We start from the raw sequence: 51,209 nt of genomic DNA on the forward strand, positions 1-51,209 counted from the left end.
TCAAGGCGCTGGTGGTGGTCGGCAGCATGAGCCACATGTGCGTCGACGGCATTACCCGTGCGGCTGCCGACATGGGTTACACCGTCACGGTCATTCACGACGCCTGTGCCTCCCGTGATCTGGAGTTCAACGGTCTGACCGTTCCGGCTGCGCACGTGCATGCGGCCTTCATGTCGGCCCTGGGCTTTGCTTATGCCAGCGTGGTGTCTACCGACGAGTTCCTGGCGACCCGCGACTAAAACGCCCCCAAGACCAAAAGGCCAGTTGCGCTCCCACGCTACTGGCCTTTTTTATGCGTCCGCCTGCCTGTCATAAAATCTCACTCGTGAGTTGTTGAGGGCTGCAAATATTGCCTGTAGTGTTCGGCGCGTGAGTGCTCACAACGAGCTCAGCACCATGAAAGCAGCTCTCCAGCAGATCCGCCCGACGGGTCTGTCACCGATTCCGCAAGCCGCAAGGGAGAGCGCTCGAAACCCTCCGCGAAAAAACCGTCGAGTTATTACATGTAGCAGATACGCGCGGGCTTGGGTGCCGCCGGTGATGTGAAACACGAGACTTAGGTGCTTCCCGAAAACCGAAGCCTGCTCAAGCAGATGGAGAAACAGCTACGCCAACCCATTCGGGCTGGCTCATTCATATCGGAGAATTACATGAGCGCAGGTAACAACTGGAACATCGATCGCCTTTACAGCGCCCTTCAAGCCCTGGACGAAGTGGTCTCGAATGACATCACCCTCTCCCTCGCTCAAAGCTCCGAACCCAGCATCAAGCTGCAAATGAACGACTTCGGTGGCTTGCCAATTTACATCGCAGTGGTGGGCGATCAGATCATCGTGGATACCGTTCTGGTTGATGTCGAGTCGATCAAAGACGTACCGGCCTTCAATGATGCCGTGCTGCGCAGCCGGGAAATGTTCCCGCTGTCTTCGATCGGTATCGAAACCATGCCCAACGGGCAGGTCGTTTACAACATGTTCGGCGCGCTGAGCTCCGACTCGAGCCTGACCAACGTCGTGACCGAGGTCAAAGCCCTCGTCGACAATGTCCAGCGCGCCAGCGAAGCCTTTGAACGTTTCTTCAATTAATTTTCGGGAATCCCAATGACTCAGTCTATCTGGAGCAAATTGTTCACCGCGCTGCGTGGCGGTGCCAACGAAGCCGGCGAGGCCATCGCCGACCAACAGGCCCTGCGCATCCTCGACCAGGAAATTCGCGATGCCGACAGCGCCCTGGCCAACGCCAAGCGCCAGCTGGTCACCATCATGGCCAAGCACAAACTGTCGACCGACCGCGTCAGCGAGCACAACGCCAAGATCAAGGACCTGGAATCCAAGGCCATGGCCGCGATCCAGGCCAACCGCGAAGACCTGGCACTGGAAGTGGCCGATGCCATTTCAACGCTGACCGGCGAACTGGAGGTCGAGCAAAAACAGGCCACCGAATTCGGCGGTTACGCGGACAGCATGCGCAAAGACATCACCAAGGCCGAAAGCCGCATCAAAAGCCTGCGCCAGCAAGTGGACATGGCCAAGGCGCGCGAAAGCGTACAGAACGCCCAGGTCAGCGCTTCGATCGCCAGCGGCGGTGCCAACGGCAAGCTGGAAACCGCCGTCGGCACACTGAACCGGCTGCAGGCAAAACAGCAGCAACGCGCCGCGGAGTTGCAAGCCCAGGATCAACTGGCGGATGCGTCGACCGGCACCGATCTGGAACGCAAACTGCGCGAAGCCGGCATCACCCCGGACACCGGCAGCGCCAATGCGATTCTTGAGCGCCTGAAGAAAAAATCGGCCGAGTAAATTTCGCTGACCTTATGACTGGCGCAAAGCCTGTGGGAGCGGGCTTGCTCGCGAAGAGGGCCTCAAGGAAATCTTCAATGGGATGGTTTAAACAGCTGATGGGGCTTGAAGCGCCGAAAGCGAAGACAGAAGCGCAATGGACTGCCAACGAAACCCTGCCGGTCTCCGGTCCGCTGGGCCTGGCAATGGGCAAGGGCGTGATGTTCGACAGCACCCTGAGACTGCTGCTCGACGAAAAAACCACGGTGGTCATCCCGGACGCCCAGCAGATCTGGAGCACAGGCACCATCGACCTCGGGCAGTCGACCTGGCTGTCGCGCTATTACATGAACGACGAAGACTACTGGCTGCAAGTGCACACCACCGGCGACATCGTCGGCCAGGTCGAGTCGGTGATCCTGTTCAATTACCTCAGTTACGTCACCCTCGGCAGCGAAGCGGAGCTGCGTCGGCTGGCTGGCCCTCAAAGCCTGATCGGGCTGCCGACCTACACCCACAACGGCGTGGAATACACCCGCGAATGGGGCACCGAGAACGGTCAGACGGAATTGGTGGCGCTGAGCGAGCAGCTGCGCAATCCGGATGAGTCCTACAGCATCGAGCACCGTTCGATGCTGTATGCCCGCGAAACCGGCCTGACCGAGCGCAGGGAGTTCCTGCTGTTTTCCGTCGAAGAAGACGCCGAGGGCACCGTCAGCCTGAGCACTTCGCTGGGGATGTCGCTGTACACCACCGACCTGAGCATTATTTAAGAAGGAAGCAGTCCATGCTAGAAGCACTCTCTATCTCCCTGAACAAAGCCGCCGTGCTCGGGTTTGTGTTGTACATCCTGGGTGCCGCGGTGCTGTTTGCGCTGTTCCAGTTCGTCTACACCCGAATCACCCCGCACAAAGAGTTCCAACTGATCCGCTCCGGCAACGTGGCGGCCGCGATCGCTCTGGGCGGCGCCATCATTGGTTTCGCGATTCCGGCCAGCAATGTGATCGCCTACTCGATCAGCATTCTGGATTTCGTCGTTTGGGCAGTGATCGCCGCGTTCGTGCAACTGCTGGCATTCCTGATGACCAGTCTGGTGCTCAAAGGCACTTCTGAACGCATCAAAAAAGGCGAAATCGCGGCGGGCATCTATGTCGCTGCAGTGGCCATCAGCGTCGGCATGTTGAACGCCGCCTGCATGACCCCTTCCCAGAACTGATTGCGCACGGAGCTCCCGATGAAACGAAGCAAGTACGTTCAGCTGTCACTGGCAGCGTCGGTCGCCATGGCGATATCAGGCTGCGGGGTGGCTGAAAAAACCTACCCGGTGCAGAAGAAGTACAACTTTCAGTCCGTTCAGCAATGTGCCGATGAAAAGCTTCCGGTCGACGTCTGCTCTGACGCCTACATGGCCGCCATGGCTGAGCATCGCCGCCTTGCGCCGGTGTACGACAACCAGGCCGATTGCGATGCCGACTTTGTCGCCAACTGGTGCCAGCAGGATTCCGCCGGCAAGTTCATCCCCAAGCTCGGAGGCTTCGAACTGAGCGCCGATGGCGAGGTGACGCAATCCCAAGTGGACGCTGCCAAGGCTCAATTGCCAACCTCGGAAGCGAACAGTGGCGGTTCGGGATTCTCCGGCACCAGCCTGCTGACCGGACTGCTGATCGGTAACATGCTGAGCAACAACCGCAACAGCTATAACTCCCAACCGGTGTACCGCTACCGCGATGACCGCGGCAGCTATTCGTCTTCGACACTCGGCCAGCGGATTGCCAAGGGCTCGACCTTTACCAAATCCAATCAGGCGCGATACGGCAGCAGCAACTACGCCGACTCCATTCGTTCCGCCAGCAAACCGGTTTCGGTTGCCTCGTCCACCTCCCGTGGCGGTTTCGGCAGCAAGGCCAGTGCACGCAGTGGCTGGGGCGGCTCGGGCAAGAGTTTCGGCGGCTCGAGCAGTTAAGGAAACCGCGCCATGAAGAAAATACTCTGTGCAGAGCGTCATGACTGGAAACAGACCGCCGACAGCCTTGGCTTTCTGTTCCATACCTTCGACAACGAACCTTATTGGGACGAGAGCGCGTATTACCAGTTCACGCTCAAGCAGATCGAGAACGACCTCGAAGACCCGACCACCGAGATCCATGAGATGTGCATGGATCTGGTGGCCCGCGTGGTGCAGAGCGAAGAGCTGCTGGAGCGCCTGAGCATTCCCGCGCCCTTCTTCGACATGATTCGCACTTCATGGCTCGAGGGCCACCCGCACCTGTATGGGCGCATGGATTTCTCCTACAACGGCACCGGCCCGGCCAAGTTGCTGGAGCTCAACTACGACACGCCGACCAGCCTGTATGAGGCCGCGGCGTTTCAGTGGGGCTGGCTGGAGCAATGCATCGAACGCGGTTTGCTGCCCGGGCATGCCGACCAGTTCAACAGCATCGACACCAAACTGCATCAGGCCTTTGCCCAACTACAACTCCAGCAACCCTTCTATTTCGCCTCGATGAAAGACTCGGTCGAAGACAGGGGCACCACCGACTACCTGCGCCTGATCGCAGAGAAAGTCGGCATGGAATCCCGCCACATCGACATCGAAGACATTGGCCTGACCGGTGACGGACGCTTCGTCGATCTTGAAGATCGCTGGATCCCCCACCTGTTCAAGCTGCACGCCTGGGAATTCATCTTTCACGAGCCCTTTGGGGCAGCGATTGCCCAGAGCGACACGCAGTTTTTCGAGCCGGTCTGGAAATCCATCCTCTCCAACAAAGGCATCCTGCCGCTGCTGTGGGAGTTCAACAAAGGCCACCCGAACCTGCTCGCCGCGCATCTGGACACCGACCCGAACAAAGCGGTGCCCAAGGGCTGGGTGCGCAAGCCGTTCTTCTCCCGGGAAGGCGCCAACATCGAATTGCAAACCGTCGACGGCCTGATCGTCAAAGAGGACGGGCCCTACACGGACGCGCCTTTTATCCTTCAGGAATTTGCGCCACTGCCGCAATTTGGCGACAGCTACACCTTGATCGGCTCGTGGGTGATCGGCGATCAGGCCGCAGGGATTGGTGTGCGTGAAGACAACAGCTTGATTACCAAGGATTCGAGCCGTTTTCTGCCACACCTGATCCTCGACTGAACAATCAATCGTTCATGAAAAGGCCGGTGCCGTGCATCGGCTGGCAGGGTGAAGCAGGAGTAAACCTGGCCCAGGACCGGACAACTACAAGACTTACCGCTGAAAAGCCGGATAATGGCGACCAAATCGTCTAGCCGTTATTCTGGTAATCCCCCATGGAAATCAAGGTCAACTTTCTCGACAACCTTCGACTTGAAGCCAAGTTCGATGACTTCACGGTGGTGGCCGATCAACCTATCCGCTACAAGGGAGATGGCTCGGCACCGGGTCCGTTCGACTACTTTTTGGCTTCATCGGCTTTGTGTGCGGCCTATTTCGTGAAGTTGTACTGCGACACTCGCAGCATTCCCACCGAAAACATCCGCTTGTCGCAGAACAACATTGTTGATCCGGAAAACCGCTACAACCAGATTTTCAAGATTCAGGTCGAGTTGCCCGCGGACATCTCGGACAAGGACCGCCAAGGCATCCTGCGCTCCATCGACCGTTGCACCGTGAAAAAAGTGGTGCAAGCCGGGCCTGAGTTTGTGATCGAAGAGGTCGAAAACCTCGACGCCGATGCCCAGGCATTGCTGATGCCTGCCGCCAACTCAGAGGCGAGCACTTATATTGTCGGCAAGGATCTGCCGCTGGAGCAAACCATTGCCAATATGTCGGCCATCCTGGCGGACCTGGGCATGAAGATTGAAATCGCCTCCTGGCGCAATATCGTGCCCAATGTGTGGTCGCTGCATATCCGCGATGCGCACTCGCCGATGTGCTTCACCAACGGCAAGGGTTCGACCAAGGAAGGCGCATTGGCGTCGGCGTTGGGCGAGTTCATCGAGCGACTCAACTGCAACTTTTTCTACAACGATCAATTCTGGGGCGAAGACATCGCCAACGCCGCGTTTGTGCACTACCCGGATGAGCGCTGGTTCAAGCCTGGCCGTAAAGATGCACTGCCGGCGGAAATTCTCGACGAGTACTGCCTGAAGATTTACAACCGCGACGGCGAGCTGCGTGGCTCCCATCTGATCGACACCAACTCGGGCAACGAAGAGCGCGGCATCTGCACGCTGCCGTACGTGCGCCAGTCGGACGGCGAGGTGGTGTACTTCCCGTCCAACCTGGTGGAAAACCTGTTCCTGAGCAACGGCATGAGTGCCGGTAACACGCTGGCCGAAGCCCAGGTGCAGTGCCTGTCGGAGATCTTCGAGCGCGCGGTAAAACGCGAAATCATCGAAGGCGAATTTGCCCTGCCGGATGTGCCGGCCAACGTGCTGGCGAAGTACCCCGGGATCCTGGCCGGTATCCAGGCGCTGGAGGAACAGGGGTTCCCCGTGCTGGTGAAGGATGCGTCCCTGGGCGGTGAATTCCCGGTGATGTGCGTCACGCTGATGAACCCGCGTACCGGCGGTGTGTTCGCCTCGTTCGGTGCGCACCCGAGCCTGGAAGTGGCGCTGGAACGCAGCCTGACCGAATTGCTGCAGGGCCGCAGTTTCGAAGGCCTCAACGACTTGCCCCAGCCGACGTTTGAAGGCCATGCGGTGACCGAGCCGAACAACTTCGTCGAGCACTTCATTGACTCCAGCGGCGTGGTGTCGTGGCGCTTCTTCAGCTCGAAGTCGGATTACGAATTCGTGGAGTGGGACTTCTCCGGCCAGGGTGAAAACTCGAATGCCGAGGAAGCCGCGACCTTGTTCGGCATTCTCGAAGGCATGGGCAAGCAAGTTTACATGGCGGTCTACGAGCATATCGGCGCCAAGGCCTGCCGCATCCTGGTACCGGACTATTCGGAGATTTATCCGGTAGACGATCTGATCTGGGACAACACCAACAAAGCGCTGTTCTTCCGCGCCGACATCCTGAACCTGCATCGCCTGGACGAAGACGAACTGCGAGCGCTGGTCGAGCGGCTGGTGGAAAGCGAGCTGGACGACTACACCGACATCACCAGCTTGATCGGCATCGAATTCGACGACAATACCGCCTGGGGTCAGCTGACGATCCTGGAGTTGAAGCTGCTGATTTATCTCGCCTTGCAGCAATATGAGGAGGCGAAAGAAGCGGTGGAAATGTTCCTGCAGTACAACGACAACACGGTTGAGCGCGGCTTGTTCTACCAGGCCATCAACGTGGTGCTGGAGATGAAGCTGGACGAAGACCTGGAACTGCAAGACTACGAGGCCAATTTCCGCCGGATGTTTGGCAACGAGCGGATGGACGCAGCGATCGGCTCAGTGGACGGCAGCGTGCGCTTCCATGGCTTGACGCCGACCAGCATGAAACTCGAAGGGCTCGACAGGCATCTGCGCCTGATCGAAAGCTACAAGAAACTGCACTCGGCACGAGCCAATGTGACCGCGTTAACCCGTTAACAGCGCCAACAAAAAAGCGAAGCCAGATTAATGGCTTCGCTTTTTTTATTTACGGTTCTGAAAAAAACTACGGATCAGAACGGGATATCGTCATCAAAGCTGTCGAAATCCGGAGCTGGTTGCGGCGCGGCCTGCTGTGGAGGCGGAGCCTGGCGCGACTGTTGTGGAGCCGATTGCTGCGGACGCGGAGCCTGCTGGCGTGGAGCCGGGGCGGACTGCTGGTAGTTATTGCCCCCGCCTTGTTGGTCGCCCTGTTGTGGACGGCCGCCCAGCAGTTGCATGGTGCCTTGCATATCGACCACGATTTCAGTGGTGTAACGCTTGATGCCGTCTTTTTCCCACTCGCGGGTCTGCAGTTTGCCTTCGATGTAGACCTGCGAACCTTTACGCAGGTATTCGCCGGCGATTTCCGCCACCTTGCCGAACATCGACACACGGTGCCATTCGGTTTTCTCGACCTTCTGACCGGTCTGCTTGTCGGTCCACTGTTCGCTGGTCGCCAGACTCAGGTTGGTCACGGCATTACCGTTCGGCAGGTAGCGAACTTCGGGATCCTGGCCGCAAGTGCCGACCAATATGACTTTGTTAACCCCACGGGCCATAACGTTCTCCTAGGCTTCGCACGCTGTCGCGGCCGGGTTGTTCACCAGACGCTCGAGGGTGGTGCGATCCAATAGTTCTGTGTCCAATTTGATGTAAATGGCCGCTTCATCCGCGACTATCACTGCATCTGTTACCCCTACGACGGCCATCAGGCGCTCAACCAGACCCGCTTCGCGGATTGCCTCGGGCGACAGCGGCAAGCGCAGGCTCGTGACGTAGGGAGGTTCGCGCATGGTAACAGCAAAGGCCAACCAGAGGGCAGCCAGCCCGGCGCATCCGAGGAAGACAACCGACAAACCGCCATGCTGGAACATCCAGCCGCCGAGGATCCCGCCCAACGCCGAACCGAGGAACTGGCTGGTGGAATAAACCCCCATCGCCGTGCCTTTGCCGCCCGCTGGTGAAACCTTGCTGATCAGCGATGGCAATGAAGCTTCCAGCAAGTTGAACGCGGTGAAGAACACCACCGTCCCGATCACCAGGGCCCGCAAGCTATCGCCGAACTGCCAGAAGAATAGCTCAGTGAGCATCAGCGTCAGCACCGCGCCCAGTAAAACTCGTTTCATTTTGCGTTTCTTCTCGCCGTAGATGATGAACGGGATCATGGCGAAGAAGGAAATCAGCAGCGCGGTCAGGTACACCCACCAGTGCTGCTCCTTGGGCAGCCCGGCTTTTTCGACCAGGGCCAGGGGCAATGCAACGAAGCTCGACATCAACATCGCGTGCAACACAAAAATGCCCAGGTCCAGGCGCAGCAGGTCCGGATGCTTGAGCGTCGGCAGCAGCGCCTGACGCGCGACGCCGGACTCGCGATGCTGCAGCGGTCCGGTGGAGCGCGGCACCATGAACATCACGATCAGGATGCCCAACAGCGCCATGCCGCCCGTGGCCAGGAACAGCCCGGACAGACCGAAGGCGCGCGTCAGCAACGGCCCCACCACCATGGCGACAGCGAACGACAGGCCGATGGTCATGCCGATCATGGCCATGGCCTTTGTCCGGTGCTGTTCACGGGTCAGGTCCGACAATAGCGCCATCACCGCCGCTGAAATCGCCCCGGCACCTTGCAGGATGCGTCCGGCGATCACGCCCCAGATCGAATCGGCATTGGCCGCCAGCACGCTGCCGAGGGCAAAGACGATAAGTCCAACGTAAATCACCGGCCGGCGGCCGATGCGGTCGGAAATGAAACCGAAAGGAATCTGGAAGAGCGCCTGGGTCAGGCCGTAAGCGCCAATCGCCAGCCCGATGAGGGCCGGGGTCGCTCCCGCCAGATCCATGCCATAGGTCGCCAGTACCGGCAACACCATGAACATGCCAAGCATACGGAACGCGAACACCAGGGCCAGACCGCTTGCTGCGCGTGTCTCACTGCCACTCATGCGTTCGCTGTGGGGATCGTGCATGGAAAAACCTCATGTGAACCGGCGGCGATTCTACCAGTCCCATCGATTGACAGGGTATATCGCGACGCTTTGACGCGCTTCGCTGACAGACTCTTCATGTAAGGCAACAATCCGCTCGTTTGATAGTGTGCATCCATCCAGTATTTGGCCGTATACTCCTACGTTTTCGACGCCCGCCAAGCGAGGCCACTTTGGACAAGATCCTGATTCGTGGGGCCCGAACCCACAACCTGAAGAACATCGACCTGACCCTGCCACGGGACAAACTGATCGTTATCACCGGCCTGTCCGGATCCGGCAAATCGTCCTTGGCCTTCGACACGCTGTACGCTGAAGGCCAGCGCCGCTACGTCGAATCGCTTTCGGCCTACGCCCGGCAGTTTCTGTCGATGATGGAAAAACCGGACGTCGACACCATAGAAGGTTTGTCGCCAGCCATCTCCATCGAACAGAAATCGACCTCGCACAACCCGCGCTCGACGGTCGGCACCATCACTGAAATCTACGACTACCTGCGCCTGCTCTACGCTCGCGTGGGAATTCCCCGCTGCCCGGATCACGACATTCCGCTGGAAGCCCAGACCGTCAGCCAGATGGTCGACCTGGTCCTGGCGCAACCGGAGGGCAGCAAGCTGATGCTGCTGGCCCCGGTGATCCGCGAGCGTAAAGGCGAACACCTGTCGGTTTTCGAAGAGCTGCGCGCACAAGGCTTCGTGCGGGCCCGGGTCAACGGCAGGCTGTGCGAGCTGGACGAGTTGCCGAAGCTGGATAAACAGAAGAAGCACACGATCGATGTGGTGGTCGACCGTTTCAAAGTGCGCGCCGATCTGCAACAGCGTCTGGCCGAGTCGTTCGAGACCGCGCTGAAGCTGGCGGACGGCATCGCCCTGGTGGCGCCGATGGACGACGAGCCGGGCGAAGAGATCATCTTCTCCGCGCGCTTCGCCTGCCCGATCTGCGGCCACGCCATCAGCGAGCTCGAACCCAAGCTGTTCTCTTTCAACAACCCGGCCGGTGCTTGCCCGACGTGTGATGGCCTGGGCGTTAAACAGTTCTTCGACATCAAGCGACTGGTCAATGGCGAACTGACCCTGGCCGAGGGTGCGATACGCGGCTGGGACAGGCGCAACGTCTATTACTTCCAGATGCTCGGGTCGCTGGCCTCGCACTATAAATTCAGCCTGGAAGTGCCGTTCAACGAACTGCCGGCGGATCAGCAGAAATTCATCCTGCATGGCAGCGGTTCGCAGAACGTCGATTTCAAGTATCTGAATGACCGTGGCGACATCGTCAAACGCTCGCACCCCTTCGAAGGCATCGTGCCGAACCTGGAACGTCGCTACCGCGAAACCGAGTCAGCTTCGGTCCGTGAGGAACTGGCCAAGTTCCTCAGCACCCAGCCTTGCCCGGATTGCCGCGGTACCCGCCTGCGTCGCGAAGCGCGGCACGTTTGGGTCGGTGAGAAAACGCTGCCGGCGGTGACCAATCTGCCGATCGGCGATGCCTGTGAGTATTTCGGCGTGCTGAAGCTGACTGGCCGCCGCGGCGAAATTGCCGACAAGATCCTCAAGGAAATCCGCGAGCGCCTGCAGTTCCTGGTCAACGTGGGTCTTGATTATCTATCGCTGGATCGCAGTGCGGATACGCTGTCCGGCGGTGAGGCCCAGCGAATTCGTCTGGCCAGCCAGATCGGTGCCGGCCTGGTGGGAGTTCTGTACATCCTCGATGAGCCGTCGATTGGTTTGCATCAGCGCGATAACGATCGCCTGCTCGGCACCCTCAAGCACCTGCGGGACATTGGCAACACGGTGATCGTGGTCGAGCACGACGAAGATGCGATTCGCCTGGCCGACTACGTGGTCGACATTGGCCCCGGCGCTGGCGTGCACGGCGGGCATATCGTCGCCGAAGGCACACCGGCCGAGGTCATGGCTCACCCTGACTCGCTGACGGGCAAGTATCTGTCGGGACGGGTGAAGATCGCCGTTCCCGCCAAACGCACACCGCGTAATAAAAAGCTGTCGCTGTCACTCAAGGGCGCGCGCGGAAATAACCTGCGCGATGTCGACCTGGACATCCCGATCGGCCTGCTCACCTGCGTGACCGGCGTGTCCGGTTCGGGCAAGTCGACGCTGATCAACAACACGCTGTTTCCATTGAGCGCCACGGCACTCAACGGTGCCACGACCCTGGAGGCTGCCGCCCACGACAGCATCAAGGGCCTCGAGCATCTGGACAAGGTGGTCGACATCGACCAGAGCCCGATCGGGCGTACGCCGCGCTCCAACCCGGCAACCTACACCGGGCTGTTCACGCCGATTCGCGAACTGTTCGCCGGCGTGCCGGAATCCCGCTCGCGCGGGTACGGTCCAGGGCGCTTTTCTTTCAACGTGAAGGGCGGGCGCTGCGAGGCCTGTCAGGGCGATGGCCTGATCAAGGTAGAGATGCACTTCCTGCCGGACATCTATGTCCCGTGCGACGTCTGCAAGAGCAAGCGCTACAACCGCGAAACGCTGGAGATCAAGTACAAGGGCAAGAGCATCCACGAAACCCTGGAGATGACCATCGAGGAAGCCCGGGTGTTCTTCGACGCGGTGCCGGCGTTGGCGCGCAAGCTTCAGACGCTGATGGATGTGGGCCTGTCGTACATCAAGCTGGGGCAATCGGCGACTACGCTATCGGGTGGTGAAGCCCAGCGGGTGAAACTGTCCCGCGAGCTGTCCAAACGCGATACCGGCAAGACCTTGTACATCCTCGATGAGCCGACCACCGGCCTGCACTTCGCGGATATCCAGCAACTGCTCGACGTGCTGCATCGTCTGCGCGACCACGGCAATACCGTGGTGGTCATCGAGCACAACCTCGACGTGATCAAGACAGCCGACTGGTTGGTGGACCTGGGGCCGGAAGGCGGTTCCAAGGGCGGGCAGATCATTGCTGTCGGCACGCCGGAGGAAGTGTCGGAGATGAAGCAATCGCATACCGGCTTCTATCTCAAGCCGCTGCTGGAGCGCGACAGGGCCTGAATCAAGGCCCATGAAAAAGCCCCTGTCACTTTGTCGGTGACAGGGGCTTTTTGTTAAGAACCTGCAGGAGCCAAGCTTGCTGGCGATAGCGGTCTCATGGACGCCTTCGCCGGCAAGCCGGGCTCCTACGGTTCCGCGGCATCAGAACTGCGATTGCAGGTAATTCTCCAGCCCGATCAACTTGATCAGACCCAACTGCTTCTCCAGCCAGTAGGTGTGATCTTCTTCGGTATCATTCAGCTGAATACGCAGCATCTCGCGACTGACGTAGTCCTTGTGCTGCTCGCAAAGCTCGATGCCCTTGCAGAGTGCCGCGCGCACTTTGTATTCCAGGCGCAGGTCGGCAGCCAGCATGTCGGGCACGGTGGTGCCGACATCCAGGTCGTCCGGACGCATACGCGGGGTGCCTTCGAGCATCAGGATCCGGCGCATCAGCGCATCGGCATGCCCTGCTTCTTCTTCCATCTCGTGGTTGATACGTTCGTAGAGCTCGGTGAAACCCCAGTCCTCGTACATCCGCGAATGGATGAAATATTGATCACGCGCCGCCAGTTCGCCGGTCAGCAACGTGTTGAGGTAATCGATTACGTCTGGGTGGCCTTGCATCGCCCTACATCTCCCTGCCTGAAAGTCTGTAGTTTGAACCAATGAGGCTGATTGGTCACTTCGTTTGCGCGATAAAAGCGAAGATATTCTGAGAAAAGCAGCTTAAATAACGCAAAAACCGCCCAAATGAGGGCGGTTCTGCTTCTCGTTTAGACTTCGTTAAGCTGTACGCCCAACGCCTGTGCGATTGCTTCTCCATACGCCTGATCGGCCCTGAAGAAATGCTGCAATTGTTGGTCAATCACATCACCGGAGACACCTGCCATGGCTCCGGCAATGTTGTTTACCAGCAGGCTTTTCTGCTCGGTGCTCATCAAACGGAACAGCGCACCGGCGTGGCTGTAGTAATCGGTATCTTCGCGGTGATCGTAACGATCCGCTGCACCGCTGAGGGCCAGGGCGGGCTCGGCGTAACGAGTCACTTGCTTCGGCGATTCGACGTAGCTGTTGGGTTCATAGTTAGGTGCCGCACCGCCATTGGCGCCGAACGCCATCGACCCATCACGCTGGTAGCTGTTAACCGGACTGCGCGGCGCGTTCACCGGCAGTTGCTGGTGGTTGGTGCCGATACGGTAGCGATGCGCATCCGCGTAAGCGAACACCCGACCTTGCAGCATGCGGTCTGGCGACAGCCCGACCCCGGGCACCATGTTGCTTGGACCGAATGCCGCCTGCTCCACTTCTGCGAAGTAATTCAGTGGATTGCGGTTGAGTTCCAGCTCGCCGACTTCGATCAGCGGAAATTCTTTCTGCGACCAGGTCTTGGTCACGTCGAAAGGGTTCTCATAGTGCGCCGCGGCTTGAGACTCGGTCATGATCTGAATACACACCCGCCATTTCGGAAAATCACCGCGCTCGATCGCCTCGAACAGGTCACGCTGTGCGTAATCTGGATCGGTACCGGCCAAGCGTGCCGCCTCAGCCGGCGCCAGGTTCTTGATCCCTTGTTGGGTCTTGTAGTGCCATTTCACCCAGTGCCGCTCGCCATTGGCGCTGATCAGGCTGTAGGTGTGGCTACCGAAGCCGTGCATGTGACGATAGCCGTCAGGAATGCCGCGGTCCGAGAACAGGATCGTCACCTGGTGCAGCGCCTCGGGGGAGTGCGACCAGAAGTCCCACATCATCTGCGCGCTTTTCAGGTTGCTTTGCGGCAAGCGCTTTTGGGTGTGGATAAAGTCCGGGAATTTGAGGGGATCACGGATGAAGAATACGGGCGTGTTGTTGCCGACAATGTCCCAGTTACCTTCCTCGGTATAGAACTTCAGGGCGAAGCCGCGCGGGTCGCGCTCGGTGTCGGCTGAACCGCGCTCCCCGCCGACGGTGGAAAACCGCAGGAAGGTTGGGGTTTGCTTGCCAACGGACTCAAACAGCTTGGCGCTGGTGTACTCGGTGATGTCGCGTGTCACAGTGAACGTACCGTAAGCACCCGAGCCTTTGGCGTGCACACGACGCTCAGGAATGTTTTCACGGTTGAAGTGGGCAAGCTTCTCGATCAGGTGGAAGTCGTCGAGCAGCAGCGGGCCTCGAGGGCCGGCGGAACGGGAATTCTGGTTATCGGCGACAGGAGCGCCACTGGCGGTGGTAAGCGTTTTACTTTGGCTCATGCGATCTCATCCTTTGTCAGTCTTGAACTGCCGGCTAATCGGCTTGGGACGGAGTATTGACCATTGATCAGGAAAGCTACCAATTTATTAAGTCGCAGAGATCAATAGAAAAATACTACCAATCATCCCGTTCGCATAATGACGGCATGAATCGCAGGAGAGCTTGTACAGATCGCGCGTTTCTCACAGACACAAAAAACCGGGCGCTAGGCCCGGTTCTTTGTTTCAGACTGACGTCTTACTCAGCGGATACAGCTTCACCACCGGCAGGACGATCAACCAACTCGACGTACGCCATAGGCGCGTTGTCGCCAGTGCGGAAGCCGCACTTGAGGATGCGCAGGTAGCCACCCTCACGGGTAGCGTAACGCTTGCCCAGGTCGTTGAAGAGCTTACCAACGATAGCTTTCGAACGAGTACGGTCGAAAGCCAGACGGCGGTTAGCCAGGCTGTCTGTCTTGGCCAAAGTGATCAGCGGCTCAGCAACGCGACGCAGTTCTTTAGCTTTCGGCAGTGTAGTTTTGATCAGCTCGTGCTCGAACAGCGACACTGCCATGTTTTGAAACATGGCCTTGCGGTGCGAGCTAGTGCGGCTCAGGTGACGACCACTTTTACGATGACGCATGGTTCATTCCTTACCAAACACAACGTTCGGTGATTACGACGATCAGGCAGTCGCCTTGTCGTCCTTCTTAAGACTTGCAGGCGGCCAGTTGTCGAGGCGCATGCCGAGGGACAGACCGCGGGAGGCCAGAACGTCCTTGATTTCAGTCAAGGATTTCTTGCCAAGGTTCGGAGTCTTCAACAGCTCTACTTCGGTACGCTGAATCAGGTCACCGATGTAGTAGATGTTTTCCGCCTTAAGGCAGTTAGCCGAACGTACAGTCAGTTCCAGATCGTCAACCGGGCGAAGCAGGATCGGATCGATCTCGTCTTCCTGCTCGACAACCACTGGCTCACTGTCACCTTTGAGGTCGACGAACGCAGCCAACTGCTGTTGCAGGATGGTTGCAGCACGACGGATAGCCTCTTCAGGATCCAGGGTACCGTTGGTTTCCAGATCAATAACCAGCTTGTCCAGGTTAGTACGCTGCTCGACACGGGCGTTTTCCACCACGTATGCGATACGGCGAACCGGGCTGAACGAAGAGTCAAGCTGCAAGCGACCGATGCTGCGGCTTTCGTCTTCATCGCTCTGACGCGAGTCTGCCGGTTCATAACCACGACCACGAGCTACGGTGAGCTTCATGTTCAAGGCGCCGTTAGACGCCAGGTTAGCGATTACGTGATCGGGGTTAACGATCTCGACATCATGATCCAGCTGAATATCGGCAGCGGTAACCACCCCCGAACCCTTCTTCGACAAGGTCAGCGTAACTTCGTCACGGCCGTGCAGCTTGATAGCCAGACCTTTAAGGTTCAACAGGATTTCAATTACGTCTTCCTGTACACCTTCGATGGCGCTGTACTCGTGGAGCACACCGTCAATCTCGGCCTCGACTACTGCACAGCCGGGCATTGAGGACAACAGGATGCGGCGCAGCGCGTTGCCCAGGGTGTGGCCAAAACCACGCTCGAGAGGCTCGAGAGTGATCTTGGCGCGGGTTGGACTGACAACCTGCACATCAATATGGCGGGGTGTCAGGAACTCATTTACCGAAATCTGCATGGATGCACCTATTTTCTAGCCCTTACTTGGAGTAGAGCTCGACAATCAGGCTTTCGTTGATGTCGGCGGACAGATCACTGCGAGCTGGAACGTTCTTGAAAACGCCCGACTTCTTCTCAGTGTCTACTTCTACCCATTCTACGCGGCCACGTTGGGCACACAGATCGAGAGCTTGGACAATGCGAAGTTGGTTCTTTGCTTTCTCGCGAATCGCGACCACGTCACCAGCACGAACCTGGTACGACGGTACGTTTACGGTCTGACCGTTAACGCTGACGGATTTGTGCGATACCAGCTGACGGGATTCGGCACGAGTAGAGCCAAAACCCATACGGTATACAACGTTGTCCAGACGGCATTCGAGCAGCTGCAACAGGTTTTCGCCGGTTGCACCTTTCTTGCCAGCAGCTTCTTTGTAGTAGCCGCTGAATTGACGCTCGAGAACGCCGTAGATACGACGGACCTTCTGCTTTTCACGCAGTTGGGTGCCGTAATCGGACTGGCGACCGCGGCGTTGGCCGTGGATACCAGGTGCTGCTTCAATGTTGCACTTCGATTCGATCGCGCGCACGCCGCTCTTCAGGAAGAGATCGGTGCCTTCGCGACGAGCGAGTTTGCATTTTGGACCAATGTAACGAGCCATTCTTTACAATCTCCTGGATTACACGCGGCGCTTCTTCGGCGGACGGCACCCGTTGTGCGGGATTGGCGTCACGTCGGTGATGCTGGCGATCTTATAGCCACAGCCGTTCAATGCACGGACAGCAGACTCACGACCTGGACCTGGACCCTTGACGTTGACGTCGAGGTTTTTCAGGCCATATTCCAGCGCAGCTTGACCAGCACGTTCAGCAGCTACTTGAGCAGCGAACGGGGTGGACTTGCGGGAACCGCGGAAACCCGAACCACCGGAGGTAGCCCAAGAAAGCGCGTTACCTTGACGGTCGGTGATGGTCACGATTGTGTTGTTAAAAGAAGCATGGATGTGGGCGATGCCATCAACCACTGTCTTTTTAACTTTTTTACGAGGACGAGCAGCAGGTTTTGCCATGATTAATTTCCTGTCGATTCGCTGGGGCGATTACTTGCGGATCGGCTTACGCGGACCTTTACGGGTACGCGCGTTAGTCTTGGTACGCTGACCGCGCACTGGAAGACCACGACGATGACGCAGACCGCGATAGCAACCGAGGTCCATCAAACGCTTGATTTTCATGTTGATTTCGCGACGCAGGTCACCTTCAGTGGTGAACTTCGCCACTTCGCCACGCAGCTGTTCAATCTGCTCGTCGCTCAGATCCTTGATCTTTGCGGCTGGGTTTACCCCAGTCACTGCACAAATTTTCTGTGCAGTTGTGCGACCAACACCATAGATGTAGGTCAGCGAGATAACAGTGTGCTTGTTATCTGGAATGTTAACGCCTGCAATACGGGCCATTCAGTGGGACTCCAATTGACAGCTACCTACGCCCCGGAAGCCAAGAAATAGGGCGCGAGATAATATCGCTGTAATAACAAATAATCAACCCGGCAGCGCACTAGCTGCCGGGCTTCAAGCGGATCACACTCAGCCTTGGCGCTGTTTGTGACGCGGTTCCGCGCTGCAAATTACTCGAACAACACCTTCGCGGCGAATAATCTTGCAGTTACGGCACAGCTTTTTCACCGATGCACGAACTTTCATCACCAACTCCTCGAACCTTATGGGGTACTCAGCGCAACATGCCGCTGCCGTAGCCCTTCAGGTTGGCTTTCTTCATCAGGGATTCGTACTGGTGCGAAACGAGGTGCGATTGTACTTGGGACATGAAGTCCATCACAACCACGACGACGATCAGCAACGAGGTCCCGCCAAGGTAGAACGGAACGTTTGCTGCAACCACCAGGAACTGGGGCAACAGGCACACGGCCGTCATATATAGAGCACCGAACAGGGTCAAACGGGTCAGAACGCCATCAATGTAGCGCGCCGACTGCTCGCCTGGACGGATGCCCGGAATAAAGGCACCGGACTTCTTCAGGTTTTCCGCTACGTCTTTCGGATTGAACATCAACGCCGTATAGAAGAAGCAGAAGAAAATAATCCCTGCACTAAACAGCAGAATATTCAACGGCTGACCAGGAGCGATCGACTGCGAGATGTCCTGCAACCAGCCCAAACCTTCGGACTGGCCGAACCAGGTACCCAACGAAGCCGGGAACAGCAAGATGCTGCTCGCGAAAATGGCCGGAATAACACCGGCCATGTTCACCTTCAGCGGCAAGTGGCTGGTCTGCGCAGCGAAGACCTTGCGGCCTTGCTGACGCTTGGCGTAGTGAACAGCAATACGACGCTGACCACGCTCAATGAACACCACGAAACCGATAATCGCTACTGCCAGCAAACCGATGGCAACCAAGGCGAAAATGTTGATATCACCCTGACGCGCAGACTCGAAAGACTGCCCGATCGCTCTCGGAAGACCGGCGACGATACCTGCGAAAATCAACATCGAGATACCGTTACCAACACCACGCTCAGTAATCTGCTCACCCAGCCACATCATGAACATCGCACCAGCCACAAAAGTGGATACCGCGACGAAATGGAAGCCAAAGTCACCAGTGAACGATACGCCCTGCCCCGCCAGACCAATGGACATGCCAATGGCCTGAACAAGAGCGAGGACGACAGTGCCGTAGCGGGTGTACTGGGCGATCTTGCGACGCCCAGCTTCACCTTCCTTCTTCAACTGCTCCAGTTGCGGGCTGACGGCGGACATCAGTTGCATGATGATCGATGCCGAAATGTACGGCATGATCCCCAATGCAAAGATGCTCATCCGTTCCAGCGCGCCGCCGGAAAACATGTTGAACAAGCTAAGAATGGTCCCCTCATTCTGTCGAAACAGGTCCGCGAGTCGGTCCGGGTTGATACCTGGAACCGGGATGTGTGCGCCTATTCGGTAGACGATAATCGCCAGGAACAGAAAACGCAGACGAGCCCAGAGTTCAGACATACCGCCTTTGCCGAGCGCAGAGAGAGCACCTTGCTTAGCCATTTATTCCTCGAACTTGCCGCCAGCTGCTTCGATAGCCGCACGCGCACCTTTGGTGGCGCCGATTCCCTTTCCGATGGTGACAGCGCGAGTAACTTCGCCGGACAGCATGATTTTCACACGCTGTACGTTGACGTTGATCACGTTGGCATCTTTCAGGGACTGCACGGAGACGATGTCGCCTTCCACTTTAGCCAGCTCGGACAGACGCACTTCTGCGCGGTCCATGGCCTTCAGGGAAACGAAACCGAACTTCGGCAGGCGACGATGCAGCGGCTGTTGACCGCCTTCAAAGCCTGGAGCAATGGTGCCACCGGAGCGGGAGGACTGACCTTTGTGGCCACGGCCACCGGTCTTGCCCAAACCACTACCGATACCACGGCCCGGACGATGCTTTTCGCGACGGGAACCCGGCGCTGGACTCAGATCATTGAGTTTCATCGATTAACCCTCGACACGCAGCATGTAGTAAGCCTTGTTGATCATCCCGCGATTCTCGGGAGTATCAAGTACTTCTACAGTGTGACCGATGCGACGCAGACCCAGACCCTTAACGCACAGTTTGTGGTTAGGGATGCGGCCGGTCATGCTTTTGATCAGCGTAACTTTAACGGTAGCCATGATCAGAAGATCTCCTTGACGCTTTTGCCACGCTTGGCGGCAATGGATTCAGGAGACTGCATGGCCTTCAAACCTTTGAAAGTGGCGTGAACCACGTTTACCGGGTTAGTCGAGCCGTAGCACTTGGCCAGAACGTTCTGAACGCCAGCAACTTCGAGGACAGCACGCATAGCGCCGCCAGCGATGATACCGGTACCTTCAGAAGCAGGCTGCATGTACACCTTCGAAGCGCCGTGACCGGACTTCATTGCGTACTGCAGCGTGGTGCCGTTCAGATCAACTTGGATCATGTTGCGGCGAGCAGCTTCCATTGCCTTCTGGATCGCAGCAGGCACTTCACGTGACTTGCCACGGCCGAAGCCAACACGCCCTTTACCATCACCCACCACGGTCAACGCGGTGAAAGTGAAGATACGGCCGCCTTTAACGGTTTTGGCTACGCGGTTAACTTGAACCAGCTTCTCGATGTAGCCTTCGTCGCGCTTTTGGTCGTTATTTGACATAACTTAGAACTCCAGCCCAGCTTCACGAGCAGCATCAGCCAGCGCCTTGACGCGGCCGTGGTACTTGAAGCCAGAGCGGTCGAAAGCCACCTGCGAGACGCCAGCGGCTTTTGCACGCGTAGCGACCAGCTGGCCAACCTTAGTGGCCGCGTCGATGTTGCCAGTGGCGCCATCACGCAGTTCTTTATCCAAAGTCGAGGCAGATGCCAGGACTTTGTTGCCGTCGGCCGAAATGACCTGGGCGTAGATGTGCTGCGACGAGCGGAACACGCAGAGACGCACGACTTCGAGTTCGTGCATTTTCAGGCGTGCTTTGCGAGCGCGACGCAGTCGAGTAACTTTTTTGTCGGTCATTTGCTATGCCCTACTTCTTCTTGGCTTCTTTACGACGGACGACTTCGTCCGCGTAGCGCACACCTTTGCCTTTGTACGGCTCTGGTGGACGGAAGTCGCGGATCTCGGCGGCCACTTGACCTACCAGCTGCTTATCGATGCCCTTGATCAGGATATCGGTCTGGCTAGGAGTCTCAGCGGTGATGCCTTCCGGCAGTTCATAATCCACTGGGTGCGAGAAGCCAAGAGCCAGGTTCAGCACTGTGCCTTTTGCTTGCGCTTTGTAACCAACACCGACCAGCTGGAGCTTGCGCTCGAAGCCTTGGCTTACGCCTTGGACCATGTTGTTTACCAACGCACGAGTGGTACCAGCCATTGCGCGAGTCTGTTGATCGCCATTGCGAGCAGCGAAACGCAGCTCACCGGCTTCTTCAACGATCTCAACGGACGAATGGATGTTCAGTTCGAGAGTGCCCTTGGCACCCTTCACCGAAAGCTGTTGGCCTGCGAATTTGACTTCGACACCGGCTGGCAGCTTAACGGGGTTCTTAGCGACGCGTGACATGCTTATCCCCCCTTAGAACACAGTGCAAAGAACTTCGCCGCCGACACCGGCAGCGCGCGCAGCACGATCCGTCATCACACCTTTGTTGGTGGAGACGATAGACACACCGAGACCGCCACGAACTTTCGGCAGATCATCGACGGACTTGTACTGACGCAGGCCTGGACGGCTAACGCGCTTCACTTCTTCAATGACCGGACGGCCTTCGAAATATTTCAGCTCGATAGACAGCAGTGGCTTGATTTCGCTGCTGATCTGATAACCCGCAATGTAACCTTCGTCCTTCAGGACTTTGGCAACAGCTACCTTCAAAGTAGAAGATGGCATGCTTACGACGGACTTTTCAGCCATCTGGGCATTACGGATTCGAGTTAGCATGTCCGCTAACGGGTCCTGCATACTCATGGGCTAGACGCTCCTAATACACAAAAAATTAGCCTTGCGGCTACTACGTGTCGCCGAGTACATCCATGCGAAAAAAGCACGGGCTCAGGCGAGCCGGGTATTCTAGACACACCCCACAAATGAATCAAGCCCCAAAAGGGGCTTGATTCAAGTTCAAGGTCACCGGTGGTCAGGATCTTGCGATCCCGGACACCGAGACTTTGACAGTGCTTACCAGCTGGCTTTAACCAGACCAGGTACGTCACCACGCATTGCAGCTTCACGCAGCTTGTTACGGCCAAGGCCGAACTTGCGGTAAACGCCGTGTGGACGACCGGTCAGGCGGCAGCGGTTACGCATGCGCGAAGCGCTTGCGTCACGTGGCTGCTTCTGCAGAGCAACTGTAGCTTCCCAACGTGCTTCTGGACTTGCGTTCAGATCAACGATGATAGCTTTCAGTGCTGCACGCTTCTTGGCGTACTTGGCAACCGTGAGCTGACGCTTCAGCTCGCGGTTTTTCATGCTCATCTTGGCCATTTTCCTACTCCAATCAGTTGCGGAACGGGAATTTGAAAGCACGCAACAGGGCGCGACCTTCATCATCGTTCTTGGCAGTGGTGGTCAGGGTAATGTCCAGACCGCGGAGAGCATCGATCTTGTCGTAGTCGATTTCCGGGAAGATGATCTGCTCTTTAACGCCCATGCTGTAGTTACCACGACCATCGAAGGACTTGGCATTCAGGCCGCGGAAGTCGCGAACCCGAGGCAGGGAGATCGACAGCAGACGATCCAGGAATTCGTACATACGCTCACGGCGCAGGGTCACTTTGACGCCGATCGGCCAACCTTCACGGACTTTAAAGCCAGCGATGGATTTCCGAGCGTAAGTCACAACGACTTTCTGACCGGTGATCTTTTCCAGGTCGGCAACAGCGTGCTCGATGACTTTTTTGTCACCGACGGCTTCGCCAAGACCCATGTTCAGGGTGATTTTTGTAACGCGTGGAACTTCCATCACGTTCGAAAGCTTAAGTTCTTCCTTAAGCTTCGGTGCGATTTCCTTCCAGTAAATCTCTTTTAGTCGTGCCATGGTCTCATCTACCTAGCAGTGTTCAAGCATCAACCGCTTTTTGGGTCGACTTGAAGACACGAATTTTCTTGCCGTCTTCTACTTTAAAACCAACGCGATCAGCCTTGTTGGTTTCGCCGTTGAAAATGGCGACGTTAGAAGCGTCCAGTGGAGCTTCTTTTTCGACGATACCGCCTTGCACGCCCGACATAGGGTTAGGCTTGGTATGACGCTTTACCAGGTTCAGACCGCCAATAACCAGACGGTTGTTAGCGAGAACCTTAAGCACCTTACCGCGCTTACCTTTGTCTTTGCCGGCGATCACGATGATCTCGTCGTCACGACGAATCTTTTGCATGTCGGATCTCCTTACAGCACTTCTGGGGCGAGCGAGACGATCTTCATGAACTTCTCAGTACGAAGTTCACGGGTCACTGGCCCAAAGATACGGGTGCCGATCGGCTCTTGCTTGTTGTTCAGAAGAACAGCAGCGTTGCCATCAAAGCGGATAATGGAGCCATCAGCACGACGTACGCCGTGACGAGTGCGGACTACAACAGCAGTCATCACTTGGCCTTTTTTCACTTTACCGCGGGGAATTGCTTCCTTCACGGTAACCTTGATGATGTCACCGATACCAGCGTAACGACGATGGGAGCCACCCAGCACCTTGATGCACATAACGCGGCGTGCGCCGCTGTTATCGGCCACATCGAGCATGGATTGAGTCTGAATCATATAATTTCTCCGACCCCTAGTCCTTAGACTTCCACAGCGCGTTCGAGAACATCAACCAGCGCCCAAGACTTGGTCTTGGCCAAAGGACGAGTTTCACGAATAGTGACTTTGTCGCCGATGTGGCACTGATTGGTTTCGTCGTGCGCGTGCAGCTTAGTCGAACGCTTAACGTATTTACCGTAGATCGGGTGCTTTACGCGACGCTCGATCAGAACGGTGATGGTCTTGTCCATTTTGTCGCTGACAACACGGCCAGTCAGCGTACGGACGGTTTTTTCGGCTTCAGCCATGATTACTTACCTGCCTGCTGTTTGAGCACAGTCTTCACGCGAGCGATGTCACGCTTAACTTGCCGGAGCAGGTGAGACTGCCCCAACTGGCCAGTTGCTTTCTGCATGCGCAGATTGAACTGGTCGCGCAGCAGGCCGAGCAGTTGCTCGTTAAGCTGCGGCGCGTCTTTTTCACGAAGTTCGTTCGCTTTCATCACATCACCGTCCGTTTAACAAAAGCGGTGGCGAGCGGCAGCTTTGCAGCAGCCAGGGCAAAAGCCTCACGCGCCAGCTCTTCAGAAACACCCTCGATTTCATACAGGACTTTGCCTGGCTGAATCTGGGCAACCCAGTACTCGACACTACCCTTACCTTTACCCATCCGAACTTCGAGGGGCTTTTTGGAGATAGGCTTGTCCGGGAATACACGGATCCAGATCTTGCCGCCACGTTTAACGTGACGGGTCAGTGCACGACGCGCTGACTCGATCTGACGAGCGGTGAGACGACCACGAGCTACAGACTTCAGCGCATATTCGCCGAAGCTGACTTTGCTACCGCGCTGAGCCAAGCCACGGTTGTGGCCAGTCATCTGCTTGCGGAACTTCGTACGCTTTGGTTGCAACATTTGGCGTACCCCTTACTTAGCAGCTTTTTTACGAGGCGCTGGTGCTTGTGGTTTCAGTTCTTCTTGGCGACCACCAATTACTTCGCCTTTGAAGATCCAAACCTTTACACCGATCACACCATAAGTGGTGTGAGCTTCGTAGTTGGCATAGTCGATGTCGGCACGCAGGGTGTGCAGTGGCACACGACCTTCGCGATACCATTCAGTACGTGCGATTTCAGCACCGCCGAGACGACCGCTCACTTGGATTTTGATGCCTTTGGCACCAATGCGCATGGCGTTCTGTACAGCGCGCTTCATAGCGCGACGGAACATTACGCGACGCTCCAGCTGCTGAGCTACGCTCTGCGCAACCAACATACCGTCGAGTTCCGGCTTGCGGATTTCTTCGATATTGATGTGCACAGGCACACCCATTTGCTTGGTCAGGTCCTGACGCAGTTTCTCAACATCTTCACCTTTCTTCCCGATAACGATACCTGGACGAGCGGTGTGGATGGTGATACGTGCAGTTTGAGCCGGACGATGGATATCGATACGGCTTACGGACGCGCTTTTTAGTTTGTCTTGGAGATACTCACGCACCTTCAGATCAGCGAACAAATAGTCCGCATAAGTCCGACCGTCTGCGTACCAGACGGAGGTGTGCTCCTTGACGATTCCCAGGCGAATGCCAATGGGATGTACTTTCTGACCCATCTCTTCGACTCCGTTACTTGTCAGCAACCTTGACAGTGATATGGCAAGACCGCTTGACGATGCGATCAGCACGGCCTTTGGCACGTGGCATGATTCGCTTCAGCGAACGCCCTTCGTTGACGAAAACGGTGCTGACTTTAAGGTCATCAACGTCTGCGCCTTCGTTATGCTCGGCGTTGGCTACGGCCGACTCCAGCACTTTCTTCATGATCTCGGCGGCTTTCTTACTGCTGAAAGCCAACAGGTTGAGCGCTTCGCCCACCTTCTTCCCGCGGATCTGGTCGGCGACCAAGCGGGCTTTCTGGGCGGAGATTCGAGCGCCCGACAACTTAGCGGCTACTTCCATCGTTCCTTACCCCTTAACGCTTGGCTTTCTTGTCTGCCACGTGCCCACGATATGTGCGGGTACCGGCAAACTCGCCTAGTTTGTGGCCGACCATGTCTTCGTTCACGAGAACTGGGACATGTTGACGACCGTTATGCACTGCAATGGTCAAACCGACCATTTGTGGCAGGATCATCGAACGACGCGACCAGGTTTTCACTGGTTTGCGATCGTTCTTTTCCGCCGCCACTTCGATCTTCTTCAGTAGGTGAAGATCAATAAAAGGACCTTTTTTCAGAGAACGTGGCACTGTCGTATCCCTCTATTTACTTGCGACGACGGACGATCATTTTGTCGGTACGCTTATTACCACGAGTCTTCGCGCCCTTAGTCGGGAAGCCCCATGGCGATACCGGATGACGACCACCAGAGGTACGACCTTCACCACCACCATGTGGGTGGTCAACCGGGTTCATGGCAACACCACGAACGGTTGGGCGAACGCCACGCCAGCGTTTGGCACCAGCTTTACCCAGCGAACGCAGGCTGTGCTCGGAGTTCGAGACTTCACCCAGGGTCGCGCGGCATTCAGCCAGCACTTTACGCATCTCACCAGAACGCAGACGCAGGGTCACGTAGACACCTTCACGAGCGATCAGCTGAGCCGAAGCACCAGCGGAACGAGCGATCTGTGCGCCTTTACCTGGCTTCAATTCGATGCCGTGTACGGTGCTACCAACTGGAATGTTACGCAGTTGCAGAGCGTTGCCCGGCTTGATCGGTGCCAGAGCACCTGCGATCAGCTGGTCGCCAGCACTCACGCCTTTAGGGGCGATGATGTAGCGACGCTCGCCGTCTGCGTACAGCAGCAGAGCGATGTGAGCAGTACGGTTTGGATCGTATTCGATACGCTCGACAGTGGCAGAGATGCCATCTTTGTCGTTGCGACGGAAATCGACCAGACGATAATGCTGCTTATGGCCACCACCGATGTGACGAGTGGTAATACGACCATTGTTGTTACGACCACCAGTCTTCGATTTTTTCTCGAGCAGCGGTGCGTGAGGAGCGCCTTTATGCAGCTCCTGGTTGACCACCTTGACCACAAAACGGCGGCCAGGGGAAGTCGGTTTGCATTTAACGATTGCCATGATGCACCCCTTCCTTACTCAGCACTGCTGCTGAAATCGAGATCTTGGCCTGGCTGAAGGGAGATAACTGCCTTCTTCCAGTCATTACGCTTGCCCAGACCGCGAGCAGTGCGCTTGCTCTTACCCAGAACATTCAGGGTAGTAACACGCTCTACTTTCACGCTGAACAGGCTTTCGACGGCCTTCTTGATTTCCAGCTTGGTTGCGTCAGTTGCAACCTTGAAAACGAACTGGCCTTTCTTGTCAGCCAGAACCGTAGCCTTTTCGGAAACGTGCGGGCCAAGCAGAACTTTAAATACGCGTTCCTGGTTCATCCCAGCAGCTCCTCGAATTTCTTCACGGCCGACACGGTGATCAACACCTTGTCGTATGCGATCAGACTAACTGGATCGGAACCTTGCACGTCACGTACATCAACGTGTGGCAGGTTACGAGCAGCCAGGTACAGGTTCTGATCAACAACTTCAGACACGATCAAGACGTCAGTCAGGCCCATGCCGGTCAGTTTGTTCAGCAGATCTTTGGTCTTCGGTGCATCAACAGCGAAGTCCTGAACCACTACCAGACGATCAGTACGCACCAGCTCAGCAAGGATGGAACGCATTGCTGCGCGATACATCTTCTTGTTCAGCTTCTGGGTGTGATCCTGAGGACGAGCTGCGAAAGTGGTACCGCCGCCACGCCAGATTGGGCTACGGATAGTACCGGCACGAGCACGGCCAGTACCTTTCTGACGCCACGGGCGCTTACCGCCACCACGAACGTCGGAACGGGTCTTTTGCTGCTTGCTACCTTGACGGCCGCCGGCCATGTAGGCCACGACTGCTTGGTGAACCAGCGTCTCGTTGAATTCGCCGCCAAATGTCAGTTCGGAAACTTCGATCGCTTGAGCGTCATTTACATTTAATTGCATGTCAGCTTCCCCTTAACCGCGAGCCTTGGCTGCTGGACGTACAACCAAGTTGCCGCCAGTAGCGCCAGGAACAGCACCCTTGACCAACAACAGATTGCGTTCAGCGTCCACGCGCACTACTTCGAGGGACTGCACGGTCACGCGCTCAGCGCCCATATGACCGGACATTTTTTTGCCCTTGAATACACGACCAGGAGTCTGGCACTGGCCGATAGAGCCTGGAACGCGGTGGGACACGGAGTTACCGTGGGTATTATCTTGCCCGCGGAAATTCCAACGCTTGATCGTACCCTGGAAGCCTTTACCCTTGGACTGACCGGTTACATCAACCAGTTGGCCAGCGGCGAAGATTTCAGCGTTGATCAGATCGCCGGCCTGGTACTCGCCTTCTTCAAGGCGGAATTCCATTACGGTACGACCAGCGGCAACGTTCGCTTTAGCGAAGTGGCCAGCCTGAGCAGCTGTAACACGCGAAGCACGACGCTCGCCTACAGTGACTTGCACTGCACGATAGCCATCGGTCTCTTCAGTTTTGAACTGGGTGACGCGATTCGGTTCGATCTCAATGACCGTGACCGGAATGGAGACACCTTCTTCGGTGAAAATACGGGTCATACCGCATTTACGACCGACTACACCAATAGTCATGTTGTAAACCTCATGAGTGTACGGGGCTTTCACCCGCTATGGCCGCCCATTTCAGAGCGTTACACGACTAAGACCGAGTCTTAGCCGAGGCTGATCTGCACTTCCACACCGGCCGCAAGATCAAGCTTCATAAGAGCATCAACGGTTTTATCCGTTGGCTGGACGATGTCCAGAACGCGCTTATGAGTACGGATCTCGTACTGGTCACGCGCGTCTTTGTTGACGTGCGGGGAGACCAGAACGGTGAACCGCTCTTTACGGGTAGGCAGTGGAATTGGACCACGCACTTGAGCACCAGTACGTTTCGCGGTTTCCACGATTTCCTGGGTGGATTGGTCGATCAGGCGATGGTCAAAAGCCTTCAACCTGATACGGATTTGCTGATTTTGCATTGGATTTCAGACTCCGGCTGCTATTCCCACCGAGCGCAATACGCCCGTTAAAAGGAGGCGCAATTCTATAGACGCCCCATATGGGTGTCAACCCAATAAAAAAGCCCCCCGCTGAGCGGAGGGCTTTTTCAACTCATCGAAGCTTACTCAAAAAAGAGCTTACTCGATGATTTTGGCTACGACGCCAGCGCCGACGGTACGACCGCCTTCACGGATAGCGAAACGCAGACCGTCTTCCATTGCGATGGTCTTGATCAGGGTGACAACCATTTTGATGTTGTCGCCTGGCATTACCATTTCAACGCCTTCCGGCAGCTCGCAGTTACCAGTCACGTCAGTAGTACGGAAGTAGAACTGTGGACGGTAGCCTTTGAAGAACGGAGTGTGACGACCGCCTTCTTCTTTGCTCAGAACGTACACTTCAGCTTCGAACTTGGTGTGCGGCTTGACCGAACCTGGCTTGACCAGAACCTGGCCACGCTCAACGTCGTCACGCTTGGTACCACGCAGCAGAACGCCGCAGTTCTCGCCAGCACGACCTTCGTCGAGCAGCTTACGGAACATTTCAACACCGGTGCAGGTGGTGACGGTAGTGTCACGCAGACCAACGATTTCCAGTGGATCCTGAACCTTGACGATACCGCGCTCGATACGGCCAGTTACAACAGTACCACGACCGGAGATCGAGAATACGTCTTCGATTGGCATCAGGAACGGCTTGTCGATAACACGGACTGGATCTGGAATGTAGCTGTCCAGAGTCTCAACCAGTTTACGAACGGCAGTGGTGCCCATTTCGTTGTCGTCTTGGCCGTTCAGAGCCATCAGAGCCGAACCGATGATGATCGGAGTGTCGTCACCTGGGAAGTCGTAAGTGCTCAGCAGATCGCGCACTTCCATCTCAACCAGTTCCAGCAGCTCAGCGTCGTCAACCATGTCAGCCTTGTTCAGGAAGACAACGATGTACGGAACGCCTACCTGACGGGACAGCAGGATGTGCTCACGGGTTTGTGGCATCGGACCATCAGCGGCCGAGCAAACCAGGATAGCGCCGTCCATCTGAGCAGCACCGGTGATCATGTTTTTCACGTAGTCAGCGTGACCTGGGCAGTCAACGTGAGCGTAGTGACGGATCAGCGAGTTGTATTCAACGTGCGCGGTGTTGATGGTGATACCACGAGCCTTTTCTTCCGGAGCGCTGTCGATCTTGTCGAAAGCAACAACGGCCGAACCGAAAACTTCGGAGCAGACGCGAGTCAGAGCAGCGGTCAGCGTGGTTTTACCGTGGTCGACGTGACCGATGGTGCCAACGTTGACGTGCGGGAGGGTACGGTCAAATTTTTCTTTAGCCACGACAATTAACTCCTAGCCTAAAGGGGGCTGAATCAGCCTTGTTTTTTGGTAACAGTTTCGACGATGTGCGACGGAGCTGTATTGTATTTTTTGAATTCCATAGAGTAGCTTGCGCGACCTTGGGACATGGAACGGACGTCGGTCGCATAACCGAACATCTCACCCAGCGGAACTTCGGCACGAATTACTTTGCCGGAGACCGTGTCTTCCATACCCAGGATCATGCCGCGACGACGGTTAAGGTCGCCCATCACGTCACCCATATAGTCTTCAGGTGTAACAACCTCTACCGCCATGATTGGCTCAAGCAACTCACCACCGCCCTTCTGGGCCAGTTGCTTGGTTGCCATGGAAGCAGCCACCTTGAACGCCATCTCGTTGGAGTCGACGTCGTGGTAGGAACCATCAAACACGGTAGCCTTCAGGCCGATCAGCGGATAGCCGGCAACAACGCCGTTCTTCATCTGCTCTTCGATACCCTTCTGGATAGCCGGGATGTATTCCTTAGGAACCACACCACCCACTACTTCGTTCACGAATTGCAGACCTTCCTGACCTTCGTCAGCAGGAGCAAAGCGGATCCAGCAGTGACCGAACTGGCCACGACCGCCGGACTGGCGAACGAACTTGCCTTCAATTTCGCAGTTCTTCGTGATGCGCTCACGGTACGAAACTTGAGGCTTACCGATGTTGGCTTCGACGTTGAACTCACGGCGCATCCGGTCAACCAGGATGTCCAGGTGCAACTCGCCCATGCCGGAGATGATCGTTTGACCAGTCTCTTCGTCGGTTTTAACGCGGAAAGATGGATCTTCCTGAGCAAGCTTGCCCAGAGCGATACCCATTTTTTCCTGGTCGTCCTTGGTCTTAGGCTCTACGGCAACCGAAATAACCGGCTCCGGGAAGTCCATGCGAACCAGGATGATTGGCTTGTCAGCATTGCACAAAGTCTCACCAGTGGTGACGTCCTTCATGCCGATCAAGGCCGCGATGTCGCCAGCGCGTACTTCCTTGATTTCTTCACGGGCGTTTGCGTGCATTTGCACCATACGACCCACACGCTCTTTCTTGCCTTTAACCGAGTTGATCACGCCGTCGCCGGAGGCCAACACGCCCGAGTAAACGCGGACGAAGGTCAAGGTACCCACGAATGGGTCGGTAGCGATCTTGAACGCCAGAGCCGAGAACGGCTCGCTGTCGTCTGCGTGACGCTCCATTTCCTTGGTCTCGTCATCCGGGTCAGTACCCTTGATGGCAGGAATGTCGGTAGGAGCAGGCAGGTAGTCGATCACGGCGTCGAGAACCAGGGGAACGCCCTTGTTCTTGAAGGAAGAACCGCAAACAGCCAGGACGATCTCACCAGCGATAGTACGCTGACGCAGAGCGGCCTTGATTTCCGCGTTGGTGAGTTCTTCACCTTCGAGGTACTTGTTCATCAGCTCTTCGCTGGCTTCGGCCGCAGCCTCAACCATGTTGCCGCGCCATTCGTCAGCCAGTTCCTGCAGTTCAGCAGGGATAGGCTTGCGAACTGGAACCATGCCTTTGTCAGCGTCATTCCAGTAAACAGCTTCCATGGCGAGCAGATCAATCTGACCCTGGAAGTTGTCTTCGGAACCGATGGCCAACTGGATTGGAACCGGGGTGTGACCCAGACGCTGCTTGATCTGACCGATCACGCGCAGGAAGTTCGCACCAGCACGGTCCATCTTGTTTACGTAAACAAGACGTGGAACGCCGTACTTGTTGGCTTGACGCCATACGGTTTCCGACTGAGGCTCAACGCCCGAGGTACCGCAGAACACAACGACCGCGCCGTCGAGAACACGCAGGGAACGCTCAACTTCAATAGTGAAGTCAACGTGGCCCGGGGTGTCGATGACGTTGAAGCGGTATTGGTCCTTGTGCTGCTTCTCGGAACCCTGCCAGAAGGCGGTGATGGCAGCAGAAGTAATGGTAATACCACGCTCCTGCTCCTGCACCATCCAGTCTGTGGTCGCGGCGCCGTCATGCACCTCGCCCATTTTGTGACTTTTGCCAGTGTAAAAAAGGACGCGCTCGGTGGTGGTGGTTTTACCAGCATCCACGTGAGCGACGATACCAATGTTACGGTAGCGATTAATCGGTGTAGTACGAGCCATAAAGCCCTCGCAAAATTAGTGACGCTAAAATTAGAAGCGGTAGTGCGAGAAAGCCTTGTTGGCTTCAGCCATACGGTGCACGTCTTCACGCTTCTTAACTGCAGCACCTTTGCCTTCGGCAGCGTCCAGCAGTTCGCCAGCCAAACGCAGAGCCATAGACTTCTCGCCGCGCTTGCGAGCGAAGTCTACCAACCAGCGCATTGCCAGAGCGTTACGACGGGACGGACGAACTTCAACCGGAACCTGGTAAGTAGCACCGCCTACACGGCGCGACTTTACTTCGACCAGCGGAGCGATGGCGTCGAGAGCTTTCTCGAAGATTTCCAGGGGGTCGCTGTTCTTGCGTTCTTTAACTTTTTCCAGCGCGCCATAAACGATACGCTCGGCAACGGCTTTCTTGCCGCTTTCCATCACGTGGTTCATGAACTTGGCCAGGATCTGGCTGCCGTATTTTGGATCGTCAAGCACTTCGCGCTTGGCTGCTACGCGTCTTCTTGGCATGGATAAGCCCTCAAACGGTCTTCAGGTTCGCTCGGAATCGGTGCCCTTCCGGGACGCCTCCGACCTTACTCTTATCGACTCAGAAAAATAGAAAATCGTTTTTTACAAAAAGCCACTACTACTTAGGCTTCTTGGTACCGTACTTCGAACGACCCTGGTTACGACCTTTAACGCCGGAAGTATCCAGAGAACCGCGTACGGTGTGGTAACGAACACCTGGCAAGTCTTTTACACGACCGCCGCGGATCAGTACCACGCTGTGCTCTTGCAGGTTGTGGCCTTCACCGCCGATGTACGAGGAAACCTCGAAACCGTTGGTCAGACGCACACGGCATACTTTACGCAGTGCCGAGTTAGGTTTTTTCGGCGTGGTGGTATACACACGGGTGCATACGCCACGACGTTGCGGGCAGTTCTGCAGCGCAGGCACGTCGGATTTCTCGACGATACGCTTACGCGGCTGACGTACCAGCTGGTTGATAGTTGCCATCTACTAGCTCCACTGTTGTCTTGCGACGCTATTGTCTTGCAAGAAAAGCAAAATGGCAGGAACGAATTCCCGCCAAATTTAGGGGTACAAGAGTCTAAAGAGGATCTTGCCCCCAGTCAAGGCAAGGCCCCGACCTCCCCCCTCATCCAACCTCGACAAATTGTCTCGATTCGATGAACGGAGCGACCAGGGCCTTACGCTCATTTACCGCAGAACTCAGTTACCGCTCGAGTTCAGCGCTTCGGTCAGTGCAGCTTCCACTTCACTGGCGCTTACGCGCAACGGTTTGTCAGCATCACGGCGGCGCTTGCGCTCGCTGTGGTAAGCCAGACCGGTACCGGCCGGGATCAGACGACCCACGACCACGTTTTCTTTCAGGCCGCGCAGGTAATCGCGCTTGCCGGTTACCGCCGCTTCGGTCAGTACGCGAGTGGTTTCCTGGAAGGAAGCCGCCGAGATGAACGATTCGGTGGACAACGACGCCTTGGTGATACCCAGCAACACACGAGTGAACTTGGAAACGAATTTCTCGTCGCCAGCCAGACGCTCGTTCTCTACCAGAACGTGAGTCAACTCCATCTGGTCGCCCTTGATGAAAGTCGAGTCGCCGGATTCAGCGATTTCGACTTTACGCAGCATCTGACGCAGGATGGTCTCGATGTGCTTGTCGTTGATCTTCACGCCTTGCAGACGGTAAACGTCCTGGATCTCGTTCACGATGTACTTGGCCAGCGCACTCACACCCAGCAGACGCAGGATGTCGTGTGGATCGCTCGGGCCGTCGGAGATAACTTCGCCGCGGTTTACCTGTTCGCCTTCGAAGACGTTCAGGTGACGCCACTTCGGAATCAGCTCTTCGTACGGATCAGTGCCGTCGTTCGGAGTGATAACCAGACGGCGTTTGCCTTTGGTCTCTTTACCGAACGCGATGGTGCCGCTGACTTCAGCCAGAATCGAGGCTTCTTTCGGACGACGGGCTTCGAACAAGTCGGCAACACGCGGCAGACCACCGGTGATGTCACGGGTCTTCGAAGTCTCTTGCGGGATACGAGCGATAACATCACCGATCGCAATCTTCGCACCATCCGCTACACCAACCAGGGCGTTAGCAGGCAGGAAGTACTGAGCAATTACGTCGGTACCCGGCAGCAAGAGATCCTTGCCGTTGTCATCAACCATCTTCACAGCAGGACGGATATCTTTACCGGCAGCTGGACGGTCTTTGGCGTCGAGTACTTCAATGTTGGTCATACCGGTCAATTCGTCAGTCTGACGCTTGATCGTGATGCCTTCTTCCATGCCCACGTAGGTCACGGTACCTTTCATTTCGGTAACGATTGGGTGAGTGTGCGGATCCCACTTGGCCACGATTGCGCCAGCGTCGACCTTGTCACCTTCTTTAACCGAAATCACAGCACCGTACGGCAGCTTGTAACGCTCGCGCTCACGACCGAAGTCATCAGCGATTGCCAGCTCACCGGAACGGGACACAGCAACCAGGCAACCATCCACTCGCTCAACGTGTTTCAGGTTGTGCAGACGGACGGTACCGCCATTCTTCACCTGAACGCTGTCGGCTGCGGAGGTCCGGCTTGCCGCACCACCGATGTGGAACGTACGCATGGTCAGCTGGGTACCCGGCTCACCGATGGACTGGGCAGCAATAACGCCGACCGCTTCACCGATGTTCACCTGGTGACCACGAGCCAAGTCACGGCCGTAGCACTTGGCGCAAATGCCGTAGCGGGTTTCGCAGCTGATCGGCGAACGCACGATCACTTCGTCGATGCTGTTCAGCTCGATGAACTCGACCCACTTCTCGTCTACCAGCGTGCCACCAGGAACAATAACTTCCTCGGTACCCGGCTTGAATACGTCACGGGCAATGACACGACCCAATACGCGCTCACCCAACGGCTCGACAACGTCACCGCCTTCAATGTGCGGCGTCATGACCAGGCCATGTTCGGTGCCGCAATCGATCTCGGTCACCACCAGATCCTGCGCCACGTCTACCAGACGACGAGTCAGGTAACCGGAGTTCGCAGTTTTCAACGCGGTATCCGCCAAACCTTTACGAGCACCGTGAGTGGAGATGAAGTACTGAAGTACGCTCAAACCTTCACGGAAGTTCGCAGTAATCGGCGTTTCGATGATGGAACCGTCCGGCTTGGCCATCAGGCCACGCATACCGGCGAGCTGACGGATCTGCGCAGCAGAACCCCGTGCGCCCGAGTCGGCCATCATGTACATCGAGTTGAAGGATTCCTGGTCGACTTCGACGCCATGACGGTCGATGACTTTCTCTTTCGAGAGGTTGGCCATCATCGCCTTGGAAACTTCGTCGTTCGCCTTGGACCAAAGGTCGATCACTTTGTTGTACTTCTCGCCCTGGGTTACCAGGCCGGAGGCATACTGACTTTCGATCTCTTTCACTTCATCAGTAGCAGCATTGATGATGCGGGCTTTTTCATCCGGGATAACGAAGTCGTTAACACCGATGGAAACGCCGGAAATGGTCGAGTAAGCAAAACCGGTGTACATCAACTGGTCAGCGAAGATCACGGTCTCTTTCAAACCAACCACGCGGTAGCACTGGTTGATCAGCTTGGAGATCGCCTTTTTCTTCATCGGCTGGTTGACGACGTCGTACGACAGGCCAGGTGGAACAACCTGGAACAACAGCGCACGGCCGACAGTGGTTTCGACGATACGAGTGCCGCTTACGCTGCCGCCATCACGGTCGTTGACGGTTTCGTTGATCCGCACTTTGACCTTGGCGTGCAGTGCGGCTTCGCCGGCACGGAACACACGGTCAACTTCTTGCAGATCCGCGAACACACGACCTTCGCCCTTGGCGTTGATCGCTTCACGGGTCATGTAGTACAGACCCAATACAACGTCCTGCGACGGAACGATGATTGGCTCACCGTTGGCTGGCGACAGGATGTTGTTGGTCGACATCATCAACGCACGCGCTTCGAGCTGGGCTTCCAGCGTCAGCGGTACGTGCACGGCCATTTGGTCGCCGTCGAAGTCGGCGTTGTACGCAGCACAGACCAGAGGGTGCAGCTGGATAGCCTTACCTTCGATCAGTACCGGTTCAAACGCCTGGATACCCAAACGGTGAAGGGTCGGTGCACGGTTGAGGAGAACCGGGTGTTCACGGATCACTTCAGCGAGAACGTCCCAAACCTCTGGCAGCTCGCGTTCGACCATCTTCTTGGCAGCTTTGATGGTGGTAGCGAGACCACGCATTTCCAGCTTGCCGAAAATGAACGGTTTGAACAGCTCGAGAGCCATTTTCTTCGGCAGACCGCACTGGTGCAGACGCAGGGTCGGACCTACGGTAATTACCGAACGACCGGAGTAGTCAACACGCTTACCGAGCAAGTTCTGACGGAAACGACCTTGTTTACCCTTGATCATGTCAGCCAGGGATTTCAGAGGACGCTTGTTCGAACCGGTGATAGCGCGGCCACGACGACCGTTGTCGAGCAGTGCGTCGACGGCTTCCTGCAACATACGCTTTTCGTTGCGCACGATGATGTCCGGAGCGGACAGATCGAGCAGACGCTTCAAGCGGTTGTTACGGTTGATCACTCGACGATACAGATCGTTGAGGTCGGAAGTCGCGAAGCGACCGCCATCCAGCGGGACCAGTGGACGCAGATCTGGCGGCAGAACCGGCAGAACGGTCAGCACCATCCATTCTGGAAGGTTGCCGGAACCCTGGAAGGCTTCCATCAACTTCAGACGCTTGGACAGCTTCTTGATTTTGGTTTCGGAGTTGGTTTGCGGAATTTCTTCACGCAGACGGCCAATCTCGTGTTCCAGGTCGATAGCGTGCAGCAGTTCACGGACAGCTTCGGCACCCATGCGGGCATCGAAATCGTCGCCGAACTCTTCCAGCGCTTCGAAGTACTGCTCGTCGTTGAGCAGCTGACCTTTTTCAAGGGTGGTCATGCCTGGATCGATAACGACATAGCTCTCGAAGTAGAGAACGCGCTCGATATCACGCAGGGTCATGTCCATCAGCAAGCCGATACGCGACGGCAGCGATTTCAGAAACCAGATGTGGGCAACTGGCGAGGCCAGTTCGATGTGCGCCATGCGCTCACGACGAACTTTGGCCAGTGCGACTTCAACGCCGCACTTCTCGCAGATCACACCACGGTGCTTCAAGCGCTTGTACTTACCGCACAGGCACTCGTAATCCTTTACCGGGCCAAAGATCTTGGCGCAGAACAGACCGTCACGCTCAGGTTTGAACGTACGGTAGTTGATGGTTTCCGGCTTTTTAACTTCACCGAACGACCATGAGCGGATCATCTCAGGCGAGGCCAATCCGATACGGATGGCGTCGAACTCTTCGACTTGACCCTGGTTTTTCAGCAAATTCAGTAGGTCTTTCAAGGCCTTTCCTCCTGGCGGAGCAGAGAGCGGGCAATCCTGCCCCGCTCTCGATTCGCGTCACGTGTTATTCGGTTTCCAGATCGATATCGATGCCGAGGGAACGAATTTCCTTGATCAACACGTTGAAGGACTCGGGCATGCCCGGCTCCATACGGTGATCGCCATCCACGATGTTTTTGTACATCTTGGTACGGCCGTTCACATCGTCCGACTTCACTGTGAGCATTTCTTGCAGAGTGTAAGCAGCACCGTATGCTTCCAGTGCCCAGACCTCCATCTCCCCGAAACGCTGACCACCGAACTGCGCCTTACCACCCAGCGGCTGCTGGGTAACCAGGCTGTACGAACCGGTAGAACGAGCGTGCATCTTGTCGTCTACCAAGTGGTTCAGCTTCAGCATGTACATGTAGCCAACAGTCACCGGGCGCTCGAACTTGTTGCCGGTACGGCCGTCGGTCAGCTGCATCTGGCCGCTTTCTGGCAGGTCCGCCAGTTTCAGCATGGCCTTGATTTCGCTTTCCTTGGCACCGTCGAATACTGGAGTGGCCATTGGAACGCCGCCACGCAGGTTCTTCGCCAGATCCAGGATTTCCTGGTCGGAGAAGCTGTCCAGATCTTCGTTGCGACCGCCGATCTCGTTGTAGATCTCGTGCAGGAACTTGCGCAGATCGGCAACTTTACGTTGCTCCTCGATCATGCGGTTGATCTTCTCGCCCAGGCCTTTGGCCGCGAGGCCCAAGTGGGTTTCAAGGATCTGACCAACGTTCATACGCGAAGGTACGCCCAACGGGTTGAGGACGACGTCGACCGGGGTGCCATTGGCATCGTGCGGCATGTCTTCAACCGGCATGATCACGGAGACCACACCTTTGTTACCGTGACGACCGGCCATCTTGTCGCCCGGCTGGATGCGACGACGGATTGCCAGGTAAACCTTGACGATTTTCAGCACGCCTGGAGCCAGGTCATCGCCCTGCTGCAGTTTGCGCTTCTTGTCTTCGAACTTGTCGTCCAGCAGACGGCGGCGATCAACGATGTAGGCCTGAGCCTTCTCGAGCTGCTCGTTCAGAGCATCTTCAGCCATGCGCAGTTTGAACCACTGGCCATGCTCAAGACCGTCGAGCACTTCGTCGGTGATGTCCTGACCTTTCTTCAGGCCGGCGCCGCCTTCGGCTTTGTGGCCGACCAGAGCGGAACGCAGACGTTCGAAGGTCGCGCCTTCAACGATACGGAACTCTTCGTTCAGATCCTTGCGGATCTCGTCGAGTTGAGTCTTCTCGATCGACAGTGCACGAGCATCACGCTCAACGCCGTCGCGGGTGAAGACCTGTACGTCGATGACAGTACCCTTGGTGCCGGTAGGCACGCGCAGGGAGGTGTCTTTAACGTCGCTGGCTTTTTCACCGAAGATGGCACGCAGCAGTTTTTCTTCCGGAGTCAGTTGGGTCTCGCCTTTCGGAGTGACCTTGCCGACCAGGATGTCGCCTGCGCCTACTTCGGCACCTACGTAAACGATACCGGCTTCGTCCAGCTTGTTCAGTGCCGCTTCACCCACGTTCGGGATGTCGGCAGTGATTTCCTCTGGCCCAAGCTTGGTGTCACGCGCCACACAGGTCAGTTCCTGAATGTGGATCGTGGTGAAGCGGTCTTCCTGAACCACACGCTCGGACAGGCAGATGGAGTCTTCGAAGTTGAAGCCGTTCCATGCCATGAACGCGATGCGCATGTTCTGACCCAGCGCCAGTTCACCCATGTCGGTGGACGGGCCGTCGGCCATGATGTCGCTGCGCTGAACCCGATCACCTTTACGCACCAGCGGACGCTGGTTGATGCAGGTGTTCTGGTTGGAGCGGGTGTATTTGGTCAGGTTGTAGATGTCGACACCGGCTTCACCGGTTTCAACTTCGTCATCGGCAACACGAACCACGATACGGCTGGCGTCGACGGAGTCGATCACGCCGCCACGACGAGCCACGACGCAAACGCCGGAGTCACGGGCTACGTTACGCTCCATGCCGGTACCGACCAGCGGCTTGTCAGCGCGCAGGGTAGGTACAGCTTGACGCTGCATGTTCGAACCCATCAACGCACGGTTGGCGTCATCGTGCTCGAGGAACGGGATCAGCGACGCTGCAACCGAAACTACCTGCTTCGGCGATACGTCCATCAAGGTGACGTCTTCCGGCGCCTTGACGGTGAACTCGTTCAAGTGACGAACAGCTACCAGTTCGTCGATCAGGACCTTCTTGTCGTTCATCGTGGCCGAAGCCTGAGCGATCACGTGATCAGCTTCTTCGATGGCGGACAGGAACACGATCTCGTCGGTGACCAGAGCGTCTTTCACCACACGGTACGGGCTCTCGAGGAAGCCGTACTGGTTGGTGCGCGCATAGGCAGCCAGGGAGTTGATCAGGCCGATGTTCGGACCTTCCGGCGTTTCGATCGGGCATACACGACCGTAGTGAGTCGGGTGTACGTCACGCACTTCAAAGCCGGCACGCTCACGGGTCAAACCGCCAGGGCCGAGTGCAGACACACGACGCTTGTGGGTGATCTCGGACAGCGGGTTGTTCTGGTCCATGAACTGGGAAAGCTGGCTGGAACCGAAGAACTCTTTCACCGCCGCAGCCACTGGCTTGGCGTTGATCAGGTCTTGCGGCATCAGGCCTTCGCTTTCAGCCATCGACAGACGCTCTTTGACCGCACGCTCAACACGTACCAGGCCAACGCGGAACTGGTTCTCGGCCATTTCGCCTACGCAGCGAACACGACGGTTACCCAGGTGGTCGATGTCATCGACGATGCCTTTACCGTTACGGATGTCGACCAGAGTCTTCAGTACCGCGACGATGTCTTCTTTGCACAACACGCCCGAACCTTCGATCTCGGTACGACCGATACGACGGTTGAACTTCATCCGGCCGACCGCAGACAGGTCATAGCGCTCAGGGCTGAAGAACAGGTTGTTGAACAGGGTCTCGGCAGCGTCTTTGGTTGGCGGCTCGCCTGGACGCATCATGCGATAGATCTCGACCAGCGCTTCCAATTGGTTGCTGGTGGAGTCGATCTTCAGGGTGTCGGAGACGAACGGACCGCAGTCGATATCGTTGGTGTACAGAGTCTCGATGCGAACAACCTGGGCCTTGGCGATTTTTGCCAGGATCTCGGTGTTCAGCTCGGTGTTGCACTCTGCCAGGATTTCGCCGGTTGCCGGATGCACGATGGCCTTGGCGGTAGTGCGACCCAGGACGTAGTCCAGAGGCACTTCCAGGGTCTTGAGACCGGCTTTTTCGATCTGGTTGATGTGGCGCGCAGTAATACGGCGACCAGCCTCAACGATGACCTTGCCCTTCTCGTCCTGAATATCAAGAACAGCGATTTCACCACGCAGACGCGAAGCAATCAGTTCCAGACTGAGGGTTTCGCCGCTCAGGTGGAAAACGTTGGTGGTGTAGAACGCGTCGAGCACTTCTTCAGTGGTATAGCCGAGCGCGCGCAGCAGTACCGATGCAGGCAGCTTGCGACGACGGTCGATACGCACGAATACGCAGTCTTTCGGGTCGAACTCGAAGTCCAGCCACGAACCGCGGTAAGGAATGATGCGCGCGGAGTACAGCAGTTTGCCGGAGCTATGCGTCTTGCCGCGGTCGTGGTCGAAGAACACGCCCGGGGAACGGTGCAGCTGGGAAACGATTACTCGCTCGGTACCGTTGATTACGAAGGTACCGTTTTCAGTCATCAGGGGGATTTCACCCATGTAGACTTCTTGCTCTTTGATGTCCTTGATCGCTTTGTTCGACGATTCTTTGTCGAAAATGATCAGGCGCACTTTTACCCGCAAAGGTACGGCGTAAGTTACACCGCGCAATACGCATTCTTTGACATCAAATGCCGGTTCGCCCAGGCGATAACCGACGTACTCCAGCGCAGCATTGCCGGAGTAGCTGATGATCGGGAAAACGGATTTGAAGGCCGCATGCAGGCCCACGTCGCGGAACTGATCTTTAGTCGCTCCCGCCTGCAAGAATTCACGATACGAATCCAGCTGGATTGCCAGGAGATACGGCACATCCATGACGTCCGGCAACTTGCTAAAGTCCTTGCGGATACGTTTTTTCTCAGTATATGAGTAAGCCATCAGCGTTCCCCAGCTTGGTCACCTGCTTGTTTGGCCCCTCCCGACGGGAGCAGCCAGAAAATCGTGCAAACCCCATGGTTTGCGCCACCGCATCGGGTGGTTACAGCTCGTTACCAGCACCGACCCAGTCGGCTGCCAATAACGGAAAAAGGCCGGTGGCAAGAGCCACCAGCCATCAGCCTTTCGCTTAACGCTCGGGCTGGAGACGCAAGGTCGATGCTTACTTCAGCTCGACTTTAGCGCCTGCTTCTTCCAGAGTTTTAGCGGCTTTGTCAGCTGCGTCTTTCGAAACAGCTTCCAGTACCATGCCTGGAGCGCCGTCAACTACAGCCTTGGCTTCTTTCAGGCCCAGACCGGTCAGTTCACGTACTGCCTTGATCACGTTAACTTTCTTCTCGCCAGCTTCCAGCAGCATGACGTTGAATTCAGTTTGTTCTTCAACAACGGCAGCAACAGCGGCTGGACCTGCGGAAGCAGCGGCAGCGGAAACGCCGAACTTCTCTTCCATGGCCTTGATCAGCTCAACGATTTCCAGAACGGATTTTTCGCCGATTGCTTCGATGATTTGGTCGTTAGTCAGAGACATGACTATAAATTCCTGTATTGGGGTGACAGCCTACGCGGCCATCGAAATAAACAAAAAACGCTGAAAGGAGTCGCTCAGCCTTAGGCTGCAGCGGCTTCTTTCTGGTCGCGAAGAGCCGCCAGAGTACGAGCCAATTTGCTGGTTGCGCCTTGAATCACGCTCATCAGCTGAGAAATTGCTTCGTCACGGGTCGGCAGGCTTGCCAGTACGTCGATCTGATTAGCCGCGAGGTACTTGCCCTCGAACGCAGCTGCCTTGATCTCGAACTTGTCCTGACCTTTTGCGAACTCTTTGAAAATACGGGCAGCAGCGCCCGGATGGTCTTTGGAGAATGCAATCAAGGTCGGGCCGGTGAACACGTCGTTGAGCACGTCATATTGAGTGCCGGCAACGGCGCGCTTGAGCAGGGTGTTACGTACAACACGTACGTAAACGCCAGCTTCACGAGCCTCTTTACGGAGTCCGGTCATAGCGCCTACTGTTACGCCACGGGCATCAGCCACGACAGCGGACAGAGCAACTTGGGCAGCCTTGTTGACTTCAGCGACGATGGCCTTCTTGTCTTCAAGTTTAATTGCCACGGGAAAAACTCCTGCTTGTTACCGTTTCATCCAACCGAAGCCGGATGTCGTTTTGGTGTCTGATTCGGTAAGGAACCGGGAGCACCATCTGCGTAGGCTTGAGGTTTAAGACTTGCGTCGCCTACGGTCTTGGATAGCCCCCGCCAGGCAGGGACCCCAATCTTTCAATTGACGCAATCGCTTGCGCCAATCTTTGTCTTACGCGTCGAGCGAACCTTGGTCGATGACCAGGCCTGGACCCATGGTGGTGCTCAGGGTAACGCGCTTGACGTAAATACCTTTCGAGGAAGCCGGCTTGATACGCTTCAGATCAGCGATCAGGGCTTCAACGTTTTCCTTCAGCTTGACGGCATCGAAGCCGACTTTGCCAACGGAGGTGTGGATGATGCCGTTTTTGTCGGTGCGATAACGAACCTGACCAGCCTTGGCGTTTTTAACCGCGGTAGCTACGTCTGGGGTTACGGTGCCGACTTTAGGGTTAGGCATCAGGCCGCGTGGACCGAGGATCTGACCCAACTGGCCTACAACGCGCATGGCATCCGGGGATGCGATCACTACGTCATAGTTCAGGTCGCCGCCTTTCATTTCGGCAGCCAGGTCGTCCATACCTACACGGTCAGCGCCGGCAGCCAGAGCGGCCTCGGCAGCTGGACCCTGGGTGAACACGGCAACGCGAACGGTCTTGCCAGTGCCGTGTGGCAGCACGGTAGCGCTACGAACGACCTGGTCGGATTTACGCGGGTCAACGCCCAGGTTCACAGCAACGTCGAACGACTCGCTGAACTTGACGGTCGACAGCTCAGCCAGCAGGGCGGCAGCGTCTACAAAGTTGTAGGACTTGCCTGCTTCGATTTTGCCGGCGATAGCCTTTTGACGCTTGGTCAGCTTAGCCATTACACACCCTCCACGTTAAGGCCCATGCTACGAGCAGAACCGGCGATAGTACGCACGGCTGCATCCATATCAGCTGCAGTCAGATCCGCGTTTTTGGTTTTCGCGATTTCTTCCAGCTGAGCACGGGTCACGGTGCCAACCTTAACGGTGTTCGGACGAGCGGAACCGCTAGTCAGACCAGCCGCCTTCTTCAGCAGAACCGAAGCAGGGGTGGATTTGGTTTCGAAAGTGAAGCTACGGTCGCTGTAGACAGTGATGATCACTGGAGTCGGCAGGCCTGGCTCAATACCCTGAGTACGGGCGTTGAAAGCCTTGCAGAATTCCATGATGTTCACGCCGTGCTGACCCAGAGCAGGACCAACAGGTGGGCTTGGGTTAGCCTGAGCGGCCTTCACTTGCAGCTTGATGTAAGCGGTAATTTTCTTGGCCATGAGGCACTCCAATTACGGGTTCAAACGCCTCGAAAGGCTCCCCGGTTACTTGCGCGTTTATCCCAGTGACGACAAAACCCCACAGCCTGAGGCTGCGGGGTTGGGATGCTTGCTCAGCTAGACCTTTTCGACCTGACTGAACTCAAGCTCTACCGGAGTAGAGCGTCCGAAAATAAGCACTGCCACTTGGATCCGGCTCTTTTCGTAGTTAACTTCTTCAACCGTGCCAGTAAAATCGGCGAACGGTCCGTCGTTGACCCGTACCGACTCACCTGGCTCGAACAACGTCTTCGGCTTCGGCTTGTCGCTACCATCAGCAACACGACGCAGAATCGCTTCTGCCTCTTTATCTGTGATCGGCGCAGGCTTATCGGCAGTACCGCCGATGAAACCCATCACCCGAGGCGTATCCTTGACCAAGTGCCAAGTACCCTCGTTCATGTCCATCTGGACCAGCACATAACCTGGGAAGAACTTGCGCTCGCTTTTGCGTTTCTGGCCATTACGCATTTCAACCACTTCTTCAGTGGGAACCAGAATTTCGCCAAAGCCATCTTCCATGCCAGCCAGCTTTACGCGCTCTACCAACGAGCGCATGACATGCTTCTCGTAACCGGAGTAAGCATGCACAACGTACCAACGCTTAGCCACGGGACACCCTTAGCCGACAATCAAGGAAACAAGCCAGCCGAGCAGGGAATCAAGCCCCCACAACAGCAACGCCATAACCAGGACAACAGCCACAACAATCAACGTGGTCTGCGTGGTTTCTTGGCGAGTTGGCCATACGACTTTACGAATCTCGGTGCGAGCTTCCTTCACCAGTACGAAGAAAGACTTGCCCTTGGCTGTCTGCAGGCCTACAAAGGCAGCTACAGCAGCAATGACAAGCAAAGCAAGTACGCGGTACAGGATCGGCGAAGCAGAGTAATACTGATTGCCAACAACGCCAACAACCACCAAAGCAGCTACTGCCAGCCACTTGAGCAGATCGAAGCGAGAGCCTTGAGCTTCAGCTTTAGGAGTCATCTATGAAGATCCTGTGAAAAGAAAGCCAAACCCACCAAGTGAATCTGGCAGGTCAGGAGGGAATCGAACCCCCAACCTACGGTTTTGGAGACCGTCGCTCTGCCAATTGAGCTACTGACCTAAAACAAAATCAGGCCGACCATTATGCCGGCCCGAAGAAGACTTTACAACAATTTACTCGGCGACCCTGGCTACGGCATCCACCCTGACGGCACGACCATCACCGCAGACGACCAACGACAACCTGGACCACTTAAAACAAAGGCAGATATTTTCATATCTGCCTTGTTATATGGAGCTCTTGAGCGGATTTGAACCGCTGACCTCACCCTTACCAAGGGTGTGCTCTACCAACTGAGCTACAAGAGCGTAACACTTTGCAAAATCTGCAAACTTGGAGCGGGTAGCGGGAATCGAACCCGCATCATCAGCTTGGAAGGCTGAGGTTCTACCACTAAACTATACCCGCGAGGCTTGCAGCTCTCGCTAAAAATGGTGGAGGGGGAAGGATTCGAACCTTCGAAGTCGTAGACGTCAGATTTACAGTCTGATCCCTTTGGCCGCTCGGGAACCCCTCCTAAGCGAGCCGGCATTCTATACTACGCCGGCCTTCTGTCAAGCATTTTCTCATTAAAAACCTGAGGTTAGCTGCGTTGACCTCGCTTCGCAGTGTTGACCGTTAAAGGTGTTCACTGCGGAGCGGGCGCCATTCTATGCAAACTATTGAGTGGGTGCAACCCCCTCGCACGGCATTATTTTATGTTTTAACTCATTGAATTCTCTGGAAAGGTTTTTCAGCTGCGAATCGTCCAGCCAGCGCCGGCTTTCGGGCGCCACACGCACCCAGTAACCCGCGGATTCGGCAGAATCCTTCGGCAATGACTGGAATTTGATTTCCATGCCATTCAATCGCCGTTCGACCGCCTGGGCGGCTTCCTGACGCGCAAAACCTCCCAGATACAGGCAACCATCATTTGGCCGGGGCGATTTATCTTTATCTCGCGCCGCCTCAGTCGTCTCGCTCAACAGGCGGATATCCTGCTGCGAACCGCGATACAAGCTCAACGGCGTAACATCTTTGGCACGCAGTGGCGCCTCTTGTTGATGCCAGATGTAATAGAACACATTGAGAACGAGCAGCAGCAGGAACAACCAACGCATAAAAACCTCAGGACAAGGGACACGCCATAGCCAAGCCTACGAACACCAGGTCTGGAACCACCCTGGCCTCTGGCACGATCCCGGAGACCAGGTCCGCATCCCCCCCAGTGAGGAACACAGTAAAATCATCCCCCCAGTAACTGCGCGCCATCTCGAGCTGGGTCAGGACAAAGCCCCTGAGCATAAGCGAGCACCCTCGCTCCACCGCTTCGACGGTGGTGCGACCCGGGATGAGGCTTTCCAGGGCGCGCTCAGCGGCGACATCCCCATAACGGATTCTACGCGTATGGGTCCGCAGCTGATTGCGCATCAGGGGCATTCCCGGGCATATGAATCCGCCGAGATGCTCCCCATCGCCGGCAATGAAGTCAGCAGTGACCGCGGTACCGAAATCGAGCACCAGGCAAGCGCCTGACGCCAGGTGAAACCCGCCAAGCATCGCCAGCCAACGATCCAGCCCCAGCCGCTCGAACTCCTCATACCCGTTACGAACACCGGACATTTCGCGGGCTGGTGCTGCGCAAGCTACCGATACACCGAAAGCCTGCGTCAGCAGCGCAATCAATGCATGGGTTTCTTCAGGGGTCCTGACACTGACCAACCGGCAAAACTTGAGAGCGAGCCCCTTGAGCGCCTTCAGGCTCTCCAGCAGCGCGAGGTCCGAATCAACGACGCCCTCGCCCGCCACCCGACGGACATCCGCATCGAGCACCCGCCACTTGATGAAACTGTTTCCGCAGTCGAGCTCAAGAATCATCACGCAACCTCAGACTGAGCTCACCGCCACTAAAGACTTTTTCCACACCATCCACCTTCAAGCGCAAGGCACCCTGGCTATCAATACCCAGCACTTCGCCATCTATTTGGTTAACGCCAGCAATCAGCGACACAGCGCGCCCCTGCCAAAGATGATTTTGCTCCCACTCCGCCTGGATAGCTGAAAATCCGCCGATTTGATGACGATTCAAATAGGCCTGGAGCTTCTCCCCCAAGACGGCAACGAGGTGATTGCGATCAAATGCCTTGCCCGACTCAAGCCGCATGGACGTCCACTGCTGATCAACCTCATCGGTCATCTGCATGTTCACATTAATCCCGACACCCAGGACCACATGACAGACATCGGCAGGATCCCCCACCAGCTCGAGCAATATCCCTGCGATCTTTTTTTGCCCCACCAGAACATCATTGGGCCACTTCAGCCCCGCCGCCGGAATACCAAGCTCTCGCAAGGCCTGCATTACCGCAAGCCCCACGACCAGGCTCAAGCCCTCCAGCTGGCGCATTCCACCCTCGATACGCAGCACCAGGCTGTAATAGATGTTTTCCGCAAAAGGGCTGGCCCATTTTCGCCCGCGTCGCCCTCGCCCGGCAGTCTGCCGCTCGGCAAGCACCAGGAATGGTGCAGCCTGGCCGCGCTCTATGGCGCGCAGGGCTTCGGCGTTGGTGGAGTCAATTGAGTCGAAGACCAGAACAGGCCAGTCACAGGCAGGGGCCTGCGCTCTGATGGCGAGAGGGTCAAGCAGCGTCAGGGGGGCAGCCAGCTGATACCCGCGCCCGCGCACCTTGTGAATGGACAAGCCAAGCTCAGCCTCCAGATGCTGAAGCTGCTTCCATACCGCGCTACGACTGATACCCAAGGCAATGCCCAGGGCCTGGCCGGAATGAAACCGACCATCTTTAAGAAGCTCTAACAACGTCAGCATGCAAGTCTCGCCTCACAATGAGGCCCGCATGATAGCCATGCCCCGAGCCGTTGCATAGAAAACCTGGGGGTCGTATTTTTCGCCGGACAAAAACAAAACCCCTACCTGCATACGCAGATAGGGGTTTCGGAATTCAATCTTGACGATGACCTACTCTCACATGGGGAAACCCCACACTACCATCGGCGATGCATCGTTTCACTGCTGAGTTCGGGATGGGATCAGGTGGTTCCAATGCTCTATGGTCGTCAAGAAATTCGGGTACTGAGTCGTGACCTGATGGCCTCGCTTCAGCAAATTGGGTATGTAATAGATTTGTGTGTTGCTGGCGAACTTTCGGTTCATTGCGTCTTCACACACCGCAATCTGGTGCTCTTACGAGCAAGCAAATTGCTTGGGTGTTATATGGTCAAGCCTCACGGGCAATTAGTATTGGTTAGCTCAACGCCTCACAGCGCTTACACACCCAACCTATCAACGTCGTAGTCTTCGACGGCCCTTCAGGGGACTCAAGGTCCCAGTGAGATCTCATCTTGAGGCTAGTTTCCCGCTTAGATGCTTTCAGCGGTTATCTATTCCGAACATAGCTACCCGGCAATGCCACTGGCGTGACAACCGGAACACCAGAGGTTCGTCCACTCCGGTCCTCTCGTACTAGGAGCAGCCCCTCTCAAATCTCAAACGTCCACGGCAGATAGGGACCGAACTGTCTCACGACGTTCTAAACCCAGCTCGCGTACCACTTTAAATGGCGAACAGCCATACCCTTGGGACCGGCTTCAGCCCCAGGATGTGATGAGCCGACATCGAGGTGCCAAACACCGCCGTCGATATGAACTCTTGGGCGGTATCAGCCTGTTATCCCCGGAGTACCTTTTATCCGTTGAGCGATGGCCCTTCCATACAGAACCACCGGATCACTAAGACCTACTTTCGTACCTGCTCGACGTGTCTGTCTCGCAGTCAAGCGCGCTTTTGCCTTTATACTCTACGACCGATTTCCGACCGGTCTGAGCGCACCTTCGTACTCCTCCGTTACTCTTTAGGAGGAGACCGCCCCAGTCAAACTACCCACCATACACTGTCCTCGATCCGGATAACGGACCTGAGTTAGAACCTCAAAGTTGCCAGGGTGGTATTTCAAGGTTGGCTCCACGCGAACTGGCGTCCACGCTTCAAAGCCTCCCACCTATCCTACACAAGCAAATTCAAAGTCCAGTGCAAAGCTATAGTAAAGGTTCACGGGGTCTTTCCGTCTAGCCGCGGATACACTGCATCTTCACAGCGATTTCAATTTCACTGAGTCTCGGGTGGAGACAGCGCCGCCATCGTTACGCCATTCGTGCAGGTCGGAACTTACCCGACAAGGAATTTCGCTACCTTAGGACCGTTATAGTTACGGCCGCCGTTTACCGGGGCTTCGATCAAGAGCTTCGCGTTAGCTAACCCCATCAATTAACCTTCCGGCACCGGGCAGGCGTCACACCCTATACGTCCACTTTCGTGTTTGCAGAGTGCTGTGTTTTTAATAAACAGTCGCAGCGGCCTGGTATCTTCGACCGGCATGGGCTTACGCAGTAAATGCTTCACCCTCACCGGCGCACCTTCTCCCGAAGTTACGGTGCCATTTTGCCTAGTTCCTTCACCCGAGTTCTCTCAAGCGCCTTGGTATTCTCTACCCAACCACCTGTGTCGGTTTGGGGTACGGTTCCTGGTTACCTGAAGCTTAGAAGCTTTTCTTGGAAGCATGGCATCAACCACTTCGTGTTCTAAAAGAACACTCGTCATCAGCTCTCGGCCTTAGAATCCCGGATTTACCTAAGATTCCAGCCTACCACCTTAAACTTGGACAACCAACGCCAAGCTGGCCTAGCCTTCTCCGTCCCTCCATCGCAATAACCAGAAGTACAGGAATATTAACCTGTTTTCCATCGACTACGCTTTTCAGCCTCGCCTTAGGGACCGACTAACCCTGCGTCGATTAACGTTGCGCAGGAAACCTTGGTCTTTCGGCGTGGGTGTTTTTCACACCCATTGTCGTTACTCATGTCAGCATTCGCACTTCTGATACCTCCAGCAAGCTTCTCAACTCACCTTCACAGGCTTACAGAACGCTCCTCTACCGCATCACCTAAGTGATACCCGTAGCTTCGGTGTATGGTTTGAGCCCCGTTACATCTTCCGCGCAGGCCGACTCGACTAGTGAGCTATTACGCTTTCTTTAAAGGGTGGCTGCTTCTAAGCCAACCTCCTAGCTGTCTAAGCCTTCCCACATCGTTTCCCACTTAACCATAACTTTGGGACCTTAGCTGACGGTCTGGGTTGTTTCCCTTTTCACGACGGACGTTAGCACCCGCCGTGTGTCTCCCATGCTCGGCACTTGTAGGTATTCGGAGTTTGCATCGGTTTGGTAAGTCGGGATGACCCCCTAGCCGAAACAGTGCTCTACCCCCTACAGTGATACATGAGGCGCTACCTAAATAGCTTTCGAGGAGAACCAGCTATCTCCGAGCTTGATTAGCCTTTCACTCCGATCCACAGGTCATCCGCTAACTTTTCAACGGTAGTCGGTTCGGTCCTCCAGTTAGTGTTACCCAACCTTCAACCTGCCCATGGATAGATCGCCCGGTTTCGGGTCTATTCCCAGCGACTAGACGCCCTATTAAGACTCGCTTTCGCTACGCCTCCCCTATTCGGTTAAGCTCGCCACTGAAAATAAGTCGCTGACCCATTATACAAAAGGTACGCAGTCACCTAACAAAGTAGGCTCCCACTGCTTGTACGCATACGGTTTCAGGATCTATTTCACTCCCCTCTCCGGGGTTCTTTTCGCCTTTCCCTCACGGTACTAGTTCACTATCGGTCAGTCAGTAGTATTTAGCCTTGGAGGATGGTCCCCCCATATTCAGACAAAGTTTCTCGTGCTCCGTCCTACTCGATTTCATGACTAAGAGATTTTCGCGTACAGGGCTATCACCCACTATGGCCGCACTTTCCAGAGCGTTCCGCTAATCTCAAAGCCACTTAAGGGCTAGTCCCCGTTCGCTCGCCACTACTAAGGGAATCTCGGTTGATTTCTTTTCCTCAGGGTACTTAGATGTTTCAGTTCCCCTGGTTCGCTTCTTAAGCCTATGTATTCAGCTTAAGATACCTAACTTATGTTAGGTGGGTTCCCCCATTCAGACATCTCCGGATCAAAGTCTGTTTGCCGACTCCCCGAAGCTTTTCGCAGGCTACCACGTCTTTCATCGCCTCTGACTGCCAAGGCATCCACCGTATGCGCTTCTTCACTTGACCATATAACCCCAAGCAATCTGGTTATAC

Annotated in this window: 56 protein-coding genes, 4 tRNA genes and 2 rRNA genes (1 of these 62 cut by a window edge); 9 read left to right on the top strand and 53 right to left on the bottom strand. The window is 56.2% G+C overall.

The genetic code is table 11. From position 1 onward, the window contains the following. The 8 genes from PMA3_RS27075 to PMA3_RS27110 all read left to right on the top strand — a co-directional run. On the top strand, positions 1 to 239 hold the 3' end of the coding sequence (locus PMA3_RS27075; protein ID WP_064680045.1) for a cysteine hydrolase family protein. The gene continues 316 nt to the left of window position 1, outside the view; 239 of the gene's 555 nt are visible here — the last part of the coding sequence; its start codon lies beyond the left edge, outside the window; it ends in the stop codon at positions 237 to 239. A 321-nt stretch (positions 240 to 560) separates the two neighbouring features. Then, positions 561 to 1,085, top strand: a complete 525-nt coding sequence (locus PMA3_RS27080) for a YjfI family protein (RefSeq protein ID WP_237140675.1) — start codon at positions 561 to 563, stop codon at positions 1,083 to 1,085. A 15-nt stretch (positions 1,086 to 1,100) separates the two neighbouring features. Further along, positions 1,101 to 1,799 (top strand): PspA/IM30 family protein, encoded by a 699-nt coding sequence (locus PMA3_RS27085; RefSeq protein WP_064680046.1) that lies wholly within the window; start codon positions 1,101 to 1,103, stop codon positions 1,797 to 1,799. Positions 1,800 to 1,876: 77 nt separating this feature from the next. After that, complete coding sequence (locus PMA3_RS27090) at positions 1,877 to 2,551, top strand: DUF2491 family protein (RefSeq protein WP_064680047.1); 675 nt, start codon at positions 1,877 to 1,879, stop codon at positions 2,549 to 2,551. A gap of 14 nt (positions 2,552 to 2,565) precedes the next feature. Further along, the gene (locus tag PMA3_RS27095) at positions 2,566 to 2,994 is read left to right on the top strand and encodes a DUF350 domain-containing protein (RefSeq protein WP_064680048.1); all 429 of its coding nucleotides are present in this window, start codon (positions 2,566 to 2,568) and stop codon (positions 2,992 to 2,994) included. An 18-nt stretch (positions 2,995 to 3,012) separates the two neighbouring features. Then, positions 3,013 to 3,741, top strand: coding sequence for a DUF1190 domain-containing protein (locus PMA3_RS27100; RefSeq protein ID WP_064680049.1), 729 nt, complete (start codon positions 3,013 to 3,015; stop codon positions 3,739 to 3,741). A 12-nt stretch (positions 3,742 to 3,753) separates the two neighbouring features. After that, positions 3,754 to 4,911, top strand: a complete 1,158-nt coding sequence (locus tag PMA3_RS27105; protein ID WP_064680050.1) for a glutathionylspermidine synthase family protein — start codon at positions 3,754 to 3,756, stop codon at positions 4,909 to 4,911. Between the two features lie 155 nt (positions 4,912 to 5,066). Further along, positions 5,067 to 7,271, top strand: coding sequence for an OsmC domain/YcaO domain-containing protein (locus PMA3_RS27110; protein WP_064680051.1), 2,205 nt, complete (start codon positions 5,067 to 5,069; stop codon positions 7,269 to 7,271). A 74-nt stretch (positions 7,272 to 7,345) separates the two neighbouring features. Here the strand turns inward: PMA3_RS27110 and PMA3_RS27115 are convergent, their stop codons facing one another. Both PMA3_RS27115 and PMA3_RS27120 read right to left on the bottom strand, forming a co-directional pair. Then, the gene (locus tag PMA3_RS27115; RefSeq protein ID WP_010467282.1) at positions 7,346 to 7,873 is read right to left on the bottom strand and encodes a single-stranded DNA-binding protein; all 528 of its coding nucleotides are present in this window, start codon (positions 7,871 to 7,873) and stop codon (positions 7,346 to 7,348) included. A 9-nt stretch (positions 7,874 to 7,882) separates the two neighbouring features. After that, complete coding sequence (locus PMA3_RS27120) at positions 7,883 to 9,280, bottom strand: MFS transporter (RefSeq protein ID WP_064680052.1); 1,398 nt, start codon at positions 9,278 to 9,280, stop codon at positions 7,883 to 7,885. Between the two features lie 191 nt (positions 9,281 to 9,471). Between PMA3_RS27120 and uvrA the strand changes: the two genes are divergently transcribed. Further along, positions 9,472 to 12,306, top strand: a complete 2,835-nt coding sequence (gene uvrA, locus PMA3_RS27125) for an excinuclease ABC subunit UvrA (protein WP_064680053.1) — start codon at positions 9,472 to 9,474, stop codon at positions 12,304 to 12,306. 141 nt (positions 12,307 to 12,447) lie between these two features. Here uvrA and bfr read toward each other — a convergent pair whose 3' ends face one another. From bfr to PMA3_RS27375, 51 genes are all read right to left on the bottom strand, one after another. Further along, complete coding sequence (gene bfr, locus PMA3_RS27130) at positions 12,448 to 12,912, bottom strand: bacterioferritin (protein WP_059402166.1); 465 nt, start codon at positions 12,910 to 12,912, stop codon at positions 12,448 to 12,450. A 149-nt stretch (positions 12,913 to 13,061) separates the two neighbouring features. After that, complete coding sequence (locus PMA3_RS27135; protein ID WP_064680054.1) at positions 13,062 to 14,516, bottom strand: catalase; 1,455 nt, start codon at positions 14,514 to 14,516, stop codon at positions 13,062 to 13,064. Between the two features lie 238 nt (positions 14,517 to 14,754). Further along, positions 14,755 to 15,141 (bottom strand): 50S ribosomal protein L17, encoded by a 387-nt coding sequence (gene rplQ / locus PMA3_RS27140; RefSeq protein WP_008145500.1) that lies wholly within the window; start codon positions 15,139 to 15,141, stop codon positions 14,755 to 14,757. Positions 15,142 to 15,183: 42 nt separating this feature from the next. Continuing rightward, positions 15,184 to 16,185, bottom strand: coding sequence for a DNA-directed RNA polymerase subunit alpha (locus PMA3_RS27145; RefSeq protein ID WP_003186012.1), 1,002 nt, complete (start codon positions 16,183 to 16,185; stop codon positions 15,184 to 15,186). A gap of 22 nt (positions 16,186 to 16,207) precedes the next feature. After that, positions 16,208 to 16,828, bottom strand: coding sequence for a 30S ribosomal protein S4 (rpsD, locus tag PMA3_RS27150; RefSeq protein ID WP_003210056.1), 621 nt, complete (start codon positions 16,826 to 16,828; stop codon positions 16,208 to 16,210). Between the two features lie 18 nt (positions 16,829 to 16,846). Then, positions 16,847 to 17,236 carry a 30S ribosomal protein S11 gene (rpsK, locus tag PMA3_RS27155; protein ID WP_002555466.1) on the bottom strand — a complete coding sequence of 130 codons (390 nt, stop codon included), beginning with the start codon at positions 17,234 to 17,236 and terminating at the stop codon, positions 16,847 to 16,849. A gap of 30 nt (positions 17,237 to 17,266) precedes the next feature. Then, complete coding sequence (gene rpsM / locus PMA3_RS27160; RefSeq protein WP_003186020.1) at positions 17,267 to 17,623, bottom strand: 30S ribosomal protein S13; 357 nt, start codon at positions 17,621 to 17,623, stop codon at positions 17,267 to 17,269. Between the two features lie 129 nt (positions 17,624 to 17,752). Further along, positions 17,753 to 17,869, bottom strand: coding sequence for a 50S ribosomal protein L36 (gene rpmJ / locus PMA3_RS31265; protein ID WP_002555468.1), 117 nt, complete (start codon positions 17,867 to 17,869; stop codon positions 17,753 to 17,755). Between the two features lie 28 nt (positions 17,870 to 17,897). Then, positions 17,898 to 19,226, bottom strand: a complete 1,329-nt coding sequence (secY, locus tag PMA3_RS27165; RefSeq protein WP_064680055.1) for a preprotein translocase subunit SecY — start codon at positions 19,224 to 19,226, stop codon at positions 17,898 to 17,900. Beyond that, positions 19,227 to 19,664 carry a 50S ribosomal protein L15 gene (gene rplO / locus PMA3_RS27170; protein WP_064680056.1) on the bottom strand — a complete coding sequence of 146 codons (438 nt, stop codon included), beginning with the start codon at positions 19,662 to 19,664 and terminating at the stop codon, positions 19,227 to 19,229. 3 nt (positions 19,665 to 19,667) lie between these two features. Continuing rightward, complete coding sequence (rpmD, locus tag PMA3_RS27175; protein ID WP_003186033.1) at positions 19,668 to 19,844, bottom strand: 50S ribosomal protein L30; 177 nt, start codon at positions 19,842 to 19,844, stop codon at positions 19,668 to 19,670. 2 nt (positions 19,845 to 19,846) lie between these two features. Next, complete coding sequence (gene rpsE, locus PMA3_RS27180) at positions 19,847 to 20,347, bottom strand: 30S ribosomal protein S5 (protein ID WP_007943782.1); 501 nt, start codon at positions 20,345 to 20,347, stop codon at positions 19,847 to 19,849. Between the two features lie 3 nt (positions 20,348 to 20,350). Continuing rightward, positions 20,351 to 20,701, bottom strand: coding sequence for a 50S ribosomal protein L18 (gene rplR / locus PMA3_RS27185; RefSeq protein ID WP_003186037.1), 351 nt, complete (start codon positions 20,699 to 20,701; stop codon positions 20,351 to 20,353). A gap of 10 nt (positions 20,702 to 20,711) precedes the next feature. Continuing rightward, on the bottom strand, positions 20,712 to 21,245 hold the full coding sequence (rplF, locus tag PMA3_RS27190) for a 50S ribosomal protein L6 (protein ID WP_003176412.1): 534 nt from the start codon (positions 21,243 to 21,245) through the stop codon (positions 20,712 to 20,714). A 12-nt stretch (positions 21,246 to 21,257) separates the two neighbouring features. Further along, positions 21,258 to 21,650: a 30S ribosomal protein S8 gene (rpsH, locus tag PMA3_RS27195; RefSeq protein WP_003186040.1), complete on the bottom strand. Its 393-nt coding sequence runs from the start codon at positions 21,648 to 21,650 to the stop codon at positions 21,258 to 21,260. A 210-nt stretch (positions 21,651 to 21,860) separates the two neighbouring features. Further along, on the bottom strand, positions 21,861 to 22,166 hold the full coding sequence (rpsN, locus tag PMA3_RS27200) for a 30S ribosomal protein S14 (RefSeq protein WP_003176414.1): 306 nt from the start codon (positions 22,164 to 22,166) through the stop codon (positions 21,861 to 21,863). A 13-nt stretch (positions 22,167 to 22,179) separates the two neighbouring features. Then, on the bottom strand, positions 22,180 to 22,719 hold the full coding sequence (gene rplE, locus PMA3_RS27205; RefSeq protein ID WP_003176415.1) for a 50S ribosomal protein L5: 540 nt from the start codon (positions 22,717 to 22,719) through the stop codon (positions 22,180 to 22,182). Between the two features lie 22 nt (positions 22,720 to 22,741). Further along, positions 22,742 to 23,056: a 50S ribosomal protein L24 gene (gene rplX / locus PMA3_RS27210; protein WP_003176416.1), complete on the bottom strand. Its 315-nt coding sequence runs from the start codon at positions 23,054 to 23,056 to the stop codon at positions 22,742 to 22,744. 11 nt (positions 23,057 to 23,067) lie between these two features. Next, on the bottom strand, positions 23,068 to 23,436 hold the full coding sequence (gene rplN / locus PMA3_RS27215; protein WP_002555479.1) for a 50S ribosomal protein L14: 369 nt from the start codon (positions 23,434 to 23,436) through the stop codon (positions 23,068 to 23,070). A gap of 23 nt (positions 23,437 to 23,459) precedes the next feature. After that, positions 23,460 to 23,726, bottom strand: a complete 267-nt coding sequence (gene rpsQ / locus PMA3_RS27220; protein ID WP_003176419.1) for a 30S ribosomal protein S17 — start codon at positions 23,724 to 23,726, stop codon at positions 23,460 to 23,462. Between the two features lie 2 nt (positions 23,727 to 23,728). Next, positions 23,729 to 23,920: a 50S ribosomal protein L29 gene (gene rpmC / locus PMA3_RS27225; RefSeq protein ID WP_008030901.1), complete on the bottom strand. Its 192-nt coding sequence runs from the start codon at positions 23,918 to 23,920 to the stop codon at positions 23,729 to 23,731. Next, positions 23,920 to 24,333 carry a 50S ribosomal protein L16 gene (gene rplP / locus PMA3_RS27230; protein WP_007943783.1) on the bottom strand — a complete coding sequence of 138 codons (414 nt, stop codon included), beginning with the start codon at positions 24,331 to 24,333 and terminating at the stop codon, positions 23,920 to 23,922. Before rplP ends, rpmC begins: the two co-directional genes overlap by 1 nt. Before the next feature lie 12 nt (positions 24,334 to 24,345). Beyond that, the gene (rpsC, locus tag PMA3_RS27235) at positions 24,346 to 25,032 is read right to left on the bottom strand and encodes a 30S ribosomal protein S3 (RefSeq protein ID WP_003176422.1); all 687 of its coding nucleotides are present in this window, start codon (positions 25,030 to 25,032) and stop codon (positions 24,346 to 24,348) included. Positions 25,033 to 25,045: 13 nt separating this feature from the next. Beyond that, on the bottom strand, positions 25,046 to 25,378 hold the full coding sequence (rplV, locus tag PMA3_RS27240) for a 50S ribosomal protein L22 (RefSeq protein ID WP_003103908.1): 333 nt from the start codon (positions 25,376 to 25,378) through the stop codon (positions 25,046 to 25,048). 13 nt (positions 25,379 to 25,391) lie between these two features. Beyond that, positions 25,392 to 25,667 carry a 30S ribosomal protein S19 gene (rpsS, locus tag PMA3_RS27245; RefSeq protein WP_002555486.1) on the bottom strand — a complete coding sequence of 92 codons (276 nt, stop codon included), beginning with the start codon at positions 25,665 to 25,667 and terminating at the stop codon, positions 25,392 to 25,394. Between the two features lie 16 nt (positions 25,668 to 25,683). After that, positions 25,684 to 26,508: a 50S ribosomal protein L2 gene (gene rplB / locus PMA3_RS27250; protein ID WP_003176423.1), complete on the bottom strand. Its 825-nt coding sequence runs from the start codon at positions 26,506 to 26,508 to the stop codon at positions 25,684 to 25,686. A 14-nt stretch (positions 26,509 to 26,522) separates the two neighbouring features. Further along, positions 26,523 to 26,822, bottom strand: coding sequence for a 50S ribosomal protein L23 (gene rplW / locus PMA3_RS27255; RefSeq protein ID WP_002555488.1), 300 nt, complete (start codon positions 26,820 to 26,822; stop codon positions 26,523 to 26,525). Next, the gene (gene rplD / locus PMA3_RS27260) at positions 26,819 to 27,421 is read right to left on the bottom strand and encodes a 50S ribosomal protein L4 (RefSeq protein WP_007896707.1); all 603 of its coding nucleotides are present in this window, start codon (positions 27,419 to 27,421) and stop codon (positions 26,819 to 26,821) included. Before rplD ends, rplW begins: the two co-directional genes overlap by 4 nt. 12 nt (positions 27,422 to 27,433) lie before the next feature. Next, positions 27,434 to 28,069, bottom strand: a complete 636-nt coding sequence (gene rplC, locus PMA3_RS27265; RefSeq protein WP_003186059.1) for a 50S ribosomal protein L3 — start codon at positions 28,067 to 28,069, stop codon at positions 27,434 to 27,436. Positions 28,070 to 28,149: 80 nt separating this feature from the next. Next, positions 28,150 to 28,461 (bottom strand): 30S ribosomal protein S10, encoded by a 312-nt coding sequence (rpsJ, locus tag PMA3_RS27270; RefSeq protein ID WP_003186070.1) that lies wholly within the window; start codon positions 28,459 to 28,461, stop codon positions 28,150 to 28,152. 159 nt (positions 28,462 to 28,620) lie between these two features. Then, positions 28,621 to 29,814 carry an elongation factor Tu gene (gene tuf / locus PMA3_RS27275; protein ID WP_007896660.1) on the bottom strand — a complete coding sequence of 398 codons (1,194 nt, stop codon included), beginning with the start codon at positions 29,812 to 29,814 and terminating at the stop codon, positions 28,621 to 28,623. Between the two features lie 32 nt (positions 29,815 to 29,846). Continuing rightward, entirely contained in the window at positions 29,847 to 31,952 is a 2,106-nt protein-coding gene (fusA, locus tag PMA3_RS27280) for an elongation factor G (protein WP_064680057.1), read from the bottom strand. Between the two features lie 30 nt (positions 31,953 to 31,982). After that, a complete protein-coding gene (gene rpsG, locus PMA3_RS27285; RefSeq protein ID WP_002555493.1) occupies positions 31,983 to 32,453 on the bottom strand; it encodes a 30S ribosomal protein S7 in 471 nt (156 codons plus the stop codon). Between the two features lie 118 nt (positions 32,454 to 32,571). After that, on the bottom strand, positions 32,572 to 32,943 hold the full coding sequence (gene rpsL, locus PMA3_RS27290; RefSeq protein WP_002555494.1) for a 30S ribosomal protein S12: 372 nt from the start codon (positions 32,941 to 32,943) through the stop codon (positions 32,572 to 32,574). Positions 32,944 to 33,159: 216 nt separating this feature from the next. After that, complete coding sequence (gene rpoC / locus PMA3_RS27295; protein ID WP_064680058.1) at positions 33,160 to 37,359, bottom strand: DNA-directed RNA polymerase subunit beta'; 4,200 nt, start codon at positions 37,357 to 37,359, stop codon at positions 33,160 to 33,162. Positions 37,360 to 37,423: 64 nt separating this feature from the next. Next, positions 37,424 to 41,497, bottom strand: coding sequence for a DNA-directed RNA polymerase subunit beta (gene rpoB, locus PMA3_RS27300; RefSeq protein ID WP_064680059.1), 4,074 nt, complete (start codon positions 41,495 to 41,497; stop codon positions 37,424 to 37,426). Between the two features lie 220 nt (positions 41,498 to 41,717). Continuing rightward, positions 41,718 to 42,083, bottom strand: a complete 366-nt coding sequence (rplL, locus tag PMA3_RS27305; RefSeq protein WP_064680060.1) for a 50S ribosomal protein L7/L12 — start codon at positions 42,081 to 42,083, stop codon at positions 41,718 to 41,720. A gap of 80 nt (positions 42,084 to 42,163) precedes the next feature. Then, positions 42,164 to 42,664 carry a 50S ribosomal protein L10 gene (gene rplJ, locus PMA3_RS27310; RefSeq protein WP_064680061.1) on the bottom strand — a complete coding sequence of 167 codons (501 nt, stop codon included), beginning with the start codon at positions 42,662 to 42,664 and terminating at the stop codon, positions 42,164 to 42,166. Between the two features lie 198 nt (positions 42,665 to 42,862). Beyond that, positions 42,863 to 43,558 (bottom strand): 50S ribosomal protein L1, encoded by a 696-nt coding sequence (rplA, locus tag PMA3_RS27315; RefSeq protein ID WP_007896626.1) that lies wholly within the window; start codon positions 43,556 to 43,558, stop codon positions 42,863 to 42,865. After that, entirely contained in the window at positions 43,558 to 43,989 is a 432-nt protein-coding gene (rplK, locus tag PMA3_RS27320; protein ID WP_003210097.1) for a 50S ribosomal protein L11, read from the bottom strand. The genes rplA and rplK overlap by 1 nt, the downstream gene beginning before the upstream one ends. A 117-nt stretch (positions 43,990 to 44,106) precedes the next feature. Then, entirely contained in the window at positions 44,107 to 44,640 is a 534-nt protein-coding gene (nusG, locus tag PMA3_RS27325; protein WP_007896622.1) for a transcription termination/antitermination protein NusG, read from the bottom strand. A 9-nt stretch (positions 44,641 to 44,649) separates the two neighbouring features. Next, complete coding sequence (secE, locus tag PMA3_RS27330; protein WP_064680062.1) at positions 44,650 to 45,018, bottom strand: preprotein translocase subunit SecE; 369 nt, start codon at positions 45,016 to 45,018, stop codon at positions 44,650 to 44,652. Positions 45,019 to 45,063: 45 nt separating this feature from the next. Next, positions 45,064 to 45,139, bottom strand: a tRNA-Trp gene (locus PMA3_RS27335). A 172-nt stretch (positions 45,140 to 45,311) separates the two neighbouring features. Then, positions 45,312 to 45,387 (bottom strand) — tRNA-Thr (locus PMA3_RS27340). 26 nt (positions 45,388 to 45,413) lie between these two features. Then, positions 45,414 to 45,487: transfer RNA gene (locus tag PMA3_RS27345), tRNA-Gly, on the bottom strand. 24 nt (positions 45,488 to 45,511) lie between these two features. Next, positions 45,512 to 45,596 (bottom strand) — tRNA-Tyr (locus PMA3_RS27350). A gap of 142 nt (positions 45,597 to 45,738) precedes the next feature. Next, positions 45,739 to 46,179, bottom strand: a complete 441-nt coding sequence (locus PMA3_RS27355) for a hypothetical protein (RefSeq protein WP_064680063.1) — start codon at positions 46,177 to 46,179, stop codon at positions 45,739 to 45,741. Between the two features lie 7 nt (positions 46,180 to 46,186). Next, positions 46,187 to 46,936, bottom strand: a complete 750-nt coding sequence (locus PMA3_RS27360) for a pantothenate kinase (protein WP_064680064.1) — start codon at positions 46,934 to 46,936, stop codon at positions 46,187 to 46,189. Further along, on the bottom strand, positions 46,926 to 47,885 hold the full coding sequence (gene birA, locus PMA3_RS27365; RefSeq protein ID WP_064680065.1) for a bifunctional biotin--[acetyl-CoA-carboxylase] ligase/biotin operon repressor BirA: 960 nt from the start codon (positions 47,883 to 47,885) through the stop codon (positions 46,926 to 46,928). The genes PMA3_RS27360 and birA overlap by 11 nt, the downstream gene beginning before the upstream one ends. 137 nt (positions 47,886 to 48,022) lie before the next feature. After that, positions 48,023 to 48,138: ribosomal RNA gene (gene rrf / locus PMA3_RS27370) — 5S ribosomal RNA — on the bottom strand. A gap of 152 nt (positions 48,139 to 48,290) precedes the next feature. Continuing rightward, positions 48,291 to 51,182: ribosomal RNA gene (locus PMA3_RS27375) — 23S ribosomal RNA — on the bottom strand. Positions 51,183 to 51,209 lie beyond the last annotated feature (27 nt).

The organism is Pseudomonas silesiensis, from assembly GCF_001661075.1.
GTDB classification, from domain to species: Bacteria; Pseudomonadota; Gammaproteobacteria; order Pseudomonadales; family Pseudomonadaceae; genus Aquipseudomonas; species Aquipseudomonas silesiensis.

What these genes read in the sequence shown, in the direction of transcription:
- rpsQ (WP_003176419.1), bottom strand. Translation starts at nt 23,726, where the DNA reads ATGGCTGAAGCCGAAAAAACCGTCCGTACGCTGACTGGCCGTGTTGTC.
- rpsL (WP_002555494.1), bottom strand. Translation starts at nt 32,943, where the DNA reads ATGGCAACTATCAACCAGCTGGTACGTCAGCCGCGTAAGCGTATCGTC.
- PMA3_RS27085 (WP_064680046.1), top strand. Translation starts at nt 1,101, where the DNA reads ATGACTCAGTCTATCTGGAGCAAATTGTTCACCGCGCTGCGTGGCGGT.
- PMA3_RS27360 (WP_064680064.1), bottom strand. Translation starts at nt 46,936, where the DNA reads ATGATTCTTGAGCTCGACTGCGGAAACAGTTTCATCAAGTGGCGGGTG.
- rplX (WP_003176416.1), bottom strand. Translation starts at nt 23,056, where the DNA reads ATGCAAAAGATTCGTCGTGACGACGAGATCATCGTGATCGCCGGCAAA.
- rpmJ (WP_002555468.1), bottom strand. Translation starts at nt 17,869, where the DNA reads ATGAAAGTTCGTGCATCGGTGAAAAAGCTGTGCCGTAACTGCAAGATT.
- bfr (WP_059402166.1), bottom strand. Translation starts at nt 12,912, where the DNA reads ATGCAAGGCCACCCAGACGTAATCGATTACCTCAACACGTTGCTGACC.
- rpsN (WP_003176414.1), bottom strand. Translation starts at nt 22,166, where the DNA reads ATGGCCAAGATGAGCATGAAAAACCGCGAGCTGAAGCGTCAGCTCACG.
- PMA3_RS27105 (WP_064680050.1), top strand. Translation starts at nt 3,754, where the DNA reads ATGAAGAAAATACTCTGTGCAGAGCGTCATGACTGGAAACAGACCGCC.
- rplF (WP_003176412.1), bottom strand. Translation starts at nt 21,245, where the DNA reads ATGTCACGCGTCGCTAAGAACCCCGTTAAGCTGCCAGCCGGTGTCGAA.
- rplN (WP_002555479.1), bottom strand. Translation starts at nt 23,436, where the DNA reads ATGATTCAGACTCAATCCATGCTCGATGTGGCCGATAACAGCGGCGCA.
- rpsM (WP_003186020.1), bottom strand. Translation starts at nt 17,623, where the DNA reads ATGGCCCGTATTGCAGGCGTTAACATTCCAGATAACAAGCACACTGTT.
- birA (WP_064680065.1), bottom strand. Translation starts at nt 47,885, where the DNA reads ATGCTGACGTTGTTAGAGCTTCTTAAAGATGGTCGGTTTCATTCCGGC.
- PMA3_RS27095 (WP_064680048.1), top strand. Translation starts at nt 2,566, where the DNA reads ATGCTAGAAGCACTCTCTATCTCCCTGAACAAAGCCGCCGTGCTCGGG.
- rpsH (WP_003186040.1), bottom strand. Translation starts at nt 21,650, where the DNA reads ATGAGTATGCAGGACCCGTTAGCGGACATGCTAACTCGAATCCGTAAT.
- rplP (WP_007943783.1), bottom strand. Translation starts at nt 24,333, where the DNA reads ATGTTGCAACCAAAGCGTACGAAGTTCCGCAAGCAGATGACTGGCCAC.
- rplR (WP_003186037.1), bottom strand. Translation starts at nt 20,701, where the DNA reads ATGACCGACAAAAAAGTTACTCGACTGCGTCGCGCTCGCAAAGCACGC.
- rplW (WP_002555488.1), bottom strand. Translation starts at nt 26,822, where the DNA reads ATGAACCAGGAACGCGTATTTAAAGTTCTGCTTGGCCCGCACGTTTCC.
- rpsK (WP_002555466.1), bottom strand. Translation starts at nt 17,236, where the DNA reads ATGGCAAAACCTGCTGCTCGTCCTCGTAAAAAAGTTAAAAAGACAGTG.
- PMA3_RS27145 (WP_003186012.1), bottom strand. Translation starts at nt 16,185, where the DNA reads ATGCAGATTTCGGTAAATGAGTTCCTGACACCCCGCCATATTGATGTG.
- rplO (WP_064680056.1), bottom strand. Translation starts at nt 19,664, where the DNA reads ATGAAACTCAATGATCTGAGTCCAGCGCCGGGTTCCCGTCGCGAAAAG.
- PMA3_RS27090 (WP_064680047.1), top strand. Translation starts at nt 1,877, where the DNA reads ATGGGATGGTTTAAACAGCTGATGGGGCTTGAAGCGCCGAAAGCGAAG.
- rpsC (WP_003176422.1), bottom strand. Translation starts at nt 25,032, where the DNA reads ATGGGTCAGAAAGTACATCCCATTGGCATTCGCCTGGGAATCGTCAAG.
- rplV (WP_003103908.1), bottom strand. Translation starts at nt 25,378, where the DNA reads ATGGAAGTAGCCGCTAAGTTGTCGGGCGCTCGAATCTCCGCCCAGAAA.
- rpsJ (WP_003186070.1), bottom strand. Translation starts at nt 28,461, where the DNA reads ATGCAAAATCAGCAAATCCGTATCAGGTTGAAGGCTTTTGACCATCGC.
- PMA3_RS27100 (WP_064680049.1), top strand. Translation starts at nt 3,013, where the DNA reads ATGAAACGAAGCAAGTACGTTCAGCTGTCACTGGCAGCGTCGGTCGCC.
- rpmC (WP_008030901.1), bottom strand. Translation starts at nt 23,920, where the DNA reads ATGAAAGCGAACGAACTTCGTGAAAAAGACGCGCCGCAGCTTAACGAG.
- fusA (WP_064680057.1), bottom strand. Translation starts at nt 31,952, where the DNA reads ATGGCTCGTACTACACCGATTAATCGCTACCGTAACATTGGTATCGTC.
- rplK (WP_003210097.1), bottom strand. Translation starts at nt 43,989, where the DNA reads ATGGCCAAGAAAATTACCGCTTACATCAAGCTGCAAGTGAAGGCCGCT.
- rplL (WP_064680060.1), bottom strand. Translation starts at nt 42,083, where the DNA reads ATGTCTCTGACTAACGACCAAATCATCGAAGCAATCGGCGAAAAATCC.
- rpmD (WP_003186033.1), bottom strand. Translation starts at nt 19,844, where the DNA reads ATGGCTACCGTTAAAGTTACGCTGATCAAAAGCATGACCGGCCGCATC.
- rplC (WP_003186059.1), bottom strand. Translation starts at nt 28,069, where the DNA reads ATGACTATTGGTGTAGTCGGTCGTAAATGCGGTATGACCCGTATTTTC.
- PMA3_RS27110 (WP_064680051.1), top strand. Translation starts at nt 5,067, where the DNA reads ATGGAAATCAAGGTCAACTTTCTCGACAACCTTCGACTTGAAGCCAAG.
- PMA3_RS27115 (WP_010467282.1), bottom strand. Translation starts at nt 7,873, where the DNA reads ATGGCCCGTGGGGTTAACAAAGTCATATTGGTCGGCACTTGCGGCCAG.
- rpsE (WP_007943782.1), bottom strand. Translation starts at nt 20,347, where the DNA reads ATGTCAAATAACGACCAAAAGCGCGACGAAGGCTACATCGAGAAGCTG.
- rpsG (WP_002555493.1), bottom strand. Translation starts at nt 32,453, where the DNA reads ATGCCAAGAAGACGCGTAGCAGCCAAGCGCGAAGTGCTTGACGATCCA.
- rpsD (WP_003210056.1), bottom strand. Translation starts at nt 16,828, where the DNA reads ATGGCTCGTTACATTGGTCCAAAATGCAAACTCGCTCGTCGCGAAGGC.
- rplE (WP_003176415.1), bottom strand. Translation starts at nt 22,719, where the DNA reads ATGGCACGACTAAAAGAGATTTACTGGAAGGAAATCGCACCGAAGCTT.
- PMA3_RS27120 (WP_064680052.1), bottom strand. Translation starts at nt 9,280, where the DNA reads ATGCACGATCCCCACAGCGAACGCATGAGTGGCAGTGAGACACGCGCA.
- rplA (WP_007896626.1), bottom strand. Translation starts at nt 43,558, where the DNA reads ATGGCTAAGCTGACCAAGCGTCAAAAGGCTATCGCCGGCAAAATCGAA.
- rplB (WP_003176423.1), bottom strand. Translation starts at nt 26,508, where the DNA reads ATGGCAATCGTTAAATGCAAACCGACTTCCCCTGGCCGCCGTTTTGTG.
- secY (WP_064680055.1), bottom strand. Translation starts at nt 19,226, where the DNA reads ATGGCTAAGCAAGGTGCTCTCTCTGCGCTCGGCAAAGGCGGTATGTCT.
- PMA3_RS27355 (WP_064680063.1), bottom strand. Translation starts at nt 46,179, where the DNA reads ATGCGTTGGTTGTTCCTGCTGCTGCTCGTTCTCAATGTGTTCTATTAC.
- rplD (WP_007896707.1), bottom strand. Translation starts at nt 27,421, where the DNA reads ATGCAATTAAATGTAAATGACGCTCAAGCGATCGAAGTTTCCGAACTG.
- secE (WP_064680062.1), bottom strand. Translation starts at nt 45,018, where the DNA reads ATGACTCCTAAAGCTGAAGCTCAAGGCTCTCGCTTCGATCTGCTCAAG.
- rplQ (WP_008145500.1), bottom strand. Translation starts at nt 15,141, where the DNA reads ATGCGTCATCGTAAAAGTGGTCGTCACCTGAGCCGCACTAGCTCGCAC.
- rpoB (WP_064680059.1), bottom strand. Translation starts at nt 41,497, where the DNA reads ATGGCTTACTCATATACTGAGAAAAAACGTATCCGCAAGGACTTTAGC.
- PMA3_RS27135 (WP_064680054.1), bottom strand. Translation starts at nt 14,516, where the DNA reads ATGAGCCAAAGTAAAACGCTTACCACCGCCAGTGGCGCTCCTGTCGCC.